Here is a 56,803-nt window from a genome sequence, read left to right as displayed (position 1 = left end):
CCGCACATGTCGCGCTTCTCCTCGTGGGTCATGCCGGCCATGGGCTCGTCCAGCAGCAACAGGCGGGGCTCGGTGGCGAGCGCGCGGGCGAGTTCCACGCGCTTCTGGACGCCGTAGGGCAGGCTCGCCACCGGCGCCTTGCGCAGGTGCTCCAGCTCCAGGAAGGCGAGAATGCGCTCCGCCGCCTCCCGCTCGCGTCGCTCCTCCGCGGCGGTGGAGGGCAGGCGCAGCAGCTTGCCGAGAAGCGTGCCCCTGAAACGGGCGGCGCGGCCCACCAGCACGTTGTCGATCACGTTCATGCCCTTGAACAGGGAGACGTGCTGGAAGGTGCGGCCGATGCCGGAGCGCGCGGCGAAGGCCGGGCGCATGCGGGCGCGCACCTTGCCGGCGAAGGTGATGGAGCCGGCGCGCGGGTGGTAGACGCCGTTGATGACGTTGAGCAGCGACGTCTTCCCCGCCCCGTTCGGCCCGATGATGGAGAGGATCTCTCCCTCATGGATGGCCAGGGAAACGTCGGTGAGCGCCTTCACGCCGCCGAACGCCACCGCCACATCGCTCACCGCCATGAGCACCCTTCCCTGCGCACGGGAGGCGCGCTCGGTCCGGGCGTCGTCTGCCGCAAGCGCAAGGGGGACGGGCATGGCGTGCCGCACCTCGCCGTCTAGCGTCAGCTCGTGCGCGCCGAAGCCGTCCGGCGCCAGCTCCAGCGCGACGATGGAGGCAGGCTGCCCGTGGCTCTCCGCGGCGAGGCGGGCATTCACCCGGTCCACAGCCGTGGCGGCACGAGCGCGGGCGGCGGCGCCATCCTCCGTGTCGCCGCCGGAGGGAGCAAGCGCGATGCGCACCCGCAGACCCGTGGCATCGCGGGTGACGCGGGTGCGGTCGATGCCAGGCTCGCTGCGCAGCAGGGCTTCCGCGTGCCGCAGCAGCCTCGCCGTATCCGCCGGCGTGCCGGCGCGGGAAAACGGGCTGCCGTCCTCGGCGAGGCAGAGGTCCGTGTCCAGCGGCAGGCCGAAAGCCATGAGGCGGGTGGCGGCGGCCGGCTCCAGTTCGCCGGAGGTGACGAAGGCGAGCCGGCAGGCGCTGATCCCGAGGGTGTTGCGCAGCGGCGCAGCGAAGGCGAGGCTAGCGCCGGGAGCACCTTTCTCCGTCGCACGGGCGAGCGCCCGCACCAGCGGCCCGCCGCCCGACAGGCGGCGTCCCGCATCGCGATCGATCAGCTCGAACACGCGGGCGGGCGCGGGCAGTACCGTGGGCGCCACCTCCCTGAGATCGATGGGAAAGCTCGCTGGTCCTTCCACGCAATGCACGCAGCAGCCCGACAGGAGCGGCTGCACCAGGCTGCCCGCCGCGTCCTCGATGCCGGAGGCGGGCAGGAAGGCCATGAGCCGGTCGGATGACACAAGCTCCAGCCGCGACACCGCCGCCTTGCCGGCGGCAAGGAGGCGCCGGTGGGAAAGCGCCACGGGGCGGGGCGGACCGTCCGCGCCGTCCGTGTGCAGGACGAGCGCGGTCTCGTCGCCGTCGACGGTGGCGGCGCGCCAGGCGAACCAGGAAAGGCCATCCTCGCGGGCCTCTTCCGGTGATGGCGCCAGCTCGTCGAGGCGTAGCACCGGCGCGCTGGCGCGGCTCACGGCGCGCCACGCGCGGGCGGCCTCCTCATTCTCGCACAGGACCAGGGCGGGCTCGGCCTCCGGCGCACCGAAGCGGCGCAGGAATTCCGGCCCGAGCGGCATCACGGCGGCGCCCAGGCCTTGCGCTCCGAGGGCGGCGGCATACAGCTCCGGCCGGTTCTCGCCCACGGTCACCAGCAGGCCCGCGCCGGTGAAGCCCGCGCCGTCGAGCAGGCGGGCCATGGCCCCGGTGCGGGCGAGATAATCCGCGAACGTCCATGTGCGCCAGATGCCGCCCGTCTTGTGGCGCAAGGCCGGGCGCGTCGCATAGCGGCGGGCTGCAGCAACGAGGGTACCGGGCAGCGTCTCGCCGGGGGGCGCGTCCGCCTGTCCGGTGGCGAGCGCCGTATGGTCGAGGGCATGGTTCATGGGAGGAAGGGTCCCTTCGGCCATGGAGGTCAGGAGAGCCAGCGCGTGCGCCGACGGGCGGCAAGGGTCGCGCCGCCGGCCTCGGCGGAGGCATCGAGCCCGAGATAGGAGGCGCGGATTTCCGGATCGGCGGCGAGCGCCGCAGCCGGCCCCTCGCGCACCACGCGGCCGCTTTCCACGAGATAGCCGTAGGTGGCGTAGCGCAGGGCGACGGAGGCGTTCTGCTCGGCGAGGAGGAAGGTCATGCCTTCGTCCGCGTTGAGCTGGCGCATGATGGAGAAGATCTCCTCCACCAGCAGCGGCGCGAGGCCCATGGAGGGTTCGTCGAGCAGGATCATGCGCGGGCGGGCCATGAGGGCGCGGCCGATGACGCACATCTGCTGCTCGCCGCCGGAGAGGAGGCCGGCGGCCTGGTGCCGACGGTCCTTCAGGCGGGGGAAGTAGCGGTAGACCATGTCGAGGCTGTCGCCCACGCCACGGTCGCGGCGGGAGAAGGCGCCGACCTTCAGATTGTCCTCCACCGACAGGGTGCCGAAGGCGTGCCGGCCCTCCATCACCAGCGAGAGGCCGCGCCGGGCAAGGTCGGAAGCGTCGAGCCCGTCGATGCGCGCGCCGTCATAATGGATGGCGCCACGCGTCACCTCGCCCCGCTCGGAGCGCAAGAGGTTGGCCACCGCCTTCATGGTGGTGGTCTTGCCCGCCCCGTTGGCGCCCAGCAGGGCGACGATGCCGCCCCTCGGCACGCTGAGCGACAGGCCCCGCAGGACGAGCGCCAGACGGGAATACATCACCTCGATGCCGGCGATGGACAGCAAGGGGCCTTGCTCGCTCATGGCGTGCCTCTCCCTGGGATGGTTCCGGCACCGGGGCGGGCAAAGCCCGCGCTCCGGCGCGTCGGTTCGTGTGGCGGGGTGGTGGGTGGAGCAGACGGGCTCAGTTCGTCTCCCCGGCGCAGTCGCGCGCCGTGATGCCCTTTTCCTTGGCGAACTGGGCCGCCGAGGCCTCGATCAGCGGACGGACCATGGACTGGTCCGACTTGATCCAGTCGGAGATCATCGTCCATTTGGCGCCGTCCCACTGCTGGAAGCGGATGGCGCCGTCGCCCTCGTGGTCGGCACAGGTGACCTTGATCTCCGGCATCAGGCCTTCAAGGCCCAGTTCCTTGATGCGCTCGCTGGTCATCACCAGATGCTCGAGGCCCCAGCGCACCTCGTCGCCGGTGAGCGGGCGGTTGCCGAACTTCGCCATGGCGGTGCGCATGGCCTCGGTCACGGCGACGCCGTGGAGCACACCGCGCACGTAGTAGACGGAGCCGATGCGGTTCTCCTCCACGTTGCCGGCGCCCTTGGCGTAGACGTACTTCTTGATGTCCTCGAACACCGGATAGTTCGGCCCGGTGGCGTGGAACTGGGCGGTGATGAAGCCCTTGGCCGCGTCGCCCGCGGGCGTCACGTCCTCCTCCGATCCGGACCACCACCAGCCGATGATGCGATCGCGGGCGATGCCGGCGCGGGCGACCTCCTTGATGCCCGTGGGGGTGGCCGCACCCCAGCCGCGGAACAGCACCCAGTCGGGGCGATACTGGCGCACCTGTAGCCACACGGCGCGCTGGTCCAGCCCCGGTGGGGTGATGGGGAAGGTGGTCACCTCGAAGCCGTAGCGCTTGGCCTGGGCGTCAAGGATGGCCTGGGTCTCGCGGCCGGCGGCAAAATCCATCACCACGTTGGCGATGCGTTTGCCCTTCAGCTTTTCAAGCCCGCCCTCGCGCTCGGCGATGTAGCGGATGGTGGCGGTGTTCTCGCTCCAGTAATTGGAGATGAGCGGGAAGAAATAGGGGAACACCCGCCCGTCGGAGGAATCCGTGCGCCCGTAGCCGATGGTGACGGAGGGGATCTTGTCCGCCGTCATGCGGTCGATGAGAGCGTAGACGCCGCCCGTGCCGGATGGCGTGAAGGCCGCGGCCCCAGTGGGCCCCTTCCCCTTCTGGCGCTCGTAGCACTCGATCATGCGGTCGGGCTGGTAGCCGGTCTCGCACTCCTCATAGACGAGCTTCACGCCGTTCACCCCGCCGTCGCGGGCGTTCACCAGCGCCAGATAGTCCGCATAGGCACCATAGATGCCCGAGCCGCCCGGCGCGTAGGGGCCGGTGCGGTAGATGGCGATGGGCACGAACTGCTCCATCGCCTTGCCTGCGCCGGGGGTCGGCGACTGGGCCACGGCGGGCAGGGATGCTGCCGCGGTGAAGGCTGCGACGCCGAGGGCACAGGCGAACGCAAGGGTCGGCACGCGACGCGTGCCAGGGCTTCGAGACATTGGCGCTTCCTCCCGAGGCCGGTATTTGGTCCGGCATTTTTGATATGATGATCGGACCATAAATCGAAGGATGCGGAATCGTCAATAGACCGTGGCCGACCACTAAATCTCGAATTAAATAGTTATATTTTTTATATTTTATCGAAATATGACGTCATCCGCGCTGCGTTGCGGCGACGAATTTTCACTTGACCAACTAATTTCAGTCGGACAATTTTAGCCCGACAAAACGTCCGAACCCCGGTGTCTCATGGTCGAAGCCGAACGCATGCCTCAAGGTCTCCCCTCGCCGTCTCCGGAAGATGGCGACGCGTCGGCCGTGGCCCTTGGGCGGCAGGCCTTGTCGCCACCTCCGGGCGTTGCCCTGCGCAGCCGTGCGGAGAGCCGGGTGCTGGACTGGGATGCGGTTGCAATCCACCTCGCGGACCACGGCATCACGCTGGATCGCGCCTTCGCGCCGCGCCAGTTCGCGGGCGGGCTGGCCAACCTCAACTTCCTTGTCCGAGTGGACGGGGGCTGGGCGGTGCTTCGGCGCCCTCCAGACGGCCCCCTCCCCCCCGGCGCCCACGACATGGCGCGCGAGCACCGCATCCTCTCCAACCTCTGGCGGCAGCTGCCGCTGGCGCCGCGCAGCCTGCATCTGTGCGCCGATGCCGGGGTCGCCGGCGCGCCGTTCCAGCTCCTCGAATTCCGCAATGGCATTGCCTTGCGTGGCGACAGCCTTGCCCCCTTCCCCGCCACGACGGAGACGGGCGCCGACGTCTCGCGCCTGCTGGTGGAGACGCTTGCGGCCATCCATGCGGTGGACCCCAAACGAGTGAGCCTCGACACGCTCGGTCGGCCCGCCGGCTTCTTTGCCCGGACCGCCGCGGGCTGGATCGGCCGCGCCGAGCGGGTGGCGAAGGGGGCGCTCTCACCTGCCGCCCGCACCGTGGCCGCATGGCTCGCCGCCGCCGAGGTGGCGGATGCAGCCGCGCCGACATTGCTGCACAACGACTTCAAGCTGGACAATGTTCTGCTCGATCCCGCGACCCGCGCGCCCGTCGCCGTGGTGGACTGGGACATGGGCACGCGCGGCGACCCGCTGTTCGACCTCGCGACCCTGCTCAGCTACTGGACCGAGCCGGACGATCCGCCGTGCATGCACCAGCTGGCGCAGATGCCCACGGCCCATCCCGGCTTCCTGACCCGCGCGGAGGCGGCACAGGCCTACGCCCGCGCCACGGGGCGGGACCTCAGGCAGCTCAAGCCCTACCGGGTGCTCACCATGCTGAAGCTCGGCGTGGTGTTCCACCAGCTCCACGCCCGGCACCTCGCCGGCGAGACGGCGGACACGCGCTATGCCGGCTTCGGCCGGCTCGCCGAAGCGCTGTTCGATTTCACCCTCGACATCGTCAACGACAAGACATTCTGAGGCGACGCCCCATGGATTTTGCGCTTCCCCAAGAACTCGCGGCGCTGGAGGCCCGCACAGTGGCCTTCGTGCGGGACGAGGTCCTGCCCTTCGAGGCCGACCCCCGCCGCACCGCCCACGGCCCCACCGAAGACCTGCGCCGCGAGTTGGTGGAGAAGGCGCGCGCCGCCGGCCTGCTGAGCCCCCACGTGACGCGGGAATGGGGCGGGCTCGGCCTCTCCCACCTCGGCAAAGCGGTGGTGTTCGAGGCGGCGGGCTATTCCATGCTCGGCCCGGTGGCGCTGAACATCGCCGCGCCGGACGAGGGCAACATGCACCTCCTCGCCGAGGTGGCGAGCCCGGCGCAGAACGCGCGTTTCCTCGCGCCCATGGCGGCGGGCGAAACCCGCTCCTGCTTCCTGATGACCGAGCCCCATCCGGGCGCCGGCGCCGACCCCTCCCTCATGAAGACCACCGCGGTGAAGGAGGGCGACCACTTCATCGTCAACGGCGTGAAGTGGCTCATCACCGGTGCCGAGGGCGCCGCCTTCGCCATCGTCATGGCGCGCACCTTCGTGGACGGGCGGGACGTGGGTACCACCATGTTCCTCACCGATCTGCCGGCGGCGGGCTTCCGCATCACCCGCGCCCTCGACACCCTCGACAGCTCCTTCACCGGCGGCCATGCGGAGGTGGCGCTGGAGAATTTGCGCATTCCCGCCACGGACGTGCTGGGCGCGGCGGGCGAGGGCTTCCGTTATGCCCAGGCGCGCCTCGTGCCGGCGCGGCTCACCCACTGCATGCGCTGGCTCGGCGCGGCGCGGCGCGCCCACGACATCGCCACCGACTATGCATCGCGGCGCGAGGCGTTCGGCGGCACGCTGCTCTCCCACGAGGGCGTGGGCTTCATGCTCGCCGACAACGAGATCGACCTCCACACCACCCGCCTCGCCATCCGCCACGCTGCATGGCTGCTGGACCAGGGCCAGAAGGCGAACGTGGAAAGCTCCATGGTGAAGGTCTTCGCCTCCGAAGCCATCTTCCGCGTGGTGGACCGTTCGCTGCAGGTGCTCGGCGGATTGGGCATGACGCGGGACACGGAGGTGGAGCGCATCTTCCGCGACGTGCGCGGCTTCCGCATCTATGACGGCCCGTCCGAAGTGCATCGCTGGAACATCGCCCGGCGCCTCGCGCGAACCGCGACCGCAGCCGCCGTGCCGGCCGGAAGGGCGGCGTGATGAGCATCGCTATCGCCATGCCCGGCGCCGCGCCGCCCGTCGCCGGCCTTCAGGGCAAGATCGTCATCGTCACCGGCGGAGGGCGGGGCCTCGGCCGCGCCATCTCGGAGGGCTTCGCCGCCGCCGGCGCCCATGTGGTGCTCACCGGCCGTACCGCCGCAACCGTCGAGGAGGCCGCCGCCGCCATCGCCGCGCAGGGCGGCACGGCGGAAGGCTTCGCCGCCGATGTGTCCCGCGAGGAGGACGTGGACGCCCTGTGCCGCGCGGTGGTGGAGCGCCATGGCCGCATCGACGCCCTGGTCAACAATGCCGGCATCAATCCCTGGTACAAGGCCGCCGAGGACACCAGCCTCGACGAATGGCGGGCGGTCGTGGACACCAACCTCACCGGTGTCTTCCTCGCCGCCCGCGCCGCCGGCCGGGTGATGCTGGCGCAGGGCGAAGGCGCCATCGTCAACGTCACCTCCGTGGCGGGGCGGGTGGGCCTTGCCAGGACCACCGCCTATTGCGCCGCCAAGGGCGGAGTGGAGCTGATGACCCGCCAGCTCGCCCTTGAATGGGCGAAGAAGGGCGTGCGGGTGAATGCCGTCGGCCCCGGCTATTTCGAGACCGACCTCACCGAAGGCCTGCGCCACAACCCCAAGCTCGCCGAGCGCGTCACCGCCCGCACCCCCATGGGCCGCTTCGGCCACCCGCAGGAGCTGGTCGGCGCCTGCCTGTTCCTCACCTCGCCCGCGGCCTCCTACATCACCGGCGCCTCGCTGGCGGTGGACGGCGGCTGGACCGCCGCCTGATCCCGGATATCCCATGAACGCGCTCACACCCACTGCCACCCCTCCCACCGCCGCCCCCCTGGCCCTCGCCGGCCTGAAGGTGCTGGACCTCACCCGCCTCCTGCCCGGCGCCTTCTGCTCGCTGATGCTTGCGGACCTCGGCGCCGACGTGCTCAAGATCGAGCAGCCCGAGGGCGGCGACTACAACCGCACCTTCCCGCCGCTGAACCGGGCGGAATCCGGCTCCTTCCTGCTGCTCAACCGCAACAAGCGGAGCCTGACGCTCAATCTGAAGGCCGAGGAAGGCCGCGCCATCCTCCTCAAGCTGGTGGAGGAGGCCGACGTTCTGCTGGAGGGCTTCCGGCCGGGCGTCATGGACCGCCTCGGCCTCGGCTATGAGACCCTGTCCGCCCTCAACCCGCGGCTCGTCTATTGCGCCATCTCCGGCTACGGGCAGGATGGGCCGAGCCGGCTGAAGCCGGGCCACGATCTCAACTACCTCGCCGAGGCCGGCGCGCTGCAATTGTTCGGCAAGGCGGGGGAAGGCCCCATCGTACCGGGCCTGTCCATTGCCGATGTGGGCGGCGGCTCGCTCATGGCCTCCACGGGCATCCTCGCCGCGCTGCTGTCGCGGGCGACCACGGGCCGGGGCCAGTTTGTGGACGTGTCCATGCACGATGGTGCCATCTCCTGGCTGGCGCTCCACGGCGCGGACCACCTGTTCGCCGGCATCGAGCCGAAGGGTGGCGAGCGTCCCTTCATCGGCCAGGCGCCCTGCTACAACGTCTATGCGTGCGCCGACGGGAAATACGTGGCGCTGGGCCTCATCGAGCCGCATTTCTGGCACCGCTTCTGCGATGCCGTGGACCTCGGCGAGCTGAAGGGCGAGCAATGGCCGCAGGGCGAGCGGGAGGTTGCGCAGAAGCAGATCCTCGCCGACCTCTTCGCGCAGAAGCCGCGCGATGCATGGGTGGCGGAGCTGGAAGCCTCCGATATCCCCTTCGGCCCGGTCTTCTCCATGGAAGAGGCGTTCGCCGATCCCCATGCGCAGCACCGGCAGATGCTGCTCTCCATGGAGCACGCGGTGGAGGGCACCATTCCCCAGCTCGGCTTTCCGGTAAAATATTCCGGCACGCCTTGCACCCTGCGTTCGCCGCCACCGCTGCTCGGCGAGCACACGGGCGCGGTTCTCGCGGGCCTCGGCTACGGCGAAGACGACATCGCCGCGCTGAAGGCCGGCAAGGTAATCTGAGCCAAATGATCTGAAAGCAAGAGAGCGCAATGCTCCGGGAGGAAACCATGGCCCCCAACATGACCGACTATGCCGCGACGGCCCGCACCTTCCGCTGGCAGGTGCCGGAGACCTTCAATTTCGCCGCCGACGTGGTGGACCATCTCGCGTGCACGGCGGACGGCCCCGCCCTCATCTGGGCCAATGCGGCGGGGGAAGAGCGGCGCTTCTCCTTCTCCGACATGGCGCGCCTCACCGCCCGCTTCGCCTCGGCGTTGGCGGCGCGGGGGGTGAGGAAGGGCGACCGGGTGCTGGTGATGCTGCCGCGCATCCCCGAATGGCAGGTGGCCATGGTCGGCTGCCTGAAGCTCGGGGCGGTACCCATTCCCTGCATCGAGATGCTCACCGCCAAGGACATCGCCTATCGCGTGCGCCATGCGGGAGTGCGCGCCGTCGCCGCCCGCGCGGAGCATGCGGAGAAGTTCGCGGACGTGATGGGCGAGGTGCCGGTGCGGCTCGCGCTCGGCGACGCGCCGGGCTTCGAGCCGCTGGCGGAGGCGCTGGCGGCGGGAGACGAGGCCTTCGCGCCGGTGGAGGTGGCGGCGGACGATCCGGCCGTCCTCTATTACACCTCCGGCTCCACCGGTCAGCCGAAGGGCGTGCTCCATGCCGCCAGAGGCCTCTATGCGTGGCGCGGCTCGGCCATCCATTGGCTGGACCTCCGGCGAGGGGACACCATCTGGTGCACCGCCGACACCGGCTGGAGCAAGGCCGGCACCTCCATCCTGTTCGGGCCATGGAGCTGTGGCGCCGCGAGCTTCTTTTATGACGGGCCGTTCGACCCGAAGCAGCGCCTGCGCCTGCTCGAAAAATACGGTGTCACAGTCTATTGCGCACCCGGAACGGAGCTGTTCCGCGTGGTGGATGCTGGTGTCGCCGAGCACGACCTCTCGCGCCTGCGCCACACTGTCTCCTCCGGCGAGACGCTGAACCCGGCGGTGGCGGCGCGCTGGCAGAAGGCTACCGGCATCCCCATCCTCGAAGCCTACGGCCAGACCGAGACGCTGATGACGCTGCTCAACTATCCCTGCGTACCGACGCGGGAGGGCTCCATGGGCAAGCCGCTGCCGGGGCTCGACCTCGCCATCATCGACGACACGGGCCGCCGCCTGCCCCCGGGGGCGGAGGGGGACATCGCCCTTCTCGCCCCGAACCCGCAGATGATGCTGGGCTATCTCGACGACCCCGAGCGCACCGCGAGCGCCTATGTGGAGGGGCCGGAGGGCCGCTGGTTCGTCACCGGCGACCTCGGCATGGTGGATGCGGACGGCTATTTCTACCATCGCGGCCGCAACGACGACGTGATCAACTCGGCCGGCTACCGCATCGGCCCCTCGGAGGTGGAGAATGCTTTGCTCGACCATCCGGCGGTGCAGGAATGCGCTGCGGTCGCCGCCCCCCACGACGAGCGGGGCGAGATCGTGAAGGCCTTCGTGGTGCTGCGCGCCGGCTTCGTCGGGGATGCCGCTTTGGTGGCCGCCTTGCAGGATCACGTGAAGCGTGTCACCGCTCCCTACAAATATCCCCGCGCCATCGCCTTCATCGACGAGTTGCCGAAGACCATGACCGGGAAGGTGCAACGCAAGGTGCTGCGCGATTTGGAGAAGGCCCGCGCGGCCGAGAGGACGGTCCCAGATGTCGCTCGCGCTTGACCCGGTGCTGGTGGAGCCCGCCTTCCGCCTCGTGGCCCGCACCATCGAGGACAAGATCCTTTCGGGCGAGATCGCGCCGGGGGATTTGCTGCCCTCCGAGGCCGGGCTCGCGGAGAAGCTGGGCGTCAACCGCTCCACCATCCGCGAGGCCATTCGCGTGCTGGAGCAGAACGGCTTCGTCAAGCGCGAGGCGGGGCGCAAGAAACTCTACGCCTCCATCCCCCATTCCGGCGACATCTCCAAGCGCCTCACCGCCGCCATGGTGCTGCACCAGGTGACGTTCGAGGAATTGTGGGAGGCCATGTACGCCCTCGAGCCGGCGGCAGCCGCCTCCGCCGCCCACCGCAGCGATGCCGAGGATGTGCAGGATCTGGAGCGGAACCTGGAAGCCACGCGCAAGGCGCTGAAAGATTCCACCAGCCTCACCGAACTGGACATCGAGTTCCACGATCTGGTCGCCCGCGCCACCCGCAACCGCGCCATCCAGATGGCGCGCATGCCAATCTCCGAGCTGTTCTACCCACCCTTCCTGAAGGTGATGTCGCGCCTCAATGCCGGCGAGCGACTGCTGGTGGCCCACGAGGCCATCTACGCCGCCATCCGCGACCATGACGAGAAGCGCGCCCGGGAGTGGATGGAGAAGCACATCCTCGATTTCAAACGCGGCTACGAGCTTGCAAATCTCGACATGGCAACCCCCGTGGACATGCCCGGAAAATGAACGCGCCCCTTTCCCCTCCCGCTGCTTCTGAAGCCCCCGCGCGCACCGCCGAGGAGGCCATCCGCTCGCGCCGCTCGGTGCGCGCCTTCCTGCCGACGCCGGTGCCCGACGAAACCCTGGCCCGCATCCTGGAACTCGGCGCCCGCGCGCCGTCGGGCTCGAACATCCAACCGTGGCAGGTGATGGTGCTGCGGGGCGAGCCCCTCGCCGCCCTCACGCGGGAGCTTCACGCCCTGTCGCTGGCCGGGGATCCGGGCCGGGAGGAATATGCCTACTATCCCCGCCAATGGCGCGAGCCCTATCTTGGCCGCCGCCGCAAGGTGGGCTGGGACCTCTACGGCACGCTGGGCATCGCCAAGGGCGACAGCGAGCGCATGCGCCGCCAGCACGCCCGCAACTTCCTGTTCTTCGATGCGCCGGTTGGGCTGGTCTTCACCATCGACCGGGACATGGAGCGCGGCTCCTGGCTCGACTACGGCATGTTCCTTCAGAACATCATGATCGCCGCCCGCGGCTTCGGCCTGGACACCTGCCCGCAGGCCGCCTTCAACGCCTATGGGGCGGTCATCGCCCGGCGCCTCGCCATTCCGGACACGCAGATGGTGGTGTGTGGCATGGCGCTGGGATACGCGGACGCCGCCGCCCCGGAGAACCGCTTCGACACCGAGCGCGAGCCGCTGGACGGTTTCGTGCGCTTCGTCGACACGCTCGCCTGACCGACGGGCCGGCGACCCGGCCTCCCGCACTTTGAACCCTGACGCGCCCGCCCCCGCCGGCGCGAATGATGTCGTGCGGCCCCACGCACGAACAGACCGGAGCAGACCCATGGATGTGACCGACGCGCTCGCCATTGTCACCGGCGCCGCCTCCGGGCTCGGCAACGCCACCGCCCGCTTGCTCGCCGAGGCCGGCGCCCGCCTCGCCCTGGTCGACCTGAAGGCCGAAAGCATGGCCGATCTTGCGCGGGAAACCGGCGCGCTCACCCTCGCCTGCGATGTGGCGGACGGGCCCGCCTCCGAAGCCGCCTTCGCCCGCATTCTCGCCGAGCGCGGCCGGCCGCGCCTGCTGGTGAACTGCGCCGGCATCGCCCCCGGCGCGCGCATCGTGGAGAAGGACGGGCCGGGCTCGCTCGCCGAATTCGAGCGCATCGTGCGCGTCAACCTTGTCGGCACCTACAATTGGCTGCGCCTCGCCGCCGCGGCGATGGTGGAGAATGCGCCGAACGCGGAAGGCGAGCGCGGCGTCATCGTCAACACGGCGTCTGTCGCCGCCTACGAAGGCCAGATCGGTCAGGCCGCCTATGCCGCATCGAAGGGCGGGGTCGCTTCCCTCACCTTGCCGGCGGCGCGGGAATTGGCGCGCCATGGCATCCGCGTCGCAGCCATCGCTCCGGGCCTGTTCGGCACGCCCATGGTGGAAGCCATGACGCAGGACGTGCAGGACCGCGTGTTCGACATCATCCCCTTCCCCAAGCGGGCCGGCCGACCCCATGAATTTGCCCAGATGGTCGCCAGCATCGCCGCCAACCCGATGGTGAACGGCGCGGTGTTCCGGCTGGATGCCGGACTGAGGATGCAGGCGCGGTGAGGAACGCGGCTTCGGGGCTCCATCCCCTGCCGCCGCGGCCTGTCATGGCGTCCGGTTGAACGTTATGACGGCGTCAGCGGCCTGCGCCGGGCATGCGGCCGTCTGCCGGCCACCCGGCGCCTCTTTCTGAGCCGACACCAGACGCCCCCAGGCGGTGCGCCCCGCCGTCCGACCGAAAGGCGGCGGACCCCCGAGGCCGCGGCGGGCGTGGCAGAGGCGGGCGTGGCCGAGGCGAGATCGAAGGGTGCGCGCCGCGTCACACGCCGGCTTGCCCGGCGTCGCCTCCGTCCCGCGCGCCGTCCAGGCGCCGGGTCCAGTAGTTGCAGGCGCTGACGAAGTTGGCGATCTGCCGACGGACCGTGCCGTAGCCGACGCCGAGCCAGGCCTTCACCTCATCGGCCGGGACCGCTACGCCGCCCGCCCGACCGGCGACGTCCTGCGCCAGCGCCGGACCGGCGGCGAGGGTGGAAAGACCCAGAAAGAGAACCAGGAGCAGGCTGGCGCAGCGCGCGGGGCGCGCGACAAGGATCGGCATGGCTGGCGCTCAGTTCGGGAAGTAGTCGACAGGCACGCCCACGGCCATGGGGCGCGGGGGCAGGTCGAAGGGGGCGTTCTTCTCCACCGTGCGGAGGGCGGCGGCGTCATAGGCCGGCGTCCCGCTGGAGCGCGTGACCTTCAGCGAGCCGGGGTGCACCGAGCCGTCTGCCTCCACGGTGAAGGAGACGTAGGTCGTGCCCTTCCTGCGGATGCTGCGCTGGGCATCGGGCGGATAGATGAGGTTGTCCTTCAGTTTCTTCGTCAGGTCTCGCACATAGGCCTTGAGGATCTGCGCCTCGTCCACGGGCGCCACCGTCCGCGCCAGTTTCTGCTCCTGCGTGCCCTGGACGTCGGCAAGGCCGGGATTGCCCGACTGCGCCTCGGCGGGCTTGGCGCTCTCCTGCGGCGGAGCGTCCTGCGCCTGCTGCTCGGGCGACGGCGGGGGAGCCGGCGCGAAGGTGCCGGCGGCGGCCTGATCCTCCTGCGGCCGTTCGGGAGACGCCGCCTGGGTGGTTTGTGTCTTCTGTTCCTCCTGCGCTTCCTCCTGCGGCTTCTGCTCCGGCGCGCCCTTGGTCTGCTGCAGCACCTGCTGGTCGGACTGGGTGTCGGAGACGAGGCCCTGAAGCTCCACCACCAGCAACTGGTTATCCTGCGGCGGCGGCGCATCCAGCACCATGACGAAGGGCAGGATGAGCGCCCCGTGCAAGGCGAGCGAGGCGGCGAGGCCGTGGCCCAGGGTGAAGCTCATGGCCGGACCGCCGTCGCCGCGGCTCCCGCTCCAGCGGCGAGGCCCTTGGTCTGTACTCCGACCTTGGTGAAGGCGAGGGTCTTCAGCACGTCGGCCACGTCCACGAAGCTCTGGAAGACGACGGCCTTGTCGGCCCGGATCAGGATGGAGGTGTCCTTCGGCATCGCGCCGAGCCGGCCCTTCAGCTCCTCCACCGAGAGCGCGACGCCATCCAGGTGCAGGGTGCCGTCCGCCGTGATCTCGATCATGGCGTCCTTCTGCTGCTCCACCTTCATGGGCGCGGCCTGCGGCAGGCTCACCGGGATGCGGCCCACCGCGATGAAGCTCGCCGTGGTGAGCACCATGGTCAACAGCACCAGCATGATGTCCACGAACGGGATGACGTTCATGGTCTCGAACGGCTTCTCATCCATGGGACGCCCCCGCCGGGACCGGGCCTGACGCGGCCGCCGCTTTCGCGCCTTCCCGGGCGATCTCCCACCTGAGCATCAGCACCTTGGCCCGGCGCAAGAGCGCGTTGTAGGCCACCACCGCCACCAGCGCGACCACCAGCCCCGCCGCCGTGGCCTTCAGCGCCAAAGCCAAGCCCACCATGATCTTGCCCGGGTCGGCCCCGGCGGACAGGTCCATGCTGGAGAAGGTGAGCATGATGCCCAGCACCGTCCCCAGCAGCCCGATATAGGGCGCGTTGGAGGCCACCGAGGCCACCACCACCAGCCGTTTCGACAGGTCCAGCTCCAGCACCTTGGACGAGGCGTAGGCCTCAGGCCTCACCCGCGCGAAGAAGACGATGCGCTCCAGCACCACCGCCACCACCAGGATGCTCAGCACCAGCAGCAGCCCGATGACGCCGTAATCGATGGCTTCGTTCAGCCAGCTCATGCTTGCCATGGATCCCGCCCGTCAGAAGGTGAAGCCGGCCTGGATCAGGCCCACGGTGCCGCCGCGGCTGTAGCCGGCCTCGGCCTCGTTGCCGCCCACGCTCCAGGCCAGATACGCCTTCAGCAGCAGGTTGCGGCCGGGGCTGTATTCGTAGTTGCCGTAATAGCCGAGGCCGATGTCGGCGAGCTGCACATAGTCCGGCTGGGTGATGGTGTAGGCGCCGTTTTCCAGCGCCACGCCGCCCACGTCGGCAAACGCGCTCACCGCGTGATGCCAGCCATAAATGTCCGGCAGGGCGTATTTCAGTTCCGGCGTCACCAGCCAGCCGCTGTCCCCGGAAAGCCCTTCGTAATAGCTCCTCACCCCGAAGATGCCGGTGAGGGAGAATTGCTCGGAAGAATCAAGGTTGCCCGAGAACGACTTCTGCCCGCGCACGTTCACCGACAGGGACAGCTTCTCCAGCAGCGCCACCGTCATCACGAAGGATAAGGTGAGCTTGGAGAAGTCGCCCTGGGTGTCGGCGCCCAGCAGGTTGGCCAGCGCCTGGTCGGCCTCGGGGAAGTCCACGTTGCCGAAGGTGAAGGCCACCGCCGCGGAGGTCACCACCGGCAGGCCGAAGAGGACGCCCGAGGTGTCGCGGTTGAGGCCCACCGTGCCCTCGTTGATGGTGCGGTGGGCGTAGGAGACGCCCATGGTCTCGTCATTGAGGTTCTTGTAGGTGTAGACCGCGCTACCCCAGATGGAATCCGCCCGCGAGCGCTTGAAGGGGTAAAGCAGGGTCGCCGAGACGCCGTCGGCGACACCGGTGGCGTCGAGGTCGGCATAGGTGTCGCCCAGCGCATAGGTGGTGCGGAAGGCCGCCACCTCCGCCCTCAGGCCGTCGTACCCGAGCGGCAGGGAATAGGCCACGCGCCCGTTGAGCATGTCGGTGGAGTTGGAGACGAGGCCGAAGACGGAGAGCCGGTCGCCGATGCCGAGCGGGGAATTGATGTTGAAGCCGCCCGAGGCGCGCCAGATGCCGGTGTAGGGCGTGCCGAAATTGTCGCCCATGAGGAAGCCGTCGATGAGGCGCTGCTCGGGCACGTCGAACAGGACGTCGGAGGCGCCCTGGGTCGCGCCCGCCCCGATCACCGCCCGCGGCATGCCGGCGCCGGCAAGGTCGGAGATCAGCAGCATGGCCCGTTCCAGCCGCGCCTGCTCGATCAGTTCGCCCGGCAGCACCTTCTGGGTGTCGAGGGTGCCCCGCACCATGAAGTCCCTGACCCGGCTGTCGTTCTTGACCGTCACCTGGCCGTAGCGGCCGGGCACCAGCTTGAATGTAAGGGTGCCTTTTCGTGCGTCCTGCTGGGGCACATAGACCTTGGCCACCAGGTATCCGGTGTCACGATAGAGGGCGGTCACCTTATCGGCGGCCTCGTAGATCTCGGCGAGGGTGAGCTTCCTGCCCTCATAGGGCGCAAGCACCGCGCGCAGCTTCTCCTCGCTGACCGCCAGCCCATCCGTACCAGTGACGGCGATGTGGCGCACGTGGAGGGTGGACGTGTCCGGCAGCACCAGCTGCGGCTCGGCGAGCCTGGGCAGGACCAGCGGCGCGACCTGCTGCGGCTGCGGCGCCGCCTGCTGGGACTGCTGGGCATCGCGCACCGCATCGCCGATGTTGAAGGGCAGGCCCTGGGCGAGGGCCGACGCCGGGGCGAGCAGCCCGACCGCAGCCGCGAGGGCGAGGCCTGAAACACGCATGGCGCCTGGCCGGGATGATCCGGCGGAAATCCTGGAACGGGTCATGGCAAGGCTCTCGGAAGGCAAGGTGCGGATGAACGAACGAGACCAAAGGGGCAGATGAAACGCGCGGCCCAAAAGCCGGGCGCTGACGCGACAAGATCCCCGCCGCCGAAGGCACAGCCCTGCGGCGGCGCTGGAAGCGGCACCGCCCCCCACGGGCGGGCCGTCGGCGGCGGGAGCGGGCCGGATGAGGCAGTCCGCCCGGCCCGATGGGGGCGCCCTTACTGGGCCGGGGTGGCCGGCTGGGCGGGTGCCGGGGTTTCGGGCGCGGTGTCCCTCTCCAGCTCGAAATGCTGGCCGTCCACGTCGATGGAACGGATGGCCCCGCCATAGCCGCCTGTCGGCGTCGCCGCCGGGCGCGCCTGCTGGGCCGCGCGCTTCCGGCGCCGCTCCTCCTGCTCCTGCAGCTGGCGCCAGGAGGTGGTCGGTGCCGGCGCCGCGCTGCTGTCGATCTGGGAGGCCACCGAAGGCCCCGCCAACGCCGCCGTCGCAGACGTCCCCGCCGCCGCCTGCCTCGCGAAACGAGGATTGTCCGCCGTCTCCTGCACGCCGATAGTGGCGTTGACAGTGGCTGCGCGCACGGCCGATTGCACAGCATCCGTTGCATAGGCAGGGATCGGCGGCGGCGTCACGCCCAACACCGAGGTGCCGATCCCCTCTCCGTTTCCGACGCCTCCGGCCTGGCCGGTGGATGTGGTGTTCCAGGTGCTGTTGGAAACCTCGCCCGAGCCGATGTTGTTGCCGACCAGCCCCCCGGTATTCTCCGTTCCGGAGACTGCGCCCGTGACAGACGAATTGGTGATGCCGCCGAGATTATTGCCGGCGATACCGCCGACATTGCTCCTTCCGGAGACTGTTCCTGTGGAGGTGGCATTGTCGATGATGCCGGTGCTCGCACCGGCCACACCGCCCACCGTCATGAGGCCTGTCACGCTGCCGGCAAACAGAACGTTACGGATGGTGCCGCCGAGATTGAGACCGGCGATACCGCCCACGGCGGCGGTTCCCGTCACGCTCCCCGTCACCTGGGCATCGGTGATGGTTCCCCCATTAAAGCCTGCGATGCCGCCGGTGCCGAAGGCCCCGGTCACTGTCCCGGAGAAGGAAGCATTGCTGATCGTCGTTCCGTCGGTCCTTCCGACGAGTCCGCCAGTATAGCTTCCGGTATTGGTCACGGCACCGGATGCAGAAACGTTGGTGAGCGTTCCATAATTGCTCATGCCGAGCAGTCCGCCGACATCCTGGCCCGCGCCTGTTACGTTTCCGCTGGCGTAGGCGGTGTTCAACGTGACGCCGTTGCTGTAGCCGATGAGACCGCCCACGGTCTCGACGCCGGTCACGTTTCCGGTGGCATAGACGTTGGTGTAGGTGCCGCCCGCGGTTCCAGCCAGTCCGCCGACATAATTGTTCCCGGTTACGTCCCCGGTGGCATAAGCATCGCTCACGGTACCGCCACCGCCGCCGATCAGCCCGCCGACGGTCATATAGCCCGAGACATCGCCGGTGGCGTAGGAACCGGTAATGAGACCGTAGCTGTAGCCAACCAGTCCTCCGACATAATTGCCGGAGCTCGTGACCGCCACGGCCGCGTGGGAGCCGGCGATGGTGCCGTAGTTTTCGCCGATCAGACCGCCGGTTCCGGCCCAGCCGCTGGACAGGCTCGTCACCGCGCCGGTCGCATAGCTGTTGCTGACGACGCCGTTATTTTCGCCTGCAAGGGCGCCGACGGTGGAATTTCCAGTGATGTCCACGTCGAGCAGCCCGAGGTCGCGGACAGTGCTGTCGCTGCCGACGGAGCCGATCAGGCCCACATAACTGCCGCCGGACGATATGATGAGCCCGCTGACGGTGTGGCCCAGGCCTGCCAGCGTCCCGCTGAGCCTGGCAACCAAGGCACCATCGTAGCTCGTGTCGCTAGCATCGATGTCGTTGGCGATGGCGTACAAGCCCGACGCAGTTCCGGTGGCATCGTCGAGGGCCGCCAACTGTGCCATGGTGTGGATGAGCGTATAGGCTTGGCCGTTCATGGCGAGGCTGGCGTTGGCGCCGTTCAAGGTCACCGCAGCGCCGTTGGCGATGTAATAATCGCCGCCATAGTTCAGATTCAGCCCGGCGCTTTTCCCCGTGGCGGTGATCGGTGCATTGATGTTGATGTCATTGGTGGCGGTGAGCGTCAACGTGGTGTTAGCCGCCCATGAGACCGCAGCATTGACATTGATATCGCCGTCGGTGCCGCGGCCGTCGGTGGACTGTATCTCAACATTGGTGGTGGCGAGCAGGGAGCTTAATTTGCTAGCGCTAATGTCGCCGCCATTGTCACGCGCCCAGCGGTGCCATGGCCGCGTCGGATAGGCGCGATTGCCGATGGTGAAGCCATCGGGATCGATGAGCCAGCTGCCGGTGGTGCCGCTGCTGGCAAGGGTGGTGATGGTGGCGGCCTCGTCGATCTTCACCGTGTTGCCGGAGGTCTCGATGCTGCCGCCATCGCCGCCATTGGGGGCCGAGGCGTCGATGGTGCCAGAGACCTTGGTGGTGCCGCCATCCGCCTTCAGGGCGATGGAGCCCTTCTTGTAGGTGGTGGTACCGCCCGTGAGCTGCGCCATGGCGCGGGCCTGGATGATGCCGGTGTTGTTCACCTGCGCTGAAAGCACCGCGTCCGCCGCCTTGGCGGTCATGATGACCTTGCCGCCATCGGCCTTGATCAGCTGCTTGTTCTCCACCAGGGCGTTCAGCACCCCCTCGTCGAGGGTGACGTCCACAAGGGAATTGCCCTCGAAATTGAGGGTCATCTTCGAGGCGGCATTCAGCGAGACGGTGCCCAGCGTGGCGGTGATGACGCCTTCATTCGACACGCTCCTGCCCAGGAGCGAGACATAGCCACCGCTCGCCGCGCTGATGTTGCCCTTGTTCACCACCGAAGCGGTGGAGGAGCCGGAGAAGACGTAGTTTCCAGCGATGAAGTCCGCGTTGTTGATATCCAGCGTGGAAGCGACGAAGCCGCCCACATTCACCTGCGAGGTGCCGGTGAAGAGAATGCCGTTGGAATTGACCAGGAACACCTGGCCGTTGGCATTGATGGCGCCGGCGATGACCGAGCTTTCGTTGCCGATCACGCGGTTCAGCGTCACCGATGCGGCGGACGGCTGGTTGAAGTTCACGGTCTCCGAGGCGGCGACCGAGAAGGCCGTCCAGTTGATGATGGCCTTGTTGGTGGATTGATTGACGTTGGTGGTGGTGCCCGAAGTGGAAATGGTCGCCGTTCCCGAGACCACGCTGCCGCCCTGGGGCGCCGCGAAGGCCGGTGTCGCCAGGAGCGTCGCAAGCGCGGTGGAGGCTGAAAGGATTGGCGCCAGCCGGACCCGCTGTTCCCGTGCAGCAGCACGCGTGGGCGGGAATCCCGGAGGATGGATTGCCGGAGAGACGATGGCGACGCGCGCACGCATCCGCATCCCGCGCGAGCGGTAACAGGCAATGGACATACGACAATCCTCAGGGCGTTAATCAGCAAAGCTATATTCAATTGGATATAATAAATGTCATACCTAATTACCATTTATGCGGAGGGGAAGCCGCTTCACGACACTGTGCGGTAAATTTGCAACACAAGCCAAGCCACCATTCGCGGACGCGGGCACCGCCGTTCGGCTTGGCGACCTCCTGGAGCACATGGAGGCGAAGCGGAAGGCCACCACGACGGTTCTTTATCGAGACATCCTGCACCGCCACGTATTGCCTGAGTTCGGAGGCCGCAAAGCCGAAAGCCTCACAGCCGCGGATCTGGCGAAGCTTCACCTCAAGATGCGCCCTACCCTCCTCCAGGCCAACCGGATGCGCGCCGTGGTCGGCAGCATGGATTCCTTTGCTGTGTCCCGCGGGCTCGTCGCGAAGGGCGTGAATCCCGCCGTCGGGATCGAAAAATACACGGAGCAAGGCCGCGAGCGTTATCTCATCAGGAAGAGCTCGCCCGCCCGGGCGACGCCATACGACATTCCCGATGTTTCCTCCCATCGTCTCGTCATGGCCAGGCGCGTCTTGCTCGGACTTGATGGAGGCAATGAAATGTCTTTGGGACCTCGACGCATCGACACGATAGGCGCCGCGGTTCACCGGGCATCTGCGCCGCTTGGCAGCGGCCAGCGCTGCCGCAAGCTCAAGCCGACGATCAAGGGCATCAACGCCCCTTCCGGTCTCGACTTCGATGTGCTCGCCCAGGATCTCAAAACCTCGGCCGCGGCGAAGCAGGAAATGACTGGCGCTGAGCTTCCAATCCGAGGCCCGACTTGCCCTGCCTGGAGGTGGAGACGCGAAGGTAGGGCGACGACGGGGGCGCCATAGATAGCATGGAAGCCGTATGGGCCCCGCTTGATGAACACGATGCGCGCCCCGGAAAGATCGAGACGAATTTAGATTTTAGCATCGACAAGATCGGTTTTCCGCGTGTATAGCTCGACCTCTACGGCGAGAAGGCGAAAGCGATCGGAACGAATATTGATACTCGTTCGAAATTCACCGAGATCATTGGCACCGTTAGCGCCCTTGTTCTACTCGGGGTAACAACAGCCCTTGCGTCGATGGTGTTCACCTATCTTTCGCGGGCTGTCGATCATCCGGTCGCAAGCGCGCCAAGACAGTAGGCGTCGCCCCATCGCCTCAAGCGGCCTTTCCACCTCCGGCGGCACCGCCCCATAGGCCGCAGCACCACGGCATCATCCCAGTCGCCCAAGTTCAGGATTGCCTGTGCGCGAGAAGGCCACCCTGCCGTCATGCGTCACCGCACATGCTCGACAGGCCTCGAAATCACTGATCTGGCCAACGCGGCCCACGACAATCTGGTCGCCGGTATCAAGAGCGCATTGGAAGCGTTGGAGATTTCGGCACGAGCTGACGCCCGCAGCGGCAGCAGAGCACTGCGACGAACGCAAGCGGCTAGCCGGCGAATTGTCTACCGGCTTTTCGAAACTATGTATATCGTTGCACCGCAATCCAACGCAGGCGATATTCTCATGCCAGGCAGCGATGCATAGCAATATTTATTGCACTGTAGTGCAGTATATTTTTAATGCATTGCAACATGAAATTGACTGAATCAAGGACGAGAGGCGATGCCTGCTTTCGACGATGATGCATTTTCGCCCGGTTACGTATCCACTGGACATCTGCCTGAATCTGAGCTGGTGGAAGAGTTGGTGAAGCTGGCGTACCAACGCTTCAAATCCAACGACGAGGGGGAAAATTCGCAGGTTTACCCTGCGTTGGCCCGGGTGCCGCGCGGGCTGTTCGGCGTCTGCGTCGTGGGCACGAGCGGACGGGTCTATGCCGCGGGGGAGACCGAGCACGACTTCTCCATCATGAGCGTATCGAAGCCGTTCATCTTCGCGCTGGTCTGCCAGATCATCGGCTCCGCCGAGGCGCGCGCCAAGCTCGGCGCCAATGCAACGGGACGCGCCTTCAATTCGCTCGCCGCCATCGAGACCATGCCCGGCGGCCTGACCAATCCGATGGTGAATGCCGGCGCCATCGCCACCACCAGCCTCGTGCCGGGCGCGACGCGGGAGGAGAAATGGGCCTTCATCCATGACGGCCTCTCCCGCTTCGCCGGCCGCCGCCTGCCACTCAACGAGGAGGTCTGCGCCTGCGCCCTCGACACCAATTTCCGCAATCGTGCCATCGCCCGCATGTTGCAGAGCGTCGGACGTATCTATTGCGATCCGGACGAGGCCGTCGAACTCTATACCCGCCAATGCTCCCTCAACGTGAACGCCAAGGACCTGGCGGTGATGGGCGCGACGCTCGCTGATGGTGGCGTCAACCCGGTGACCGGCGAGCGTGTCGTGGATGCCAAGGTCTGCCACTACACCCTCGCGGTGATGACCACCGCCGGACTCTACGAGACGTCCGGCGACTGGCTTTACGAGATCGGGCTGCCCGGCAAGAGCGGCATCGGCGGCGGCATCGTCACCGTCTCGCCGGGCAAGGGGGGCCTCGGCACCTTTGCGCCGCCCCTGGACGCGGCCGGCAACAGCATCAAGGGCCAGTTGGCGGCGCGCTACCTGTCGCAGCGCCTCGGCATGGACATGTTCGTTTCCCAGCCAGAGGTCTGAGGCCGCCCCATCGCAAGGCCGGGCCTCGATCCCGCAAAAACACCAAGAACGGGAGGAAGCGCATATGACCAATGTTTCGACGGCCCGCCCCGGCGCCGGCATGGAAACGCGGGAATCGTGGGTTCCCATGATCGCCATCGCGCTCGGCCAGGTCCTGATGTCCTTCAACGTCGCCTCGCTGCCGGTGGCCCTCGGCGGCATGGTGGCGAGCTTCAACGTGCCGCCCACCACCATCGCCACCGGCATCGTCATGTATTCCATGCTGGTGGCCGGCTTCGTCATGCTCGGCGCGAAGCTGAACCAGCGCTTCGGCGCGGTGAATGTCTTCCGCACGGTGGTGCTGCTGTTCGGCGGCGCGCAGGTGCTGATGACCTTCAGTCCCAACGCCACGGCCATGATCACCGCCCAGGCGCTCTCCGGCGCCGCGGGGGCAGCGCTCGTGCCTTCGCTGGTTGCGCTCATCGCGGAAAACTATCGCGGCGCGCAGCAGGCCACGGCGCTCGGGGCGCTGGGCTCGGCGCGGGCCGGCGCCGGCGTTGCCGCCTTCCTCATCGGTGGCGTGCTCGGCACTTTCATCGGCTGGCGACCGGCCTTCGGCATCCTCATCGCGCTCTCCGCCATCGTCTTCGTGCTGAGCTTCCGCCTCAAGCCCGACCACGGGCGCCCGGATGTGAAGATCGACCTCGTGGGTGTGGTACTGGCCGCCGCGGCGATCGTCATGATCAGCTTCGGCTTCAACAACCTCAATCGCTGGGGCCTCGCGGTGGCCGGACCCGGCGCCCCGTTCAGCATCGCGGGCCTGTCGCCGGCGCCCATGCTCATCGTGGTCGGTATTGTCATGGGCCAGCTCTTCGTGGTCTGGACACGGCGGCGGCAGGCCACTGGCCTGACGCCGCTGCTGGCACTTGAAGTCATCTCCTCGCCGCGGGAGCGGGCTGCCGTCTATGCCATGTTCAGCGTCGTGGCGCTGGAAGCGATGCTGAACTTCTCGGTGCCGCTCTATATCCAGATCGTGCAGGGTCGCTCGCCGTTGGCCACCGCCATCGCCATGCTGCCATTCAACCTCACGGTGTTCTTCTCGGCGATGTTCATCGTGCGCTTTTATGATCGCCTCACACCGCGCCAGATCGGACGCTACGGCTTCATGCTGTGCACCGTGGCGCTGGTGTGGCTAGCCTTCGTGGTGCGCAACGACTGGAGCGCCGGACCGGTCCTGATCGGCCTCATCATCTTCGGCATCGGCCAGGGCTCGCTGGTCACGCTGGTATTCAACGTCCTCGTCACCGCATCCCCCAAGGAACTGGCCGGCGACGTTGGATCGCTGCGCGGCACCACCAACAACCTCGCCTCCGCGGTGGGAACGGCGGTGGCCGGCGCCTTGCTGGTGGGGCTGCTCTCCACCATCGTGCTCGGACGGGTGGCAGCGACACCGACGCTGACGCCCGAGGTGCAGGCCATGGTCAATCTCGACAGCATCAACTTCATCTCCAACGACCGCCTGAAGGCCACGCTGGAGACCGCCGGCGCGACGCCGCAGCAGGTATCAGATGCGCTGGCGGTGAATGCGGGAGCGCGGCTGCGTGCGCTGAAGATCGGCCTGCTGCTGATGGCCGGCCTTGCGCTCATCACCATCATCCCCGCGGGACGACTGCCCGACTACAAGCCGGGTGAGATTCCCGACCCGGATGAGGCGCCGAACGCCAAGTGAGACTGCCACCCGCGCCGGCTGCGAAGGCAGGCGACGCGGGCAAGGCTCAACATGCACGGCGCTGGTCCAAACGCCTCAATCTTCACGATGTTCTTCTTGGATTAGCTTCCGAATCGTGAGGGGGTGGCCGAAGCCCAGCCGCCCGGCATGTCGATGTCAGGCGGGCTTGCGATCGGCGTCGGGGTGATGGAAGGCGAGCACGAGCACCACGGAGGACAGGGCCAGCCCCGTCATCAGCAGGAAGCCATCGGCGAACGATCCGCGCAGCCCGAGCACCCATCCGGTGATCACCGGTGCTGCGAAGCCGGAGAGCGCGAAGCCGAAATCCATGATCCCGAGCGCGGTGGCCGCACGCTTCGGCGCCACGTCCACGTTCACCGCATAATAGGCCGCGTTGGCGCCCATGGAGGCTGCCACCGCCACGGTGATGCCGGCAATGGCCACGGCGAGATTGTCGCTCAGGGCCACCGGTACCACCGCCAGCGCCGCGACGAACTGCGTGCCGGCGATGAGATAGGAGCGCGCGACCCGCAGCCGGCCCGTGACCTTCAGCAGATGGTCCGACCAGCGCCCGAGCATCCACAGCGCGAGGGCGGCCGCGAGCCAGGGCAGGACGGTGAAGACACCAACTTCGGTGAGGTTCAGCCCATAGGCCTGGTGCAGGTAGCTCGGCAGCCAGGTCATGAAGAAGAACAGGAAATAGCCGAAGACGAAGAAGGCCCAGTAGTTCACCAGCAGCGTCCGGTTGGTGAGCAGAGCGCGGATCTCCGCCGCCGCGGGCCATTCACGCGCGCCGTGGTGCGCGGCCCCCTCGCGCCCAGCCCGGATATGCTCGAGTTCCGCTGCGTTCACATGGCGCGATTGGGCGGGATCGTCGCGGAACAGGAGAAACCACAGCGGCACCCAGGCTATGGAGACCGCGAACAGCACGCCGAAGGCCCAGCGCCAGTCCATCACCGACAGCAGCTGGGTGACGATGGGGCCGCCGATGGCGAGCGCCAGCGGTACCGAGACCAGCGCATAGCCGAGCGCGGTGGCCTGCTCCTGAGGCGGCAGCCAATGGCTTACGGCGCCCGCGAGCGCCGGGAAATTCGGCCCTTCCGATACGCCGAGCAGCGTGCGCGCCAGATACAGGGTGAGGAAGCCCGTGGCCGCCCCGGTCAGGCCGATGGAGAAGCTCCACAACAGCGCGGCGATGGTGAGTACCAGGCGCGCCCCGTAGCGATCTACCGCGAAGCCGCCGAGCAGGGTCGTCACCGCATAGCCGAGGCCGAAGGCGCCGAGGATGATCCCCGCATCGCCCTTCGAGAGTCCGAGCTCCTGTTCCATCAGGGGGATGGCATAGGAGATGGCAGCCCGATCGATGTAGTTCACCACGGTGACTGCAAACAGCAGGAAGATCACCACCATATGGAAACGAGTCGCCCGCATGTCATGCTCTCCCCGATGACTGGTCTTACACCCGCGAACGGGCCCACAGCACCAGCCCGGCCACTGCGACCAGCACCACCGCCACGAGGGCCACGAACAATGCCGACTGGTCGAGCCAGGCCACCGCGGGCACGCACAGCGCCATGACCACGCCGTTGAGGCCCATGCGCCAGGACGCGGTGTGCACGCCGGCAACGAAGGTGCCCAGGGCGAGCAGCAGCAGCACCACAAGGCTGGTGGAATCGGCATCTGCCACCGCCTGAACGCTGGGCAGAAACACCAGGTTCATGGCGGCGAGGAACGCGCCCCAGTGCAGCACCTGCGTCCAGACGAGGCGGATGCGCTCGTCCTTGTCCGACGCCTTCGACCAGCCGGAGAAGATCCCGACGGCGAAGCTGACCAGGGCCACCAGCTCCCAATAGGTGGCGAGCGGGCTGCGCGTCATCGCCCCGTAGGCGACCCCGCCCACGGTCATGATCAGGATGGCGAGATAGGGCAGTTCGCGCACCCAGAAGCCGCTTCCAAGCGGCTCGGACGCGACCTGTGCGCCGCTTGGCCGGTTTACAGTGCTCATGGTTTCGGTCCTCCCCGCCAGCTTGCCACTGCTGTAGTCATTTTATACTCGCGGTGGCGCATTGCGCTGGCATATCGGACGACCTGCCGTCGCCACAAGGATGTAAGGGCGTCACCGCAGCCCACTCACACGGGCGTTGCCGCGCATTGCGGCGGGCCTAGCCCCGTCCATGACCCGCCCGGCCAGGCGGCGAGAAGGACCCTCGCATGACTGAACCGGCTCCCCAGTCTCCCGAATCCAGCATCGACCTCACTTCGCATGTCGTGCCGTTCCCCTCGGACCGCGTCCGATCGGACTGGCTGCCGAACTTCGCCGCCGCGCAGGTGGCTTCGCGGCGGGAGGAAACGCTGGTCGATCAGCCGAACCGGACCATCGCCAACATCGCGGAGATCCGCCGCTTGTTGCCGAAAGAGAACATCTGATGGCCGACCCCGTTTCCGCAACGGTCATGCTGGGCACGATGGCGCTGCAGGGCGCCTCCACCATGACGAAAGCCTATGGCGAATCCCAGGGCCAGGGCTACCGGGCCGCCGTCGCCGAGAGGGGCGCGCAGGTGGCGCGCGTCCAGGCGGACCAGACGGACACAGCTGCGCGAGAGACTGAACCGAACGCTCGGTGTAGCAAGGTGGCGGGAGTTCCGCGGCTAAACGAAAAACCCCGGCAGAACACTCTGCCGGGGTTTCATGTATTGTTGGCCGGCCTGGGGTCCCCTCACCAAGTATAGCGCAGGCCCAGCGTACCGCGGACGGTGTAGCTGTCGCCGAAGTCGTTCAGCGCAGTAGAATAAAGCCCCTCGCCATAGAGCGAGAACCGGTCGTTGAACGCCCACGTTCCGCCGAGGCCCACCTCGCCCCACAACCGCTCCATGTCCTGCGTCAGAGGCGTATAGCCCACGTTCACGTCGGTCCCGCCGAGGAACTCGTAGGTGAGGTTGACGATGCCGTAGCCCTGCAGGCGCTGGCCGTTGGCGGCGGTGCGGGACAGATTCTCCAGCCGCACCCCGGCCCGGCCCAGCAGGCTCTCCCCGCCGCCCCCGCTCACCCCCACCGCAGAGCCGTTGGGATTGAAATAGAAGAAGTCGTCGAAGCTCACCGACGAATAGACCAGCTGCGCCTGCGGCACCACGGTCCAGCCGCCGGAGAGCACAAAGCGCCGCCCGGTCTCCAGGCTCAGCGCATAGCCGAGGCCCTTGTTGCCGTTGGCCAGAGCGGGGAAGCCGGTCGCCGAGAGGTCGCTGTCGTACCAGGTCACCTGGCCGACACCGTCCACATAGAGGCCGTCCGTGCCGATCCAGGTGAGGCTGCCGCCGACGCCGTAGGCGGTCGTGTCGATCTTGCCCTGGCGCGGCACCAGCAGGGTGGGATGGGGCAACACCGCCACATCCACCGACGCGGAGCCGTAGGTGCCCATGATGCCCAGCACCAGCGCGCCGTTGCGATCCTCATGCAGCACCCCGTCCACCCCCGCCTGGGCGAACCACAGGTCCTGGTCGTAGCCGATGCCGCTGCCGGTGGCGCTGGTGGACCCGGTGAGGCCCAGCACCCGGCCCCATACGCCGCCGCCCACCACATCGGTGCCTGAGGCGGCCGCCTTCGCCGGCGCCTTGGTGACGAGCCCGGAGGCCACCGGCGCATCGTCCTGCCACAGCCGGTTGCCGGTGCGCTGCTGCAATGTGCCGATGGTGGTCTGGCCGAACTTCAGCAGGCTCTCGGCATAGGGCACCACCGTCTGCGCGCCCGCGGAGAGGGAGGAGCGCAGGTACCAGTCGCCGTCATTGGGATCGACCCGCCCGCCCTTGAACAGGTCATACTGGAAGGCGCCGGCGTAAAGGTCCTGGGCCAGCGAGAAGGTGCCGGCGCTTGTGCCGTCCACCTGGACCACCTTGATGCCGTCCCCCGGCGTGTAGGCGCCGAGGCCGTTATAATTGGAGATGTCCAGCACGGTGCTGCCGGCGGTGTCGCCGTGCACCACCATCTTGTCGGTGAGCTGGACGAGGCCGTTGTTCAGCGTCGAGGACATGACCAGGGTGCTGCCGTTGGCGCCCTGATAGCCGTTGTCCACGGTCAGCGTCTTGAAGCCGCCGGAGGCGGGCGAGACGAAGACGATGCGCGAGCCGTCATTCACCAGGTCGGTGACGTTGGAATCGGCCGGCATAGTCCACAGCGAGCCGGTCAAGGTCAGCGCCGAGGTGGATCCGGCCTCCGTGTAGGCCCGTCCCCACAGGTCGGAATTCGTCGCCGAGACGATGGTCTTCGCGCCGTCGGTCGCCGAAAGGAGACCGGACGTGCCGGTGGCGGTGACGCCGTCCAGCACGAAGGTGGAGGCGCCGTTTGTGGCGCCCACGGCCCAGCCGGTGACGTCGATCTTCGAACCCGTCGCCTCGATCCGGCCGCCATCCTCGCCATAGAGGCCGAAGCTGCCGGCCCCCGTCATGGTCACGTCCGCGGTGGTGGTGATCTTGCCGCCGACGGCGGCGAGGCCGATGCTCGTCGCGCCCGACATGGCCACGGCGCCGGAATTGGTGATGAGGCCGCCGTTCAGCGAAAACAGGCCGATGCTGTCGGCGCCGAAGGCTGTGATCTTGCCAGACGTGGTGATGGACCCGTCATCCGCCCGGATGCCGGTCGACGTCGTCTGTTTCATCTCCACGTCGCCATCGTTGGTGCCGGTGCTCTTGCCGCTCACCTCGATGCCGGTGCCGTTGGCGCCGTTGACGTTGATCTTCGCGTGGTTCTCCAGCGAGCTGCCGGTGTGCGCGGCGATGCCGGTGCCGTAGCCGGCCTCCAGCGTGACCACGCCATCGGCTTTGTTCACGATCTTCGCCTTGTCTTCGGCGAGCAGGCCATATCCATCGACGCCCTTGACGATCACTTCTCCGGAATTCGTCACCTGGCTGCCGCTATTGATGGCGACGAGGCCATAGCTGGCCGACCCGCTGATCGTGACCTTCGCGGTGTTCTTCACCTGGCCGCCGGTTTCGGCGAGAAGGCCGGTGCTGTCGGCGCCGGAAAAGTCCACCTCGCCCGAATTCTCGACCGTCGCCTTGTTGCGGGCGATGAGGCCGATCACCTCGACGTTCGAAGAAGAAAGCGCGGCGGAGTTGGTCAGCTTCGTGGTGGCGTCGGGGTCGCCCACGGCGTTGCCGTAGATATCGTGCTTCTGCCCGTCGGCGATGCCGGCGATGGTGTTGGCCGCATTAAGGTGGATGGTGGTGGCGCTATCGATGGTGCCGATGGCGCCGCCCTCCACGGTGACGGCATTCGCGCCCACGCCGGTGAGATAGAAGGTGCTGCCCTTGGTCTCGATCTTGGTGCCCGCCCCGGTGCCCAGCACGCCCACGGAATCCTTGCCGCTGGCGGTGAGGGTGTAGCCGCTGCCGTCGAAGACGGCACCGTCGGCGATGCGGAACAGGGTGGAGCGCTCGGTATTCACCTCGAGATCGTTGCGCAGGACGGCGATCTTCGCATCCGGCCCGTAGATGAAGTAGCCGATCTGGTCCGTACCGGAGGCGAACACCACCGTGGCGCTGCCCTCCACCGTCACGTCGGCATTGCCGCGGGCATGCACGCCGATGGCACCGACGCCGGTGAGGGTGATGGAGCCCGAGATGTCGGAGGTGGCGGCGCCCCCTTCATCGCCTTCCACCCACACGCCGAAATTGCGCGTTCCACTGGAGGGGGCTGCGCCGCCGGCCACCGTGATGCTGCCGGTGGACGTGGCGTTGGCAGCAGTGCCGGCGCCGTCGGCGATGACCTGCATGCCGATGCCGTTCACGCCCTCGACGACGATGCTGCCGGAATTGGTGATGCTGCCGCCGCCGGTCCCGGAATTGCGCACGTAAATGCCGGTATTGAGGCGCGGCGCATCCGCCGCGGCGCCCTTTACTGTGATGGATCCGGAATTGTCCACCTGCACGTTGGTGGCGCCGTCGATGCGGATGCCGGAGGCGCCCTGCGTCTTGGTGCCGATGACGATGGCGCCCTCGTTGCTCACCGTGGCGCCGCTGCGCACGTTGACGGCGGCGAGGTTGCCGCCGAGGTTCAGCGCCACGTCGGCGGCGGGGGTGTTAGGATCGGTCTGATCGCCGCGGCCGATATAGATCACCGCGTCGGCGGAGTTGGTGAACGAGCCGCCGGTGATGTCGACGCCATAGGCCGAGGTGTTGGCCGAGCTTGCCGCCGTGCCGAGATTGATGATGCCGTTGTTCACCACCGTGGAGTTGGTGGCGGTGATCGCGCTGGAATTGCTGCCGATGCCCTTGTTGATGATGTTCTCGTTGGTGAAGCTCGATGCGTCCGTATTGACGCCGGTGGCGCTGCCCTTGGCGGTGATGACACCGGTATTGGTGCCGGTGGAGCCGCTGCGCAGATAGACCGAGATGCCGTCATTGGAGACGATGGTGCCGTCATTGCTCACGGTGGCGCCGTTGGTGCCGCGCAGCACACCGCCGTTGGCGCCGGTGACGGTGAGGCTCGATCCCGCCTGGATCTCCGCGCTCGCCCGCGCACCGTCGGCCGACAGCACCGTGCGGGTGCCGACGCTCTGCCACACGTCGTCGGTCGGCGCCGGCAGCGGATCGGCCGCGGTGTAGCGAACGCTGCCGGTCTGCAGGTTGGCGGCCTGCGTCATGTAGGCGTCGTACTGCACCTGGTCGACCTCGCCGGTCTCGATCAGGCCGATGAGGGTGGTGTTGAAGGCCTGGTAGTCGGCGAGGCTGGTGATGAGGTAATCGGAGCCGTTCACCGTCACCGTGGTCGGCCAGCCCGCGAGGGCGCTCGAGGTGACGGTGTCGTCGCCGGGAACGGGATTGGACGGCAGGGTCGCCCCGTTCATCACGACGGTGGTGTTGCCGGGGGACTGCCACGAGAGCTTGGAATCGGTCGCGCCGGTGCCGTCGGCGCTGTAGAGGGTAGTCTGCTTGGCGGCGATGGTGAAGTTGCCGGTGGAGGCGATGTTCAGCGTGCCGCCGCTGCTCTCCACGGTGCCGATGCGGGCGTCGATGTACTGGTTGTCCTCCATGCCCACATAGAGCGTCCGGCTCGTCGTGCCGAGTTCCGGGGCGCTCATCTGCCCGTTCACATAGACATTGACGGTCCGGGTGGAGCCGGTGATGGGATCCGTGTAGCTGGCGGTGCCGTTCTGGGAACCCTTGGTCAGCACCGGCGTCGCGAGGTTCTCGCTGCCCGAGACGATGGCGAAATCCTGGAGCGGCTGGCTGCCGGCCGTGCCGGTCTGGCCGGCGACGAACTGGTTGGTACCGGAGAGGGTGACGGTGGCGCCGCCGTTGACGATGGTGGCGCCGACTTGCGCGTCATTGTCCGCCGGATTGAACGGGACGGTCGCGCACGCGCCGCCTGCCGGAGCATTGCCGTCGCCGCAGCTGGAGGCCGAGACAGGGGCCGACACCGTGAGTGCAGCCAACGCTATCGCAATGAGAGAAGCTCCCGAACGCAATTGTCCAAGAATCGCTTCAGGCTTGCCAGGCGCCCGCTCCATTACGCAACCCTCCAACCCATATCTGGATACGGCACGAAGGTACATTAAAACCTTCATCCGTGTGTTGCACTGCAGCAACAGATGGCGCCCTTTTTTTAAACCTCCGATGGCGGGCATATGCCTGGACGGGGCTTGGAGCACCTAAGAGCCCATCCTGAAAGTTATGTGTCCTGGTCATTTCGATAGACGTCCGCGAACCTGCCGAGCTTGACCTTCGTAATACTGGCCAGGGCGCGCTCGCGGGCCACGGGCCGGGGAAAACGACGGCTCACCAGGATGGGGAACATCACGTTCTCCAGCACGGTCTTCCGGGGCATCAGCTGGTCGAAATCCTGGAACACCATCATGCGGGCGGGGCCGGCGCCGGTGATCATCTGGCCGTTCAGCCGCATGAAGCGGGCCGCCGGCTTCAGGAAGCCGGCGACACATTTCAAGAGGCTGGACTTGCCGCAGCCGGACGGGCCAAGCAGCACGAAACGATCGGCCGGATAGACTTCGAAGCTGACTTCGCGGGTGGCCGTGACGAGCAGATCGCGGGTCTTGTACTGGAGCGCACCCGAGAAGCGCTGCCATTCGGTAGCGCCGCCGAATTACGGCTCCAAGTTCGGCAAGCGCGCCGGAACTGCCATCCACCCAGGTCTTCGCTCAACTGGAACCGGTGCTCCTCGGGGCTATCGGTTCACGGCACGACCGCTGAACGTAAGAACTAATGCCGCGCCGAGCACCAGCGTGCCGGCGAGGGCGTAAAGGGCGACAACCCCTCCCTGTACGACGTTGTCTCGTAGCCACCCGATGGCAAACGGCGTTACGAACCCGCCCAGAGCAAGTGCAGAGTTGATGACCGCGAGTCCGCCGGCCAGGGCCTGAGGCCCCAAGACAAGGCCGGGCAGCGGCCAGAACATCGCGATGGCTGTGCTTATGCCTGCGGTGCCTATAGTCAACCCAATCAGAACAAGGCGGAGATCGCCGCCGGCGTTGACCGCGGCCACGAGGCCGATCGCCCCGAAAAGGATCGGCACAACGAGGTGGAGGCGCCGTTCATGGAAGTGATCGGAGGACCAACCTGCAACCAGGATGGCGATGATCGAAAACAGATGCGGGATAGCCGACAAAAGTCCGATTGATGTATTTGATCCCGCTCCCGCCTCCTTCAGCAAGGTTGGCATCCAAAACGCGATTCCCAGAAAGCCGGCCCCGAGCGAGAAATAGGTAAAGGTAAGCTTCCACAGGCCGAGGGATGCCAAAGCGCCGCGAAACGAATGACGAGGCGCCTCGAGACCCTCGTTCATCTTGATTTGTTTCAATCGCGCGCGGTCGGTTGCCGAAAGCCATTCAGTCTGGTCTGGAGCATCGCGAAGGATGAAAAGGCAGGCAATCCCCAAGAGTATCGACGGAAAGCCTTCGACCAGGAAAAGCCATTGCCACCCCTTCAACCCCCAGACCTGATGGAGAGAGTCGAGAAGCCAGCCGGAAAGAGGACCGCCGATTAGTCCGGAGATGGGAATAGCGCAGATCAAGGCCGCCATAATACGCCCACGAAGCTGACTTGGGTACCATACCGTCAGAAAATAGAGAATACCCGGAAAGAAGCCGGCCTCCGCGACCCCGAGCAAAAATCTCAGGATATAAAAAGATGTCTCTCCTCGCACAAATAACATCGCACAGCTGATGACACCCCAGCTGATCATTATCCGAGCCAGCCAAATCCGTGCACCTACGCGGCTGAGCACGAGATTGCTTGGAACCTCAAGGAAAAAATATCCAATGAAAAAGATGCTTGCACCAAATCCGTATACGACATCGCTAAATTTAAGATCTTTTGCCATCTCGATTTTGGCAAATGATATATTTACGCGATCAAGGTATGCGAATAAGTAGCATGCCATTATAAATGGAATAAACCTCCAGCTAATTTTTGCTAACAATCGCGCATCAGTTTCATTTTCATTTGCGTCCACGACGACCGTTGACTCGGCGTTCATGCCATTTCCTCCTCGTTTTTCTTATTAAACTATCGCTCACGCTGCGTATGTGGATCGCTGCCGATCCAGCAGGCGAAGAAGCGCCTTCCAGTCCCGTTCGTCGATGAAGGGGTCGATATCTTCGAACTGCTGCGCCGTCCGCCGGGCGACCGCTTCAGATGGAACGATGAGGCCTGCTCCCGTGGACTGGGCAGCCACCTGGATCTTGCATGCTGTCTCCAGGTAATACATGAGCTCAAATGCGTCTCGCACAGATTTTCCGCAGGTCAACAGACCGTGATTCTCCAATACGAGCGCGTTGTGCGCCCCGATATCGCGCACAAGTCGCTCCTGTTCGTCGAGATCAAGGGCGATGCCTTCGAACGGGTGATACCCGATCCGGTTGAAAAAGCGGAGCGCGTGCTGGGAGATGGGCAGGAGGCCTCCCTCCTGAGCGGACACGGCCACCCCTGCTGCGGTGTGGGTGTGAAAAATGCAACGCGCGTCGGGCCGCGCGCGGTGGATCGCGGAATGAATGACGAAGCCTGCGGGGCTCACGTCCAAGGGGTCATCGTCCAGCTGGACACCGTCGATATCGACCTTCACCAGGTTCGATGCGTTCACTTCTTCATAGAGGAGCCCAAAGGCATTGATCAGGAAGTGCTCCCCCTCGCCGGGAATACGCAACGAGATATGATTGTAAATCATATCCGTCATTCCATAGTGGGCGCACAGCTGGTAGCAGGCGGCCAACTCAACGCGCGAGGCCCACTCCGCATCGCTCACGCGTTCGCGCAGGGTGGCGCGACGTTGAAGCGACTGCTGCATTTTATCATTGTTCATGCCTCGAAATCCTCCGTATCATCCCTTCAGGGCGAATGCCTCCGTCGGATCGAAGCTGGATCAGGCGTCCCGCAAAATCCAATGCCAAGTGCGCTCAAGATATAACCAAAGATCATGCCCCTGGATTCCAGACTGGTGACGGCGTTCCTGGCGGTCGCCGAGCAAGGCTCCCTCAGCCGCGCGGCTCAGGTTCTTAACCTGACGCAGCCGGCTTTGACGCGGACGATCAAGCGTCTTGAGGCCCAAGTGGGTGCTCCGCTTTTCGAGAGGCAACCCACTGGCATGACACTGACCGCCTACGGCGAAGTGCTCCTGCGGCGTGCGCGTATTCTTGAAAATGAAACCCAAACCACGATTTCGGAAATTCGGGCGCTTCGCGGCATAGGCCAGGGAAGTGTGCGACTTGGGGTGGTGTCGAGCGCGGCCGAAGCCCTCTTACCCAAAATAATCGTTCGTATGGCTGCGTTATTTCCAGAAACCGCCTTCTCCATCGCAGTGGGATTGGAGGATGAACTTGCGGTGCGGCTCGTACACGGCGAGCTTGATCTGGCAGTCGCCTTTCATTTGCCCGAAGGACAGGACATTCAATGCCTGGCGCGTGGGATCCCCCACGATGGCTGCTGCTTTGTCGCCCGTAGGGGGCACACGCTTGCCGCGCGCGGCAACCTCTCCCTCGGAGATATCCGTGAAGAGAATTGGGTGCTTCCGCCTGAAGGAACCTCTGTGCGCAGTCAGGTCACGGAGGTTTTCACCCGGAATGGCGTTCCTACGCCTGTCGTTCGCGTCGAAACGCAATCCCTGCTTGTAATGAAAGCATTGGTGGAACGAGCGGATTTTTTGACCTGGCTACCACCAATGCTCTTTGAGAGCCCCGTTTCACCGATCATTGCCTTGGAGGTGAGAAGTGCCCAGGTGCAGTCGCTTCGTAGCTTTTCGATATATTGCCGTGCAAACAGCTTCCTGACGGTCGCCGCATCCCGCCTGTTGCAGCAGCTGCGGAAGGAGCTGGCCCCCACCACGCCGGCAGGGGCGACCCGTGCCGGCACTTGAGATGTTCAGGCCGCCATGCAACCCACCGGGGAAATGACGCGACTATCGGAGCGCCCGCATTTCGCGGACGATCCAGTCGATCTGGTCTGCGTAACGCATACGTACTTCATTGGTCCGGCATGCGAGGTGGTAAGAAAAGATGCCGGGCACCGAAAGGTCGAACAAGCGCACGAGCTTTCCGGTCCTAAGATAATCTCGCACGAGGAGGGAGCGCGCCATGGCGATGCCCTGACCGGCGAGGGCGCCGCAGATGGTGAGGGCGATGTCGTCCATGAGCGTCGACTGGGCGGGATAGAGGATCGGGAGATTCGCCTTCTCGAGCCACAGGTTCCACGTCACCTGTGAATGGAGCAGCAGCGGCAGCTCCGGCATGGCTTCCAGGCAGAGGCCGGGATAGCGGGCGAGAAAGGTGGGGCTGCAGACCGGAAAGACCTCCTCGTCGGCGATCTTCTCGACGATCATGCCAGGCACGTCCCCGGTGCCGTAGACGAGCGCCATGTCGGCCTCGTCCGGGCATTTCTCTCCCAGATCGGGCAGGCTGGCCAGCCGCAGCACAACGGGGCCGAGCACCTGCTTGAATTCGTGGAGACGCGGCAGGAGGAAATGCTCCGCGAGCCCCACCTGCACTGCGAGGTTCAGCATCACCGGACGCGGAACCGACTGGGCGTGCGCCACCGCGTAGGCCTGACTGAGATAGTCGAGCGCTCGCCTGGTTTCGGCAGCCAGAGTGCGGCCGACCACGGTCAACGCCATGCGATTGCCTTGCCGCATGAAGAGCGGCCGTCCGATGGCTTCCTCCAACGCGCGGATCTGGTGGCTCACGGCGCTGTGGGTGATGCACATCTCCTCCGCCGCGGAGGTGAAGCTGCCGAGGCGCGCGGCGGCCTCGAAGCAGCGTAGCGTCTGGAGGGACGGCAGAGAGCGGTAGGGTGCGGACATTCGGGTTCACACGTGCGGGGCGAGCGAAAGCCCTGAAGGCATGCGGTGCCGTCGCACGGATGTCAAATCCGCTCACATGTGGCTTGAAAATTGACCAATTGCGGCCTCTCACGCCGGTTTCTATCAAAGCGAAAACGCCAGTCGGCCAAGCAATTGAGCTCGCCTGAGTGAACCGGTCTCGATCCGGGCCAACCGGATCCGAGCAAGAAACAAATGTGGAGGAAAGCCAATGAGCCTCGATATCTCCGGCGGCCTTGCCGGGGCTGGCGGCACACGATGGTATGTCGGAGCGACAAAGGCCCAATGGCAGGCATTCTGGTCCGCTTATCTGGGCTGGGCGCTCGACATCATGGACCTTCTGCTGTTCGCCATGCTGCTGAGCCACATCGGCGCCGACCTTGGAATGGAGCGCTCGACGGCGGGGATGATCGCTTCCGCAAGCCTCGTCGCCACCGCTTTCGGCGGCCTCGTCTTCGGCTTCCTCGCCGACCGCATCGGCCGCACCCGTTCCATGGTGCTCTCCATCTTGTGCTACTCGGTGGGCACGCTGTTGTGCGGCCTTTCACAAAGCGTTGCGCAACTTCTTCTTTTTCGCGTCGTGGTGGGCCTCGGCGTAGGCGGTGAATGGTCGGCCGGCGCTGCGCTCATCACGGAGACCTGGCCCGCGCAGCACCGTGGCAAGGTGATGGCTTGGGTGCAGAGCGCGTTCGCCTCCGGCTATGCGCTGGCGGCCATTGTCGCGGCGGTGCTGCTGCCGGTGATCGGTTGGCGTGGCGTGTTCTTCTTCGGCATCGCGCCGGCCATGCTGGCCTTCTGGATCCGGCGCCACACGCCCGAGCCGGAGATCTGGAAGCAGCAGTCCCACCGCCTGACCTTCATGGAAACGATGCGGATGCTGGGCGGCGAGCACCGGCGCAACTCGTTGGTTTGCTTCGCCTTCACCGCGGCGGCCATGTGCGGTTACTGGGGCCTGTTCACCTGGATCCCGACCTGGCTCGCCACGCCGGCCGCGAATGGCGGCCCTGGCCTCGACCTCGTGAAGTCCACGACCTGGATCGTGGTGATGCAGATCGGCGCGGCGCTCGGATTCATCTCGTTCGGCTATGTGGCGGATTCGCTCGGCCGGAAGGTGGCCTTCATCGTCTACTTCGTGCTGTCGGCCATCGCGGTGCCGGTCTACACCATGATTTCGACCCCCACGATGTTGCTGGCGTTCGGCCCTGTGGTCGCCTTCTTCGGCACCGGCTTCTACTCCGGCTTCGCCCCCACCTTCGCCGAGCTGTTCCCCACCAACGTGCGGGCCACGGCCCAGGGCTTCATCTACAACGCCGGCCGCGCGGTGAGCGCGCTCGCCCCCGCCATGGTGGGCTTCCTCTCGGCGGGCTACGGCCTGTCCGGCGCGCTGGCCTTCACCGCCGGCTTCTTCCTGCTGGCAGGGCTCATCGTCCTGATCTTCCTGCCCGAAACGAAGGGAGCCGAGCTCCAATGAACGTCTTGGCCGCCGCTCAATCCCGCGCCTTCGATTTCGAGGACTGGCTCACGGCGGCGCGGGCCGCCCGCTGGATCGATCTCAGTCATCCCATGCAGAAGGGCATGCCCATTCACCCGGCGCATCCGCCCTTTCACATCACCCTCAACAACCGGCATGGCGACGTGTTGCGCTGTTGCGGCCATTCCTCGTCCAACGAGCTGATGGTGACGAGCACCCACTCGTCCACCCATATCGACGCTCTGTGCCATGTCTCCGAGCACGGCGCGCTTTACGGCAAGTTCGACGCGGCGAAGGAACAGCAGGGCACCGGGCTGTTCAAGGTGCACGGGGCGGAAACCATCGCCCCCATCTTCCGCCGCGGCGTCCTGCTCGATGTGGCGCGCGCGCGCGGTGTGGACGCACTGGAGCCAGCCTATGAGATCACGGTCGCCGACCTGGAGGCAGCAGAGACAGCGTCCGGAACGCGCATCGCCGAAGGGGACGTGGTGCTGGTGCGCACCGGCTGGGCAGCCTTCTGGGCCGACGGGCCGAAGTATCTCGGCCTCGATTCCGCTGGTGCACCGGGACCGGGTGTCGAGGGCGGGCGCTGGCTCGCCGAGCGCAAACCTTTCTCGGTAGGCTCCGACACGTCCGCCTTCGAGGTGATGAACCACCACAACATCACGCTCGAGGTTCACATGATCCTCATCGCCCAGAACGGCATCCACATCATCGAGAACCTCGCCCTCGACGAACTTGGGGCGGCGGGCCGGGGAGCCTTCGCCTTTGTCGCCCAGCCGTTGCGCATCAGCGGCGCGACGGGGTCGCCCGTTCGTCCCATCGCCCTTCTGTGAGACTGAACAGCGAGAGCCCAATCCCATGTTGACTGAAGACGAGCGCCGCCTCGGCGCCGAAGAGATCCTGAAGGCTGAACGCGAGGGCAAGCCCGTCACCCAGCTGAGCCGAACCTTTCCGCACATGGAGATCGAGGACGCCTATCGCGTCCAGGACCTGTGGACAGAAGAGCGCATAGCCAAGGGCGCCCGCGTCGTCGGCCACAAGATCGGCCTCACCTCGCGCGCCATGCAGATGGCCTCGAAGATGACGGAGCCGGACTACGGTCGCATCCTCGATGACGCACTCTATAACGACGGCGCCCAGATCCCCGCCGCCCGGTTCATCAAGCCGCGGCTCGAGGTGGAACTGGCCTTCGTGATGGGCGAGGACCTCGAAGGGCCGGGCGTGCGCATCTACGACGTGATGCGGGCCACCGAATTCGTCGTGCCGGCACTGGAGATCATCGACTACCGGACGGAAGTGCCCCGCGCCATCGTCGACACCATCGCCGACAATGCGGCGTTCGGCGCCATCGTGGTGGGCGGCCGGGTGATCCGCCCCATGGACATCGACATTCGCTGGGTCGGCGCGACACTGAGCAAGAACGGCATCATCGAGGAAAGCGGGGTCTCCGCCGCCATCATGGGGCATCCGGCGGCGGGCATCGCCTGGCTGGTAAACAAGCTCTCCGCGGTAGGCGCGAAGCTGCTCAAGGGGCAGATCGTCCTGGCCGGATCGTTCACGCGGCCGGTGGACATCGCCGCCGGCGATGTGATCACCGCCGATTACGGGCCGGTGGGCGCCATCAGCATCTCCTTCGTGTGAGGAAACCAATGGACCTGCCTCGCAATGCCTTCAAGCACGCGCTCGTGGAAGGGCGTCAGCAGCTCGGCCTCTGGTGCACACTGTCCAGTTCCTATGCGATCGAGGCGGTTGCCGGCGCGGGCTTCGACTGGCTTCTCCTCGACATGGAGCACTCCCCGGCCGAGCTGACGACGGTGCTTGCCCAGTTGCAGGCCCTGTCCGGCTATCCGGTGTCGCCGGTGGTGCGGCCGGCGGCCAACGACGCCGTGCTGATCAAGCGACTGCTCGATATCGGCGCCCAGAGCCTGCTCATTCCCTACGTACAGAATGCCGCGGAGGCCCGCGCCGCTGTCGCCGCCACCCGCTATCCGCCTGAGGGGGTACGTGGAGTCTCGGCGCTGACCCGGGCCACGCGGTTCGGCCGGGTTAAGGACTACGCCCGCACGGCCGCGCGGGAGCTGTGCGTTCTGGTCCAGGTGGAGACGCGGGAGGCCATCGACGAGATCGAGGCCATCGCCGCCGTGGAGGGGGTCGACGGCATCTTCATCGGTCCCGGCGACCTTGCGGCGAGCCTCGGGCACGCGGGGGACGTGGGGCATGCCTGTGTCGTCGAGGCGGTGGAGAAGGCCGTCGCCCGCATCCGGGCCGCCGGCAAGCCGGCGGGCATCCTGACGGGTGATGCCGCGTTCGCGCGGCGTTGCATGGACATTGGCACCACATTCTCCGCGGTCGGAGTCGATGCCGGGATCCTCGCTCGCGAAGCCGAGCGGCTGGCTGCGAGCTTCCTCTGAGCTGTCGCGGCCTTTCTCAAGAGACAGATCCCGCCGGCAGGGCGCCTTGTTTCACCTGCCGGCCGCGCACGCCTCGCGCATGATCGCTCGCAGCCAGCGATGGGCCAGATCGGCATCGACGCGGGGGTGCCAGGCGAGCGAGATGGCGAGTGCATCGGTCTTCACGGGCAGTTCGAAGGTGTGAAGGCCGCCTCTCGCCGGCTCGGTCAGACGGGCGGGAACGGCCGCCACATGGTCGGAGGTCCGCGCGATCGCCAGCGCGTCGGCGAAGTCGGCGACCGCGATGGCGACAAAGCGTGAGAGCCCGACCGCCGCGAGCGCCGCGTCGATCGGTCCGGCGAAGCGTCCCCGTCGCGAGACCGAGACATGGGGAAATGCGCAGAAGCGCTCCGCAGTCACATCGTCCGCCAGCGGATGACCGGGCCGCACGACGCCGACGAAGCGGTCGTGGAACAGCGCCTGCAAGCGGATCTCCGGTCCCATCGCGCCAATGACCCCGACATCGACATCGATCCGGCCCTCGCGGAGCGCCTCCACATCCTCGCTTTCCTGATGGGCGAAGCGCAGCCGCACACGAGGAGCTTGCGCGGCTGCGTGGGCCGCCATCGCCGCGCCGAACGTGCCGATGAAGCCGTCATTGGCGCGAATGACGAAGATTCGCTCCAGCCGGGTGAGATCGAGCTCGTCCTCGCCGCGCACCAGCGCCTCGGCTTCCGCCACGAGGCTGCGCAGCCGTTCCCGCAAGCCCTCCGCACGCGGCGTCGGTACCAGTCCGCGGCCCGCCCGCACGAGGACCGGATCGCCGAGCAGATGGCGAATGCGGGCCAGTTGCCGGCTCATCGCGGGCGAGGAGAGGTTGAGGCGCTGCGCGGCCCCCGCGACGCTACCTTCCGAGAGCAGCGCGTCGAGCGTCACCAGAAGGTTCATGTCGAGCGGCAGGTGATGGCGCTTCGTGGAGGCGGCGTCCACCGGCATGATCGGGCTTCCTGCAATAGGTGCATTTCATGCAATCGTATAATAAAGATATTGCACTGTATGCACTTAATGTCCGCCGCTATCGAAAGCCGAACCTAAACGATCCCGAAGGGGATGCTTTCGATAGGACCGGATATGCCCCTACCCTCTCATCCACACTCAACCCATCCGCAGGGGTCCGCGCGCGCCGCGGGATCTGCGCAAACCCGGACGGTTAATCACCAGCCCATCCATTCCGGCATGGTGCTCGCCGGCCTGTCGCTGGCCATCCTGCTTTCGCAGCTTGGCACCAACATCATCAACGTCGCTCTGCCGACCCTTGTGGATGCGCTCGGCGTCGAGTTCGGCGCGGTGCAGTGGGTGGTGGTGAGCTATCTGCTCGTCGTCACCGCACTGATCGTCGGCGTCGGCCGCTTCGGTGATCAGCTTGGCAAGAAGCGGCTCTATCTCTGGGGCCTCGCCATCTTCATGGCGGCTTCCGTGCTCTGCGCGCTCTCCGCCAGTCTACCGCTTTTGATCGCCGGCCGTGCCGGCCAAGGACTGGGCGGCGCGATCCTGATGGCGCTTTCCTTCGCCTTCGTCGGCGAGGTCTTCCCGAAGGAGCGCACCGGCTTCGCCATGGGCGTGCTATCCACCATGGTCTCCTTCGGCATCGCGCTCGGGCCGTCGCTCGGCTCCCTGGCGCTCGCCGCTTTCGGCTGGCAGGCGGTGTTCTGGGTGAACCTGCCCTTCGGCCTGCTCGCCTTCGTTCTGGTCAGCCGCTACCTGCCGAACGCCATCGACGCACCGAAGCATCCGCTTCCCGCCGTACGCTTCGACTGGATCGGCACGATCCTGCTGGCGCTCACCTTGGGGGCCTATTCGCTGGCCATGACCTTCTCCGGCAAGCAGGGTTTCGGTGCACCCATCGTCCTGCAGTTCGGGCTTGGTGCGCTCGTCGGGCTGGTGTTGTTCCTCGTCGTGCAGATCAGGGCGCGCGCGCCACTGCTGAAGCTCGCCATGTTCCGCAATCTGCTGCTCTCCACCAGCATGGTGATGAGTGTGCTCGTCTATGCGGTGATGATGGCGACGCTGGTGCTCGGGCCGTTCTATCTGTCGAAGGCGCTCGGTCTCGATACCCGCATGGTCGGCCTGGTGATGACCGTCGGCCCGCTCGCCGCCGCCCTGATGGGCGTGCCAGCCGGCACAATCGCCGACCGCATCGGGGCCAGGTTGGCCATGGTCATCGGGCTCGCCATCTTCGCCATCGGCGCCTTCGTGATGTCCTGGGTCTCGCTCGACGGCGGGGTTGCGACCTACATCGTCGCCATCCTCTTCATCAGCGTCGGCCTCGCCTTCTTCCAGACGCCGAACAACACCGCGGTCATGGCCGATGCCCGGCCCGAGCAGCGCGGCCTCGTCTCCGGACTTCTGGCGCTCGCCCGCAATCTCGGCCTGATCACCGGTGCCTCGCTGATGGGCGCGCTCTTCGCCCATGCCACCGGCGACGCGGCCAGCGCGACGCCCGAAATGGTGGCGGAGGGCATGCGCTTTTCCTTCCAGGTCGCCTCCGTCATGGCGGCGGCCGCCTTCCTCCTCGCCCTTACCACGCTCGGCCGGCGAAACCGCACGGCCTGAACCGCTTCTTTCAGGGATGACAACCATGCAACAGGATCAAAACCCGTCGAGCCTGCGTCCGATCTCACCGGACAGGCGCCTCAGGGTGGTCGAGGTGCGCGAGGTCCTGAGTCTCACGCCGCACATGAGGCGCATCACCTTTGCTTCCGCGGCGCTCATGGATTTTCCGGTCCGCCGCCCGGCGCAGTGGGTCAAGCTCTTCGCGCCCGCGCCGGAAAGTGAGACACCGAGCGGCCGCGCCTACACCATCCGCCATTTTCGCGAGGAGACGTGCGAGATGGATATCGATTTCGTGCTTCACGGCGACGGACCCTGCTCGAGCTGGGCGGCGAACGCAAAGCCCGGCGACGTCGTCCAGATTGCCGGGCCGCGTTCCGGCTTTCGGCTCGACCCTGAGATCTCCCATCTGCTGATCGGCGGCGACGAGACCGCGCTGCCCGCGATCGGGGCTATCCTGGAGGCGCTGCCGGAGGGCATCGCGGCTGATGTTTTCGTGGAAATACCCGAGGATGCCGATGCCCAGATCATCCGTTCGCGTGCGGACGTCGGCATGACGTGGCTCCCCCGCAACGGCAAGGAAATCGGCACAACGACGGCCCTCGCCGAGGCGATGATGGCGGTCGCTCTGCCGGAGGAGAGCGGGGAGGTCTGGTTCGCGGCCGAAGCCTCCGTCGTCCGTGCCGTACGGCGTCATTTTCAGGTTGAGCGCGGGCTTGATCGCCGACGCATCACCGCTTCCGGCTATTGGAAATTGGGCCACACCGATTTCCGAGACGACGATGGAGGCTTGTGATTTACAAATCACAACCAACATTACATGGGCGCGAAGATAATAATATATAGTGCAATTTGCTATCAAAATCATTATACATGTTATAATTAAATTTAATATATACTATTTCATAATGAATAAGCGTTCGTGTTTGATCCTAGTGATTCGACCGCGATAGATGGAACCCATCTGTCGCTAGCAGGTCGAACCACAAGCCTTTAATTTAGTGGATCAAATTTTCGAAACGGATGGGTTCCATCCGTTTCGGTTGATCCACTAGGCCTTGATGGTGCAGCCATCCCTGGCATCAACTTCAGAATGAGCGTTGTACGCTAATGACGGAGGCAATTTACGTTATGGAGAACCAGGCTCGGCCCCATGATGCTGGCCCAGATAGGCGCTGACCAGCTTCTCATCGGCCATGAAACGTGGCCAGTCGCCTTCGGGAATTTCGTGCGCAACCCTGCCGGTGGCCATCACATAGGCTCGGTTCGTGGCGCTCGACGCGATGGCGATGTTCTGCTCCACGAGAATGATGCTCATGCCGTCCGCGCGAAGTCGGCCAAGCACGTCCAGAATATCCTTCACCACCTTCGGCGCAAGACCCGTGGAGGGCTCGTCCATCACCACGACATCCGGCTGCAGCAGGAGGGCCCGGCTGATAGCCACCTGCTGTTGCTGACCTCCGCTCAGGAGATCGCATCGCACGTTCAGTTTGTCACCCACCGCAGGGAAGAGGTCGACGATCCGCTCCAGGGTGAACACGTGCCGGCGGCTGCGCCCTGCGCGCTCGGCCAGGACCAGATTCTCCCGCACGGTGAGCTCGCCGAAGAGGTTCCGGTTTTCCAGGACGACGGCCAGGCCGAACCCGCTGCGGCGATGCGGCGGGATACGGGTGATGTCCTCGCCGCGAAGGCGGATCTCGCCGCCCTGCGCGGGGAGGAGGCCGGCGAGCGCCCGCACGAGCGTGGTCTTGCCGGCGCCGTTGGCGCCCACCAGCCCGACCACTTCCCCCGAGCCGATGCTGATATCGATGCCCTTGAGGATCGTCAGCGCGCCATAGCCGGCGCAAAGGCCCTTCACGCTCAACATCTCACACCCCCAGATAGGCCTCACGCACGGCCGCATCCTCCTGGACCTCCGCCATTGTGCCGGAGGCGATGATCCGCCCGAAGTTGAGCACGTGGATGGCTTGCGCCACCCCCATCAACTCCATGTCGTGCGAGACGAGCAGGATGGCGATGCCCTCCTCCGCGAGAAGCTTCAGCTTGGTGATGAGCACCTCGATCTCGGTGGTGGTGAGGCCCGAGGAGGGCTCATCCAGCATCAGCAGCCGTGGCCGGCCCTGATAGGCCCGTGCCAGCTCCAGCAGGCGGCGCTGGCCGGCGGTCAGCAGGGGCGAAGGGCGGTCGAACACGCCGCCAAGATCGAAACGCTGCGCCGTCTCGTAGGCTTGCGCGCGCATGTCGATCATTTCGCGCCGCGCCGACGGCAGGCCTGCGAGCCCGGCGAAGAAACCGGAGCGCCCCACCTTGAAGGCGCCCACCATCACGTTCTCTGCGACGGTGAGGCGCTCGAACACCTTCGGCGTCTGGAAGGTGCGCACCAGGCCGTCGAGGCTGCGCCGGCGCACGCTCTCGGCGCGGATGTCCCGACCACGGAACAACACCTCGCCGGACGTGGGCGTGAGAAAGCCGGAGACGATGTTGAACAGGGTCGTCTTGCCCGAGCCGTTGGGGCCCATCAGTCCGGTGATGCCCACGGCCGGAGCCACGAAGCTCACATCGTGAAGCACCTGGAAGCCGCCGAAGCGATGGCCGATGGACCTGAGCTCCAGCAAGGGCGCATCCGGCTGGCTGGCAGTGATGTGGGAGGCAAGGTTCATGGTGTTGTCTCCCCACGGTGGGCGCCGGACCTGCGTCTCACGACGTCGGTCAGGCTGCGGCCGACGCCCCACAGGCCATCCGGGAAGAACACCACTGAAGCGACGAGCGCCAGCCCGAAGAGGACACGGTGGATATCGCCGAGAGCGCTCAGCAGCTCCGGCACGAGGCCGATGAACAGGGCGCCGACGATCGCGCCCGCTGGAACCGAGGCGCCGCCGATGACCGGAACGAGCAGGAACATGATCGATTTGTCCACGCCGAAGCTGTCCACGTTCACGAAGCCCACATAGTGGGCGAACAGGCTGCCCGACAGCGCGCCGAGCCCGCTCGACAGCATGAAGATCCATAGCTTCAGACGGGCATTGTCGATGGCCATCACCATGGCCGCGTCGGGAGCATCGCGCATGGCCTGCATGGCGAGGCCGATGCGGCTGCCCATCAGATTGTGCATGGCGAGGATGGTGACGAAGGCGATGGGCCAGACGAGGTAGTAGAACTTTTCCGGTGTGTCGAAGACGAAGCTCCCGACCGCCAGCTTCGGCACGCCCGGCACGCCGAGCGTACCGCCAGTGATGAAGTCCGCCTCAAAATAGATGTTCGTGCAGATAATGCCGAGCGCAAGAGTCGCCAGCGCCAGGAAATAGCCCGACAGGCGCAAGATCGGCCGGCCGATGAGCGCGGCAACGATCAGCGAGAGGACGATGCCGATCGCGATGCCCGCAAGTGCAGGCCAGCCCAGCCGCGCCGAGCAATAGGCGCTGGCGTAACCGCCGATGCCGTAGAACGCAGCCTGGCCGAGATTGACGATCCCGCCCTGGCCGAGAAGGAAGCCCACGCCCGCACCCGCGATGGCATAGAGCCCGCAGAACACCAGAAGGTCTACTGCATGGCGCTCCAGCACCAGTGGCAGGACGAGGAACGCTCCGGCGCCCAGCGCAAGGACGGACCAAGAGGTCGCCGACATGCTGCTGGCCAGCCTGCTCGGCACAGGCAGGGCTGCTGGAGTACGCAGAGAGGCGGCTGAGAACGTATCCTTGGGCATGGCTCAGCCTCCCTTGCGGCCGGCGCGGCCGAGAATGCCGTCCGGAACGAAGATCATGATGACAATGAGCAAGGTGAGGGCGACCGCATCTTTCATCCCGGACGAGACGAAGACGATCGACATCGCCTCCAGGATGCCGATGACGAGGCCGCCTACCAGCGCACCGAGCGGGTTGGAGAGGCCGCCGAGGATGGCCGCCGCAAAGCCCTTCAGCGTCAGCAGCGGCCCCATCTGGTAGCCGACGCCGATGAGCGGGGCAACGAGGAGGCCCGCCAGCGCCGCCAGCAGGCCGCCCAGAGCGAAGGTGGCGGTGCGCATGGCACGGACATTGATGCCCGTGGTCGCCGCGCCATCGGGATCGATGGAGGCCGCCATCATCGAGAGACCCAGATGGGTGTGGCGGTAAAACAGGCGCAGCGCGAGGATCAGCGCGGCGGAGATGGCGATCACCCAGAGGGCATGTTCCCGGATGATGGCGCCGAACACCTCGTACACCTCGTCCCCGAGCGGCGGCAGCAGGTGCTCCTCCCGCCCGAACAGGTAGAGCACCCCGGCCGAGAAGGTGAAGCCCAGGCCCACCGTGAGCAGGAGGAAGGATTCCTCCCGCGCCCGCCGCGCGAACAAGGCGCGGATCGGGCCGAGCTCCACGAGGATGGCGATGGCCATCCCCGTGAGCGCGCCGGCCACGACCGCCAGCGAGAGCGGCAGGCCCCACATGGCGGCCGCAAACACGGCCGTGGCCGCGCCGACCACGGCGAGCTCGCCCTGCATGGCGTTGATGACGTGGCTGCCCTTGAAAATGACGGCGATGCCGAGGCCGACGAGGGCATAGACGAAGCCGTTGGTGACACCGGCGAACAGTGCCTGGGTGAAGAGCATCAAGGCCAAGGGACGTCCCCCGTGTTTGGGTTCAGGAGCCAGCCTTGAACGGCAGGCGGACGAACTTGCCTTTGTCGAGCTTCGAGAAGACGTAGCTCTTCAAGGTGAGGCCGGTCAGGTCCTCCTGCGAGAAGTCGAACCGGGCCATGGCGCCATCGAAGGGGCCGCGGATCGCCTCGCACAGCGCTCCCGGCTGGAGATCCAGCCCGACCTTGGCAAGGCCGGCCACAACCGCGTTGAAGGCATCCCAGGCGCTCGCCTCCATGGTCTTAGGCAACACCCCGTATTCCTTGCGGAAGGCCTCGACGAACACGGCCTGGCCGGGAAGAGGATCCTCCGCCACAAGGAACTCGGCGAAGACGATGTTGTCTGCCGCGTCGCCCATGGCCTTCACATACTCATAGGTGGCGGTGCCGAGGGCCGACAGGAGCGGCGCGGTCAGGCGGATCTGCCGGGCATTGCGGAATGGCGTCGCCGAATTCCCGATGATGGCGACGGCGTCGGGCGCGGCGGCCTTCACCTTGGCGGCCTGCGTCGTGGCGTCGGTTGCGCCCACTTCCCATTTCTCAACCGCCGCGATCTCCACCGGATAGTCGGGGCTCACCTCCTTCAGCTTCGTCATCACGATATTGCCGTAGGCGGAATCGTGCAGCACGCCGAGCTTCTTCGCGCCCAGCCCCTTGGTCGCGACCTCGAGCAGAGCGCGGGCGTTGAGGTCCTGGGAGGGCAGCATGTGGAAGACGCAGCGCCTGGTCTTCTCCAGGGGCACGCCGAGGCCGGTGAAGGCCATGACAGGGATCTTGGCCGGATCGGCGACACCCCCGACCGCAAGAGTGGAGGCCGTGAGCGTCGGGCCGATGATGGCCTGCACCTTCTGCGAGAAGATCAGGTTGTTCGCCTTGGTGACGGCGGCATCCGGGCTGGATCCGTCATCCTCCATGATGAGCTGAACCTGGCGGCCATTGATGCCACCCTTCTCGTTGGCGAGCTTCGCGGCGAGCTGAAGGCCGTTGCGCTGCGGGATGCCGGCTCCTGCGCCGGGCCCGGTGGTCGACAGGATGGCGCCGATGCGGATGGGTTCCGCCGCCTCGACAGCCCCGCCCGCACCTGCAAGAGCGAGGACTAGCGCGGGCACGGCCAGGCGCGCCCGGCGCGACACTGATTGCGTCATATTCTTCCTCCCAGATTTTATGTTTATTCGACACCTCAGAAACCGACCCGGTCACCTCCCTTCAGGGCGAGCATCGACCGCGCGTCGCTTGGCGTCGCGATCTCCTGGCCAAGGTCTTCCAGGATCCGGCGGATCTTCCTCACTTGCTCGGCGTTGTTCGCGGCGAGCCGTCCGCGACCGATGAAGAGGCTGTCCTCAAGCCCCACCCGTACATTCCCGCCGAGCATGGCGGCCTGCGTCGCGACCGGAATCTGGTGCCGGCCGGCGGCGAGCACCGACCAGACATAGTCGTCACCGAAAAGGCGGTCCGCGGTTCGCTTCATGAACAGCACATTGTCCATCTCCGGACCGATACCGCCCAGTATGCCGAATATGGTCTGGACGAAGAATGGCGGCTTGACGAGGCCGCGGTCCACAAAATGGGCGAGGTTGTAGAGGTGGCCGACATCGTAGCACTCGTGCTCGAAACGTGTGCCGTGTTCCTCCCCCAGGCGTTTCAGAATCCGCTCGATATCGCGGAACGTGTTGCGGAAGATGAAGTCATCGGTGCTCCGCAGGTAGGGCTCCTCCCAATCGAAGCGCCATTCCTTGTAGCGGTCGGCCAGCGGGTAGATGCCGAAGTTCATGGACCCCATGTTGAGCGAGCACATTTCCGGGCGCGCCACCAGCGGGGCGGCGAGGCGATCCTCGACGCTCATATTCAGGCTGCCGCCGGTCGTGATGTTCAGCACCGCATCAGTCGCCTGCTTGATCACCGGCAGGAACTGCATGAAGACCTTGGGATCGGGCGTCGGGCGACCGTCCTGCGGATCGCGGGCATGGAGGTGCAGGATGGCCGCGCCGGCCTCCGCGGCGGCGATGGACTGGGCCGCGATGTCCTCCGGCGTGAACGGCAGGGCCGGCGACATGGTAGGGGTGTGGATGCCCCCGGTGATGGCGCATGTGATGATGACCTTGCTGGTCCGCTTCACGCATCTTCTCCCTGTCCGGACTTGCGCACCGCATCCTTCAGGTGCCGTACGAGCGCAGCGCGCACCTGATCGGCGGCCTGCGGCGGCCAATGACGAAACCCTTCTCCCGACCTCATGCCGAGCCTCCCCTGAGCGACCAGATCGCGCAGATAGGCCGAGGGGCCGGCTTCGCAATTGAGCGCGGGAATGATCGTTTCGTGGATGGCGAGGGTGAGGTCGGTGCCCACGAGGTCCGCATTCTCCAGCGGCCCCAGCACCGCCAGGCGCAGCCCAAAGCTGGCCTTGACCACCGTATCCACCGTCTCGGCATCGCAGACGCCCTCTTCCACGAGGGAGATGGCCTCGCGCCACAGCGCATGCTGCAGCCGGTTCCCGATGAAGCCGGCCACGTCCCGGCGCACATGAACCGGCGTCTTTCCGGCAGCCGCGAGGATGTCCATGGTGCGCGAGACGACGTCCGGCGCCGTGCGGTCCGTCCCGATCACCTCGACCAGCGGGACGAGGTAAGGCGGGTTCCACCAATGGGTGCCGAGGGCCCGCTCCGGCCGCGCGAGGCCGGCCATGATGCTGCCGATGGGGATAACCGAAGTGTTCGTCGCCAGGATGGCATCGGCCGGAGCACTGGCTTCGATCTTGGCGAACAAGGCGCGCTTAGCGTTGAGGTTCTCGGTCGCCGCCTCGATGACGAGGCCCACACCGGCCACGGCGTCCGCGAGTTTCTGGCAAGGCAGAACCCGCCGCGCGGCGCCGGGATCCTGACCGAGCGCAGAGAGGTTGGCATCGATGCGCGAGCGCAGAGACGCCAACGCCTCGGGCATCGGGTCGAAGACGCGGACCTGGTGCCCCCGCGTTGCGAACACCTGCGCGATGCCGTGGCCCATGAGCCCGGCGCCGACGACGGCTGTGATTGGATGTGCGGTCATGCCCTTCTCCTCCTGCGTCCGGCACAGGGTGCGACCTGTCCCGGCCGGATGCCGGAACAGGTCAGGTCGGGTTGGTCCTTACAGGGGCGCTCCGGCCTCGATGCGGTAGGTCTGCTGCGGGTCCTCGATGGCCACGAGGCGGATGATGCAGCCGTCGCCGCGATCCCAGTTCCAGGGGAAGAAGGCGAAGGTCACGCGCTTCCCGGTGACGGCATCGAGGTCGCCACCGACGTTCTCGATGCCGAGAATGCCGTTGGTGAAGAGCTTGCGGTGGACCGGCTCCCACTCGGGGTGGTCCTCCTTCCAGTCCCGGCCGCCGGACCATGCCTTGTATTCCTCGGCGAGGTGGGGATGCAGGGGCCCGTTGCGGTGGGGACCGATGGCGGTGGCCAGCGGATGGTCGTTGGCCTGCGTATCGTGGCCGACCACCTTCACCTTCTTCTCGACGAACCAGTCGCCGGCCGAGGCGACAAAGCCGGGCGCGTAGCAGAAATACTCGGCGTTGTCGTCGTACAGCTTGTGCCAACCGGTATTGACGATGACCACGTCACCCGGCCGCACATGCGCTCCGGCCGCCTTCTCAAGATCCTCGTAGGTGATAGGCTCCCACTTCTTCTTCGGTATCGAGATGACAATGCCGGTGCCGAAGAAATGCGGCAGGGGAACCTCGTCGATGAAGGGCGTGCCTTCCACAACGTGGGCCGGCGCGTCGATATGGGTCGTGTTGTGCATCGTGGTGGTGATGCGCTGCGTCAGGACGCCCGATTTCGCCATGTAATGGATGCGGTCGATCTGCACATCCTGGAAATATGGCCAGTTCGGCGACTGGAAACCAAACCTGTGCGACAGATTATAGAACTTGAGCCCCATGTCGTTATGGAGATTTGACTGGAACTCGATGCCACGGATCGTGACAGTCATTCAACGCCTCCCAGCGTCTTACCCTCGGCGAGGGCGGATCTTTTTCGTTGCTTCCGGGATATGGCGCGCCAAGGGGGTGGTCAAACAGAATGATACATGTGTATTGTAATACGATACACATTAGGGGAGTGGGAGATGTCGAAGGATGGAGCGGCCATCCGCGAAGGGGGCAGGATCCAGGTGATCGCAAGGGCGGCGGCCATCCTGCGATCGCTGAAGAACGTGCGCTCAGGGCTCAGCCTTGCACAGATCGCGGGACGGGTGGGCCTGCCGCGCTCGACGGTGCAGAGGATCGTCAACGCGCTTCTGGAGGAGGATCTTGTGATCTCCGCGGGTCCGGAGGGCGGCTACCGTCTCGGGCCAGAGATCCACGCGCTCTCCCGCTCGGGAAAGATCGACATCGTCGAGCTGGTTCGTCCCCACATCGTCGCGCTCTCCCAGGCCACGGGCGAGACTGTGGACTTTTCCGTGCTGCGCGGGAGTGAGGTGCTCTTCCTCGACCAGGTGACGGGAACGCACCGGTTGCGCGCGGTCTCGGCGGTGGGGGATATCTTCCCGCTGACCAACACGGCCAATGGCAAATGCTGCCTCGCCCTGCTCGAACCTGAGCGTGCACGGGCCCTTGTCCAAAAGGAACTTCCCGGCACGAAGCGACTGAACGCCGTTCTCACAGAAATCGCCGAGGTGCGACGTACCGGCATCGGCTTCAACCACGAAGAACACACCGTCGGGATCAGCGCCGTGGGCATCGGTTTCCGCGATGCCGCGGGCGGTGTCTACTCGATCTCCATCCCCGTTCCCACTTCACGGCTTCACCTCGTGAGGGACGATGTCATTCGCCATCTGCAGGCGCACAGGAAGCAGATCATCCAAGAGCTGGGTGCGGATCATAAAAATTGTCGAGGGATCTAGGACCCAAAGCTCATAACCAATCGCTGACGGTGGCCGCGATGCAGACGGCGGCGAGGAAGGTGACGGCGAGGCGGTCGTAGCGGGTGGCGATCCGTCGGAAGTCCTTCAGGCGGCGGAACATGCGCTCAATGGCATTTCGATCCCGGTAGCCGCCACATGCCATGCTCGTATAGCGCCTGATTAACCCGGTCAAAACCAGAACGGCCGCATCGCTACGTCGCTTAGAGCCTGTTTGGAAATTCACTCAGATAGGCGCTTGCAGCCCTCGAAGGCGCATTATTACCGTCATGGCCGGGCTTGTCCCGGCCATCCACGCAGGGAGGCTGGGAGCAATTTTCGCACGCTGCCTCAAGCGGTTCGGCGTGGATACCCGGGACAGGCCCGGGCATGACGGTCGGGATTGCGGTTATGCCCTTTTTGAATTCCCAAACAGGCTCTTAGACCTTGCAAGATGTTTCATTGCTCAAGACTGCATTGCGACCGGCCGTCATTCAATCATAAGGAACTCCCCCCGCCGATCTCTCCAACCACCAAGGTGGCAGCACCCGCAGGAGGCCCTTCCTTCTGGCGACGACGCCAGCCTCATGAATGACACTCTGACCCAGCTCTCTCGCCCTCCGAAGATAGACAGGATGGGCAGGCAGTTCCGCGATGCTCGTCGCCTGCGGCCGCGCGACACCCGACAGAGCGGTTCAGGATCCTGACAGCCTCGGACGAACGAGACCTGCGATCTCGTCCAGAATCGCGGGGTCGTCGATAGTCGCGGGGATGCTCCATTGCCCATCGTCAACGATGGATTTGATGGAGCGCCGCAGGATCTTACCCGAACGGGTCTTGGGCAGGCGCGGCACCACGATCGCGATCTTGAAAGCCGCCACTGGGCCGATTTTCTCCCGGACCAGACCGAGCACCTCCCGCTCGATCTCCTCGTGCAGGCGGTCGACACCTGCCTTTAGAACAACGAAGCCGCACGGCACCTCGCCCTTCAGGCTGTCCTTCACCCCCACGACCGCGCATTCCGCGACCGCTGGATGGGAGGCGACGACCTCCTCCATCCCGCCCGTGGAGAGGCGATGGCCGGCAACGTTGATGATGTCGTCGGTGCGACCCATGATGTAGAGATAGCCGTCCTCGTCCCTGAAGCCCGCGTCCGACGTCGAATAGAACCCAGGAAAGTCTTCGAGATAGCTCGTCCTCATTCGATCGTCATGCCCCCACAGGGTGGGGAGATTTCCGGGCGGAAGCGGCAACCGGATGATGATGGAGCCCATCACGTCCGGCCCTACCGGCTGGTGCGTGTCGTCCACCACCAGCACGTCATAGCCGGGCATGGGGACTGTGGGTGAACCGTGTTTCACCGGCAGTATTCCAAGGCCAATGGGATTTGCAGCGATGGGCCAGCCGGTTTCCGTCTGCCACCAATGATCAATCACCGGCACCTTGAGCATCTGCTCGGCCCACTGGACCGTGTCCGGGTCGGCCCGCTCACCGGCAAGGAACAGGGATCTGAGGCTGGAGATGTCGTGGTGTTTCAGATGCGCTCCGGACGGGTCCTCCTTCTTGATGGCGCGCAAAGCCGTGGGCGCGGTGAAAAGGCTCACCACCTTGTGCTCGGCGATCACCCGCCAGAAGGCGCCGGGATCCGGCGTTCCCACGGGCTTTCCCTCATAGAGCAGGGCCGTCGCGCCATGGAACAGCGGGGCATAGGTGATGTAGCTGTGCCCCACCGCCCAGCCGATGTCCGAGGCAGCCCAGAAGACTTCGCCGGGTGCGATCCCGTAGATGTTGCGCATGGTCCAGTGGAGCGCCACCAGGTGCCCGCCATTGTCCCGCACCACGCCCTTGGGAACGCCCGTGGTCCCGGAAGTGTAGAGGATGTAGAGCGGGTCGCTCGCGCGCCGCTCGACGCACGGCGCGCGCCGGCCGGCGGTCCGCGCCTTGGCGACCGCCTCGACCCAGTCATGATCCCGAGAGGCATTCATGTCCGCCGGACTCTGCTCGCGCTGCAGGAGCAGGACGGTGTCCGGCTTTGCTGCAGCCAGACCGATGGCGGCATCCAGCAGCGGCTTGTACGGGACGATGCGCCCTGGCTCGATACCGCAGGAGGCCGTAAGAACGGCCCGGGGCGTCGCGTCGTCGATACGCTTGGCAAGCTCATGAGCGGCAAATCCGCCGAACACCACGGAATGCACCGCGCCGATACGTGCGCAGGCCAGCATGGCGAACACGGCTTCCGGGACCATCGGCATGTAGATCACCACGCGATCGCCAGCACCGATGCCAAGATCTTCAAGGACGGCGCCCAGTACCGCGACCTCGTCTTGCATCTGCGCGTAAGTGAAGCGTCGGACCTGCCCGGTCAGCGGACTGTCATAGATCAGCGCCACCTGATCGCCGCGCCCGGCCTCCACATGCCGGTCGAGGGCATTGAAGCAGGTGTTGCAGGTCGCGTCCGGAAACCACGTCCCGTAGACACCAGAGGCGGGATCGAAAATGGTCCGAGGCGGCTTGATCCAGGCCACCTCCCCGCTCGCCTCCCGCCAAAAGGCTTCCGGCCAGGCGCGCCAGCGCGCATAGACCTCTTGGTATCGGCTGTCCATGGGGCGTCCCTCTGTGGTTCTTCTATGCTGGACGGATCACGCGTCGGTCCCGAGGAAGCGGGCCGGGTTCCGGCGCGTGACGAGATCGCGGACCTCATCGGAAAAGCCCGCTGCGGCGAGGCTGCCAAGGGGATCGCAATCCTGGATGTCGAAGGGGTGGTCAGTACCGATGAGCAGGCGGTCCGGGCCGAACACCTCGGCGAGATGGCGCAGCGTCGGCGCGTCATAGACCAGGGTGTCAAAATAGAGCCGCCGCGCGATCTCTCTCGGCGCCTCCGCCATCAGCGCGCCGATGGGCTTCAGGGTCTCCCAGCCGTATTGCAGGCGCGGAAGGAGGGAGGCGAATGCGCCGCCGCCGTGGCTGAAGGCGATCTTCAGCCGGGGGTGACGCGAGAGGATGCCTCCCGTCATCAGGCTCGCCACCGCGAAGGCCGTCTCGCAGGGAAAGGAGACGACGGCCTTGAGCAGGGCCGGTCCCACCAGCCGCTCGTCGCCCACCGGATGAAGCGCATGGACGAACACCGCCGCCCCGAGGCGCTCCGCCTCGGCGAAGAGCGGCGCGAAGCGTGCGTCGCCGATGGGAACGCCGTTCACGTTCGTGCCGATCTCGATGCCTCGAAAGCGGCCATCGCGCATCAGGGCTTGCAGAACCTCCACGGCGCGATCCGGCGCCTGAAGCGGCACCATGCCGAGCCCGACAAAACGACCGGGCCGGGCGTCCACCATATCGGCGATGGAGCCGTTGACCACCTCGGCCATAGCCACCGCGTCATCCGCCTCGAACCAGTAGGACAACAGTTCCGGCATGGGGGACAGCGCCTGCACCGCGATGCCGGCGGCGTCCATGTCGGCGATCCGCCGCGCCGCGTCCCAGGAGGCTTCCGACACCGTGCGGAAGACGTTGCCGCGGATCATGATGTGCCGGTGACCGCACCCCACGGGGCACATGGACGGCCAGGCGTGATCCGCGTGCCGGCCGGCATAGCGGGGAAAATCGGCCGGCACCACGTGGGCGTGAATGTCTACGGCGCCGGTCATTGCCCGGCGCCCGCCCGCATATCCAGCGCCACATCGACGATCATGTCCTCCTGGCCGCCCACCATGCGGCGGCGGCCGAGTTCGGACAGGATTTCCCGCGTGTCCACGCCGTAGGTCTGCGCGGCGTTCTC

At 66.2% G+C, this 56,803-nt stretch carries 47 protein-coding genes and 3 pseudogenes (1 of these 50 cut by a window edge); 20 read left to right on the top strand and 30 right to left on the bottom strand.

Annotation, left to right across the window (positions count from 1 at the left end):
* The 4 genes and pseudogenes from FZ033_RS24710 to FZ033_RS23000 all read right to left on the bottom strand — a co-directional run.
* Positions 1–566 carry the 5' portion of an ABC transporter ATP-binding protein gene (locus FZ033_RS24710; RefSeq protein WP_232847629.1) on the bottom strand. The gene continues 205 nt to the left of window position 1, outside the view, so the window shows 566 of its 771 coding nt (coding positions 1–566); the start codon lies at positions 564–566; its stop codon lies off the left edge, out of view.
* 576 nt (positions 567–1,142) lie between these two features.
* Positions 1,143–2,042: pseudogene (locus tag FZ033_RS24705) on the bottom strand (AMP-binding protein); the annotation flags it as partial.
* Positions 2,043–2,071: 29 nt separating this feature from the next.
* Positions 2,072–2,875 carry an ABC transporter ATP-binding protein gene (locus FZ033_RS23005; RefSeq protein WP_149578394.1) on the bottom strand — a complete coding sequence of 268 codons (804 nt, stop codon included), beginning with the start codon at positions 2,873–2,875 and terminating at the stop codon, positions 2,072–2,074.
* A gap of 100 nt (positions 2,876–2,975) precedes the next feature.
* Positions 2,976–4,355 (bottom strand): ABC transporter substrate-binding protein, encoded by a 1,380-nt coding sequence (locus tag FZ033_RS23000; RefSeq protein ID WP_149578393.1) that lies wholly within the window; start codon positions 4,353–4,355, stop codon positions 2,976–2,978.
* A 340-nt stretch (positions 4,356–4,695) separates the two neighbouring features.
* Between FZ033_RS23000 and FZ033_RS22995 the strand changes: the two genes are divergently transcribed.
* From FZ033_RS22995 to FZ033_RS22960, 8 genes are all read left to right on the top strand, one after another.
* Positions 4,696–5,769 (top strand): phosphotransferase family protein, encoded by a 1,074-nt coding sequence (locus tag FZ033_RS22995; protein WP_210247946.1) that lies wholly within the window; start codon positions 4,696–4,698, stop codon positions 5,767–5,769.
* Between the two features lie 11 nt (positions 5,770–5,780).
* Positions 5,781–6,986, top strand: coding sequence for an acyl-CoA dehydrogenase family protein (locus FZ033_RS22990; RefSeq protein WP_149578391.1), 1,206 nt, complete (start codon positions 5,781–5,783; stop codon positions 6,984–6,986).
* Entirely contained in the window at positions 6,986–7,780 is a 795-nt protein-coding gene (locus tag FZ033_RS22985) for an SDR family NAD(P)-dependent oxidoreductase (protein WP_210247945.1), read from the top strand. Before FZ033_RS22990 ends, FZ033_RS22985 begins: the two co-directional genes overlap by 1 nt.
* Positions 7,781–7,793: 13 nt before the next feature.
* Complete coding sequence (locus tag FZ033_RS22980; RefSeq protein WP_149578390.1) at positions 7,794–9,011, top strand: CaiB/BaiF CoA transferase family protein; 1,218 nt, start codon at positions 7,794–7,796, stop codon at positions 9,009–9,011.
* Between the two features lie 29 nt (positions 9,012–9,040).
* A complete protein-coding gene (locus FZ033_RS22975; protein ID WP_232847627.1) occupies positions 9,041–10,702 on the top strand; it encodes an acyl-CoA synthetase in 1,662 nt (553 codons plus the stop codon).
* Complete coding sequence (locus FZ033_RS22970) at positions 10,686–11,423, top strand: FadR/GntR family transcriptional regulator (protein WP_149578389.1); 738 nt, start codon at positions 10,686–10,688, stop codon at positions 11,421–11,423. Before FZ033_RS22975 ends, FZ033_RS22970 begins: the two co-directional genes overlap by 17 nt.
* The gene (locus FZ033_RS22965; protein ID WP_149578388.1) at positions 11,420–12,139 is read left to right on the top strand and encodes a nitroreductase; all 720 of its coding nucleotides are present in this window, start codon (positions 11,420–11,422) and stop codon (positions 12,137–12,139) included. The genes FZ033_RS22970 and FZ033_RS22965 overlap by 4 nt, the downstream gene beginning before the upstream one ends.
* A gap of 109 nt (positions 12,140–12,248) precedes the next feature.
* Positions 12,249–13,010 (top strand): SDR family NAD(P)-dependent oxidoreductase, encoded by a 762-nt coding sequence (locus tag FZ033_RS22960; protein ID WP_149578387.1) that lies wholly within the window; start codon positions 12,249–12,251, stop codon positions 13,008–13,010.
* A gap of 256 nt (positions 13,011–13,266) precedes the next feature.
* On the opposite strand, the gene FZ033_RS22955 is transcribed toward FZ033_RS22960, so the two are convergent.
* The 6 genes from FZ033_RS22955 to FZ033_RS22930 all read right to left on the bottom strand — a co-directional run bounded on the left by FZ033_RS22955 (position 13,267) and on the right by FZ033_RS22930 (position 20,438).
* Entirely contained in the window at positions 13,267–13,545 is a 279-nt protein-coding gene (locus FZ033_RS22955; protein WP_149578386.1) for a hypothetical protein, read from the bottom strand.
* A gap of 9 nt (positions 13,546–13,554) precedes the next feature.
* Positions 13,555–14,295 carry a TonB family protein gene (locus FZ033_RS22950; RefSeq protein ID WP_149578385.1) on the bottom strand — a complete coding sequence of 247 codons (741 nt, stop codon included), beginning with the start codon at positions 14,293–14,295 and terminating at the stop codon, positions 13,555–13,557.
* A complete protein-coding gene (locus tag FZ033_RS22945; RefSeq protein ID WP_149578384.1) occupies positions 14,292–14,708 on the bottom strand; it encodes an ExbD/TolR family protein in 417 nt (138 codons plus the stop codon). Before FZ033_RS22945 ends, FZ033_RS22950 begins: the two co-directional genes overlap by 4 nt.
* Entirely contained in the window at positions 14,701–15,186 is a 486-nt protein-coding gene (exbB, locus tag FZ033_RS22940; protein WP_149578383.1) for a TonB-system energizer ExbB, read from the bottom strand. Before exbB ends, FZ033_RS22945 begins: the two co-directional genes overlap by 8 nt.
* A 12-nt stretch (positions 15,187–15,198) precedes the next feature.
* Positions 15,199–16,962, bottom strand: a complete 1,764-nt coding sequence (locus tag FZ033_RS22935) for a ShlB/FhaC/HecB family hemolysin secretion/activation protein (protein ID WP_149578382.1) — start codon at positions 16,960–16,962, stop codon at positions 15,199–15,201.
* A gap of 218 nt (positions 16,963–17,180) precedes the next feature.
* Positions 17,181–20,438 carry a two-partner secretion domain-containing protein gene (locus FZ033_RS22930; RefSeq protein ID WP_149578381.1) on the bottom strand — a complete coding sequence of 1,086 codons (3,258 nt, stop codon included), beginning with the start codon at positions 20,436–20,438 and terminating at the stop codon, positions 17,181–17,183.
* A gap of 187 nt (positions 20,439–20,625) precedes the next feature.
* Here FZ033_RS22930 and FZ033_RS24635 point away from each other — a divergent pair, with 187 nt between their 5' ends.
* The 3 genes from FZ033_RS24635 to FZ033_RS22915 all read left to right on the top strand — a co-directional run bounded on the left by FZ033_RS24635 (position 20,626) and on the right by FZ033_RS22915 (position 24,768).
* Positions 20,626–21,294 carry a hypothetical protein gene (locus FZ033_RS24635; protein WP_149578380.1) on the top strand — a complete coding sequence of 223 codons (669 nt, stop codon included), beginning with the start codon at positions 20,626–20,628 and terminating at the stop codon, positions 21,292–21,294.
* Positions 21,295–22,061: 767 nt separating this feature from the next.
* Positions 22,062–23,060: a glutaminase A gene (gene glsA / locus FZ033_RS22920; protein ID WP_149578379.1), complete on the top strand. Its 999-nt coding sequence runs from the start codon at positions 22,062–22,064 to the stop codon at positions 23,058–23,060.
* Between the two features lie 64 nt (positions 23,061–23,124).
* Positions 23,125–24,768: an MFS transporter gene (locus FZ033_RS22915; RefSeq protein ID WP_149578378.1), complete on the top strand. Its 1,644-nt coding sequence runs from the start codon at positions 23,125–23,127 to the stop codon at positions 24,766–24,768.
* 156 nt (positions 24,769–24,924) lie between these two features.
* On the opposite strand, the gene FZ033_RS22910 is transcribed toward FZ033_RS22915, so the two are convergent.
* Together FZ033_RS22910 and FZ033_RS22905 are read right to left on the bottom strand one after the other, a co-directional pair.
* Positions 24,925–26,199, bottom strand: coding sequence for an MFS transporter (locus FZ033_RS22910; RefSeq protein WP_149578377.1), 1,275 nt, complete (start codon positions 26,197–26,199; stop codon positions 24,925–24,927).
* A gap of 25 nt (positions 26,200–26,224) precedes the next feature.
* Positions 26,225–26,773, bottom strand: a complete 549-nt coding sequence (locus FZ033_RS22905; RefSeq protein WP_149578376.1) for a hypothetical protein — start codon at positions 26,771–26,773, stop codon at positions 26,225–26,227.
* 206 nt (positions 26,774–26,979) lie between these two features.
* Between FZ033_RS22905 and FZ033_RS22900 the strand changes: the two genes are divergently transcribed.
* Positions 26,980–27,195: a hypothetical protein gene (locus FZ033_RS22900; RefSeq protein WP_149578375.1), complete on the top strand. Its 216-nt coding sequence runs from the start codon at positions 26,980–26,982 to the stop codon at positions 27,193–27,195.
* Between the two features lie 289 nt (positions 27,196–27,484).
* On the opposite strand, the gene FZ033_RS22895 is transcribed toward FZ033_RS22900, so the two are convergent.
* The 4 genes from FZ033_RS22895 to FZ033_RS22880 form a co-directional block, all read right to left on the bottom strand.
* Positions 27,485–32,179, bottom strand: coding sequence for an autotransporter outer membrane beta-barrel domain-containing protein (locus FZ033_RS22895; RefSeq protein WP_149578374.1), 4,695 nt, complete (start codon positions 32,177–32,179; stop codon positions 27,485–27,487).
* A gap of 251 nt (positions 32,180–32,430) precedes the next feature.
* Positions 32,431–32,799 carry an ATP-binding cassette domain-containing protein gene (locus tag FZ033_RS22890; protein WP_149578373.1) on the bottom strand — a complete coding sequence of 123 codons (369 nt, stop codon included), beginning with the start codon at positions 32,797–32,799 and terminating at the stop codon, positions 32,431–32,433.
* A gap of 141 nt (positions 32,800–32,940) precedes the next feature.
* Positions 32,941–34,251, bottom strand: coding sequence for an MFS transporter (locus tag FZ033_RS22885; RefSeq protein WP_188079653.1), 1,311 nt, complete (start codon positions 34,249–34,251; stop codon positions 32,941–32,943).
* Between the two features lie 36 nt (positions 34,252–34,287).
* Positions 34,288–35,073 (bottom strand): class II aldolase/adducin family protein, encoded by a 786-nt coding sequence (locus tag FZ033_RS22880; protein ID WP_149578372.1) that lies wholly within the window; start codon positions 35,071–35,073, stop codon positions 34,288–34,290.
* Between the two features lie 114 nt (positions 35,074–35,187).
* On the opposite strand from FZ033_RS22880, the gene FZ033_RS22875 reads away from it, so the two are divergent.
* Positions 35,188–36,123, top strand: coding sequence for a LysR family transcriptional regulator (locus tag FZ033_RS22875; RefSeq protein WP_149578371.1), 936 nt, complete (start codon positions 35,188–35,190; stop codon positions 36,121–36,123).
* Between the two features lie 42 nt (positions 36,124–36,165).
* On the opposite strand, the gene FZ033_RS22870 is transcribed toward FZ033_RS22875, so the two are convergent.
* Positions 36,166–37,062 (bottom strand): LysR family transcriptional regulator, encoded by an 897-nt coding sequence (locus FZ033_RS22870; RefSeq protein ID WP_149578370.1) that lies wholly within the window; start codon positions 37,060–37,062, stop codon positions 36,166–36,168.
* 229 nt (positions 37,063–37,291) lie between these two features.
* Here FZ033_RS22870 and FZ033_RS22865 point away from each other — a divergent pair, with 229 nt between their 5' ends.
* The 4 genes from FZ033_RS22865 to FZ033_RS22850 are packed head-to-tail and all read left to right on the top strand — an operon-like array spanning position 37,292 to position 40,965.
* Positions 37,292–38,551, top strand: a complete 1,260-nt coding sequence (locus FZ033_RS22865; RefSeq protein WP_149578369.1) for an MFS transporter — start codon at positions 37,292–37,294, stop codon at positions 38,549–38,551.
* Complete coding sequence (locus tag FZ033_RS22860) at positions 38,548–39,387, top strand: cyclase family protein (protein ID WP_149578368.1); 840 nt, start codon at positions 38,548–38,550, stop codon at positions 39,385–39,387. Before FZ033_RS22865 ends, FZ033_RS22860 begins: the two co-directional genes overlap by 4 nt.
* A gap of 25 nt (positions 39,388–39,412) precedes the next feature.
* A complete protein-coding gene (gene hpaH, locus FZ033_RS22855) occupies positions 39,413–40,195 on the top strand; it encodes a 2-oxo-hept-4-ene-1,7-dioate hydratase (RefSeq protein ID WP_149578367.1) in 783 nt (260 codons plus the stop codon).
* 8 nt (positions 40,196–40,203) lie between these two features.
* Entirely contained in the window at positions 40,204–40,965 is a 762-nt protein-coding gene (locus tag FZ033_RS22850) for an aldolase/citrate lyase family protein (RefSeq protein WP_149578366.1), read from the top strand.
* 51 nt (positions 40,966–41,016) lie between these two features.
* Here the strand turns inward: FZ033_RS22850 and FZ033_RS22845 are convergent, their stop codons facing one another.
* Positions 41,017–41,940 carry a LysR family transcriptional regulator gene (locus tag FZ033_RS22845; RefSeq protein WP_149578365.1) on the bottom strand — a complete coding sequence of 308 codons (924 nt, stop codon included), beginning with the start codon at positions 41,938–41,940 and terminating at the stop codon, positions 41,017–41,019.
* Between the two features lie 240 nt (positions 41,941–42,180).
* On the opposite strand from FZ033_RS22845, the gene FZ033_RS22840 reads away from it, so the two are divergent.
* On the top strand, positions 42,181–43,557 hold the full coding sequence (locus tag FZ033_RS22840) for an MFS transporter (protein ID WP_149578364.1): 1,377 nt from the start codon (positions 42,181–42,183) through the stop codon (positions 43,555–43,557).
* A gap of 25 nt (positions 43,558–43,582) precedes the next feature.
* The gene (locus FZ033_RS22835) at positions 43,583–44,350 is read left to right on the top strand and encodes a siderophore-interacting protein (protein ID WP_188079652.1); all 768 of its coding nucleotides are present in this window, start codon (positions 43,583–43,585) and stop codon (positions 44,348–44,350) included.
* A 333-nt stretch (positions 44,351–44,683) separates the two neighbouring features.
* On the opposite strand, the gene FZ033_RS22830 is transcribed toward FZ033_RS22835, so the two are convergent.
* From FZ033_RS22830 to FZ033_RS22795, 8 genes are all read right to left on the bottom strand, one after another.
* Complete coding sequence (locus FZ033_RS22830; RefSeq protein WP_149578362.1) at positions 44,684–45,421, bottom strand: ABC transporter ATP-binding protein; 738 nt, start codon at positions 45,419–45,421, stop codon at positions 44,684–44,686.
* Position 45,422: 1 nt separating this feature from the next.
* Entirely contained in the window at positions 45,423–46,214 is a 792-nt protein-coding gene (locus tag FZ033_RS22825) for an ABC transporter ATP-binding protein (protein ID WP_149578361.1), read from the bottom strand.
* Positions 46,211–47,257: a branched-chain amino acid ABC transporter permease gene (locus FZ033_RS22820; protein WP_149578360.1), complete on the bottom strand. Its 1,047-nt coding sequence runs from the start codon at positions 47,255–47,257 to the stop codon at positions 46,211–46,213. Before FZ033_RS22820 ends, FZ033_RS22825 begins: the two co-directional genes overlap by 4 nt.
* 3 nt (positions 47,258–47,260) lie before the next feature.
* Positions 47,261–48,136, bottom strand: coding sequence for a branched-chain amino acid ABC transporter permease (locus tag FZ033_RS22815; protein ID WP_149578399.1), 876 nt, complete (start codon positions 48,134–48,136; stop codon positions 47,261–47,263).
* A gap of 31 nt (positions 48,137–48,167) precedes the next feature.
* Positions 48,168–49,307, bottom strand: coding sequence for an ABC transporter substrate-binding protein (locus tag FZ033_RS22810; protein WP_149578359.1), 1,140 nt, complete (start codon positions 49,305–49,307; stop codon positions 48,168–48,170).
* Positions 49,308–49,342: 35 nt separating this feature from the next.
* The gene (locus FZ033_RS22805; protein WP_149578358.1) at positions 49,343–50,278 is read right to left on the bottom strand and encodes a BKACE family enzyme; all 936 of its coding nucleotides are present in this window, start codon (positions 50,276–50,278) and stop codon (positions 49,343–49,345) included.
* On the bottom strand, positions 50,275–51,201 hold the full coding sequence (locus FZ033_RS22800; protein WP_149578357.1) for a 3-hydroxyacyl-CoA dehydrogenase family protein: 927 nt from the start codon (positions 51,199–51,201) through the stop codon (positions 50,275–50,277). The genes FZ033_RS22805 and FZ033_RS22800 overlap by 4 nt, the downstream gene beginning before the upstream one ends.
* 78 nt (positions 51,202–51,279) lie before the next feature.
* Positions 51,280–52,122, bottom strand: a complete 843-nt coding sequence (locus FZ033_RS22795) for a cyclase family protein (RefSeq protein ID WP_149578356.1) — start codon at positions 52,120–52,122, stop codon at positions 51,280–51,282.
* Positions 52,123–52,257: 135 nt separating this feature from the next.
* Here FZ033_RS22795 and FZ033_RS22790 point away from each other — a divergent pair, with 135 nt between their 5' ends.
* Positions 52,258–53,034: an IclR family transcriptional regulator gene (locus FZ033_RS22790; protein WP_188079651.1), complete on the top strand. Its 777-nt coding sequence runs from the start codon at positions 52,258–52,260 to the stop codon at positions 53,032–53,034.
* Between the two features lie 10 nt (positions 53,035–53,044).
* On the opposite strand, the pseudogene FZ033_RS24700 reads toward FZ033_RS22790, so the two are convergent.
* The 4 genes and pseudogenes from FZ033_RS24700 to FZ033_RS22770 form a co-directional block, all read right to left on the bottom strand.
* A pseudogene (locus tag FZ033_RS24700) lies at positions 53,045–53,182 on the bottom strand (transposase); the annotation flags it as partial.
* A gap of 544 nt (positions 53,183–53,726) precedes the next feature.
* Positions 53,727–55,634 (bottom strand): propionyl-CoA synthetase, encoded by a 1,908-nt coding sequence (locus FZ033_RS22780; RefSeq protein ID WP_149578354.1) that lies wholly within the window; start codon positions 55,632–55,634, stop codon positions 53,727–53,729.
* Between the two features lie 36 nt (positions 55,635–55,670).
* Complete coding sequence (locus tag FZ033_RS22775) at positions 55,671–56,672, bottom strand: amidohydrolase family protein (RefSeq protein ID WP_149578353.1); 1,002 nt, start codon at positions 56,670–56,672, stop codon at positions 55,671–55,673.
* Positions 56,669–56,803: pseudogene (locus FZ033_RS22770) on the bottom strand (4-hydroxy-2-oxovalerate aldolase); the annotation flags it as partial. The gene FZ033_RS22775 and the pseudogene FZ033_RS22770, both read right to left, overlap by 4 nt.

Origin of the sequence: Xanthobacter oligotrophicus (assembly GCF_008364685.1) — a bacterium.
Lineage (GTDB): Bacteria > Pseudomonadota > Alphaproteobacteria > Rhizobiales > Xanthobacteraceae > Xanthobacter > Xanthobacter oligotrophicus.
The sequence above is the reverse complement of the archived record's forward strand: the minus strand, read 5'-3'. Positions and strand labels throughout refer to the sequence as shown.

Bases quoted from the DNA above. Each gene is read 5' to 3' on its own strand.
- FZ033_RS22815 (WP_149578399.1), bottom strand. From the start codon at position 48,136: ATGCTCTTCACCCAGGCACTGTTCGCCGGTGTCACCAACGGCTTCGTC.
- FZ033_RS22975 (WP_232847627.1), top strand. From the start codon at position 9,041: ATGCTCCGGGAGGAAACCATGGCCCCCAACATGACCGACTATGCCGCG.
- FZ033_RS22885 (WP_188079653.1), bottom strand. From the start codon at position 34,251: ATGAACGCCGAGTCAACGGTCGTCGTGGACGCAAATGAAAATGAAACT.
- glsA (WP_149578379.1), top strand. From the start codon at position 22,062: ATGCCTGCTTTCGACGATGATGCATTTTCGCCCGGTTACGTATCCACT.
- FZ033_RS22900 (WP_149578375.1), top strand. From the start codon at position 26,980: ATGACTGAACCGGCTCCCCAGTCTCCCGAATCCAGCATCGACCTCACT.
- FZ033_RS22820 (WP_149578360.1), bottom strand. From the start codon at position 47,257: ATGCCCAAGGATACGTTCTCAGCCGCCTCTCTGCGTACTCCAGCAGCC.
- FZ033_RS22860 (WP_149578368.1), top strand. From the start codon at position 38,548: ATGAACGTCTTGGCCGCCGCTCAATCCCGCGCCTTCGATTTCGAGGAC.
- FZ033_RS22980 (WP_149578390.1), top strand. From the start codon at position 7,794: ATGAACGCGCTCACACCCACTGCCACCCCTCCCACCGCCGCCCCCCTG.
- FZ033_RS22865 (WP_149578369.1), top strand. From the start codon at position 37,292: ATGAGCCTCGATATCTCCGGCGGCCTTGCCGGGGCTGGCGGCACACGA.
- FZ033_RS22955 (WP_149578386.1), bottom strand. From the start codon at position 13,545: ATGCCGATCCTTGTCGCGCGCCCCGCGCGCTGCGCCAGCCTGCTCCTG.
- FZ033_RS23000 (WP_149578393.1), bottom strand. From the start codon at position 4,355: ATGTCTCGAAGCCCTGGCACGCGTCGCGTGCCGACCCTTGCGTTCGCC.
- FZ033_RS22870 (WP_149578370.1), bottom strand. From the start codon at position 37,062: ATGTCCGCACCCTACCGCTCTCTGCCGTCCCTCCAGACGCTACGCTGC.
- hpaH (WP_149578367.1), top strand. From the start codon at position 39,413: ATGTTGACTGAAGACGAGCGCCGCCTCGGCGCCGAAGAGATCCTGAAG.
- FZ033_RS22780 (WP_149578354.1), bottom strand. From the start codon at position 55,634: ATGGACAGCCGATACCAAGAGGTCTATGCGCGCTGGCGCGCCTGGCCG.
- FZ033_RS22950 (WP_149578385.1), bottom strand. From the start codon at position 14,295: ATGAGCTTCACCCTGGGCCACGGCCTCGCCGCCTCGCTCGCCTTGCAC.
- FZ033_RS23005 (WP_149578394.1), bottom strand. From the start codon at position 2,875: ATGAGCGAGCAAGGCCCCTTGCTGTCCATCGCCGGCATCGAGGTGATG.
- exbB (WP_149578383.1), bottom strand. From the start codon at position 15,186: ATGGCAAGCATGAGCTGGCTGAACGAAGCCATCGATTACGGCGTCATC.
- FZ033_RS22910 (WP_149578377.1), bottom strand. From the start codon at position 26,199: ATGCGGGCGACTCGTTTCCATATGGTGGTGATCTTCCTGCTGTTTGCA.
- FZ033_RS22835 (WP_188079652.1), top strand. From the start codon at position 43,583: ATGCAACAGGATCAAAACCCGTCGAGCCTGCGTCCGATCTCACCGGAC.
- FZ033_RS22775 (WP_149578353.1), bottom strand. From the start codon at position 56,672: ATGACCGGCGCCGTAGACATTCACGCCCACGTGGTGCCGGCCGATTTT.
- FZ033_RS22930 (WP_149578381.1), bottom strand. From the start codon at position 20,438: ATGTCCATTGCCTGTTACCGCTCGCGCGGGATGCGGATGCGTGCGCGC.
- FZ033_RS22790 (WP_188079651.1), top strand. From the start codon at position 52,258: ATGTCGAAGGATGGAGCGGCCATCCGCGAAGGGGGCAGGATCCAGGTG.
- FZ033_RS22985 (WP_210247945.1), top strand. From the start codon at position 6,986: ATGAGCATCGCTATCGCCATGCCCGGCGCCGCGCCGCCCGTCGCCGGC.
- FZ033_RS22960 (WP_149578387.1), top strand. From the start codon at position 12,249: ATGGATGTGACCGACGCGCTCGCCATTGTCACCGGCGCCGCCTCCGGG.
- FZ033_RS22970 (WP_149578389.1), top strand. From the start codon at position 10,686: ATGTCGCTCGCGCTTGACCCGGTGCTGGTGGAGCCCGCCTTCCGCCTC.
- FZ033_RS22905 (WP_149578376.1), bottom strand. From the start codon at position 26,773: ATGAGCACTGTAAACCGGCCAAGCGGCGCACAGGTCGCGTCCGAGCCG.
- FZ033_RS22800 (WP_149578357.1), bottom strand. From the start codon at position 51,201: ATGACCGCACATCCAATCACAGCCGTCGTCGGCGCCGGGCTCATGGGC.
- FZ033_RS22945 (WP_149578384.1), bottom strand. From the start codon at position 14,708: ATGGATGAGAAGCCGTTCGAGACCATGAACGTCATCCCGTTCGTGGAC.
- FZ033_RS24635 (WP_149578380.1), top strand. From the start codon at position 20,626: ATGGAGGCGAAGCGGAAGGCCACCACGACGGTTCTTTATCGAGACATC.
- FZ033_RS22935 (WP_149578382.1), bottom strand. From the start codon at position 16,962: ATGACCCGTTCCAGGATTTCCGCCGGATCATCCCGGCCAGGCGCCATG.
- FZ033_RS22795 (WP_149578356.1), bottom strand. From the start codon at position 52,122: ATGACTGTCACGATCCGTGGCATCGAGTTCCAGTCAAATCTCCATAAC.
- FZ033_RS22810 (WP_149578359.1), bottom strand. From the start codon at position 49,307: ATGACGCAATCAGTGTCGCGCCGGGCGCGCCTGGCCGTGCCCGCGCTA.
- FZ033_RS22840 (WP_149578364.1), top strand. From the start codon at position 42,181: ATGGTGCTCGCCGGCCTGTCGCTGGCCATCCTGCTTTCGCAGCTTGGC.
- FZ033_RS22850 (WP_149578366.1), top strand. From the start codon at position 40,204: ATGGACCTGCCTCGCAATGCCTTCAAGCACGCGCTCGTGGAAGGGCGT.
- FZ033_RS22965 (WP_149578388.1), top strand. From the start codon at position 11,420: ATGAACGCGCCCCTTTCCCCTCCCGCTGCTTCTGAAGCCCCCGCGCGC.
- FZ033_RS22825 (WP_149578361.1), bottom strand. From the start codon at position 46,214: ATGAACCTTGCCTCCCACATCACTGCCAGCCAGCCGGATGCGCCCTTG.
- FZ033_RS22915 (WP_149578378.1), top strand. From the start codon at position 23,125: ATGACCAATGTTTCGACGGCCCGCCCCGGCGCCGGCATGGAAACGCGG.
- FZ033_RS22990 (WP_149578391.1), top strand. From the start codon at position 5,781: ATGGATTTTGCGCTTCCCCAAGAACTCGCGGCGCTGGAGGCCCGCACA.
- FZ033_RS22880 (WP_149578372.1), bottom strand. From the start codon at position 35,073: ATGAACAATGATAAAATGCAGCAGTCGCTTCAACGTCGCGCCACCCTG.
- FZ033_RS22845 (WP_149578365.1), bottom strand. From the start codon at position 41,940: ATGCCGGTGGACGCCGCCTCCACGAAGCGCCATCACCTGCCGCTCGAC.
- FZ033_RS22830 (WP_149578362.1), bottom strand. From the start codon at position 45,421: ATGTTGAGCGTGAAGGGCCTTTGCGCCGGCTATGGCGCGCTGACGATC.
- FZ033_RS22875 (WP_149578371.1), top strand. From the start codon at position 35,188: ATGCCCCTGGATTCCAGACTGGTGACGGCGTTCCTGGCGGTCGCCGAG.